The following is a 54,020-nucleotide window of genomic DNA, read 5'->3' as shown; positions in this document are numbered from 1 at the left end:
TCATAGCGTCCAAATAGCAGGAAACTGTCTCAAAATTCTTGACAGGTACCGCGAGGCCGACCGAGTCGGACACGATCGCCTGATGCTCGGGATCGACCCTTGTGTCGTCTCTGCGTTGAGCCAGGTGCAGCGCGGGCACGTCCAAAGGTTCTTCGCTTCGGGCGGTGCGTGAGCGCAGCATGGTCAGCGCTACGCGGGCGACGACAGTGGTGAGCCACCCGCGCAGGTTCTCCACCTCGCTGGTGTAGGACCGGTTGAGCCGGAGCCAGGTTTCCTGGACGGCGCCGTCGGCCTCGGCCGCGGAGCCGAGGATCTGGTGGGCCACCGCCCGCAGATGCCTCCGGTGCTCCTCGAACCGGTCGGTCAGAAAGTCGTGCTCGTTCATCGGTCACATTCCTCCGGCGCGGCAAGTCATTGTCTATGACTCGCGAAACGTCGCGGGTGTGACCAGCAGAGTGACGACCGCGCTGGGCGGTGAGCCCTTGGTGCCGTTCATCGGCTGGCGTAGCTGTCCCATCGGAGGAAGAATCATGTCCGCACGCACCTCGTCTTGGCTGCGCACCGCCTTTTACTGGGTTCTAGCCGCAGAGTTCTTCGTCGGCTTCGCCACCAAGTTCTGGCCTGGCCCGACATTCTTTGGTCCGGCGTACGCGGTGAAGTTCGTCGATTGGGGGTTTCCCCCCTGGTTCAGATTCGTCGTTGGCGTCATCGAGCTGATCTGCGCGATCTTGCTGGTCATCCCATCCGAACGGTCCAGATTCATCGGCGCCGCAGGGCTGGTCTTCCTCCTTACCGCCGCGGTCACTACGCACCTCATCGATGATGCGCCCCTGTACGAAGAGGTCTCGGCCCCCATTCACCTGGTGCTCACGGCCATGGCCGCCCTGGCGAACTGGCCGTCTGACTGGAAAGACCTCATACGGCCGCAACGGGATAGCAGTGCCGCGCCGTCACGCGTACGAGGCGTGGAGCACAGCAACCGATGATCGGCGCCATCGACTCCATCAACCCGCGCGTATCCCGTGTACTGGGCCGCCACCCTGATCATCGCGGCCGAGTCGTTCGTGGGCGGCTTCTGGGACCTGCTGCGGACCGCTTACGTCCGCTCGGAAACCCTGGCCGCATGCAGGCCCTCGGCTGCCCCGCATACTTCCTGCTCATCATCGGATCTTGGAAGGTCCTGTCCGTCCCGGCCATACTCCCGCCGGGATCCACCCGGTTGAAGGAATGGGCCTACGCCGGTGCATTCTTCAACTTCTCCGGCGCGGTCATCTCCCACCTTGCGTCCGGCTCGGAGTGGTACCCGTCGGCTACACCTTCCAGTTCACCCTCTGCACACTCATCTCCTGGGTGCTACGCCCCAGCAACCGGGTCCTGGGCAACCTGTATCCGCACCTGGGAATGCGCCAATCTCCCGACGCCATCCTGCACACACACTCCAAAGAGCGCGCTTCGGCCACCCACCGGGTCGGTTGTCTTTAGTCGAGGCTGAAGCGCGCCCCCAGTGCGCCGGGGTCCAACCCCTACCATCCGCCATTCGCCGCCGGTACAGCTCGGCGACCCGCGGCCGGTCGATCCGCTCGCGGGCCTGCGATGACGCGATCGCGGACTATCTGGTGAGGTTGGTCGGCTCCCTGAGCCACGTCAGCTTCTGCGGGTTCGCCACCGCGTGGATCCGGCTCACCTGCCCGTTCTCAACCATCAGGCTCACCGCGGCCACTTGGCCGTCGGTCTCGATCCGGCCGGCGGGCGCGCCGTTGAGCCAGACGGCCGACACCGTCCGGTTCGGGCGCGCGAGGGACTCCGCTACGAGTTCGGGCCCATGGATCGGAGCTCGGGCTGCGGACGCGAGCCCGCCGCCGTCGACGATCAGGACCACGTCTGGCGCCAGGACCTCCATCAGCTCCTTCACCTGCCCGGTGCGCACCGCGGCCAGGAACCGTTCCACCACGATTTGTTGCTCCGACCGGCTCACCCGTACCCGGGGCTGACGGGCAGCGACACGGTCGCGGGCCCGCCGGGCGATCTGCCGCACCGTGGCCGCGGACTTCTCGACGGCCTCGGCGATCTCGCCATAGGGCATCTCGAAGACTTCGCGGAGCACGAACACCGCACGTTCCGTCGGAGCGAGCGTTTCCAGTACAGTCAACATCGCGATCGAGACCTTATCCACAAGGTCGATGTCCTCGGCGACGTCAGGGCTGGTCAGCAGCGGTTCCGGAAGCCACTCGCCGACGTAGTCCTCGCGGATGCGTGACAGCGTGCGCAGGCGGTTGAGCGCTTGCCGGGTGACGAGCCGGACGAGGTAGGCCCGCGGGGCGCTCACCTGCGCGTGATCGATACCGGCCCACCGCAGCCAGGACTCCTGCAGCACATCCTCCGCGTCGGTCGCCGATCCGAGCATCTCGTAGGCGACGGTGAACAGCAGGCTGCGGTGGGTCAGGAACGGGTCCTCGGCCATCGCGTCCCCGGTCACGCCGTCGACGCCGCGCCGGACTTCCCCGGGATCTTGGCCAGCGGAATCTCACAGGATTCGGAGAAGCCCTGCGAGGCGACCCCGTTCGCCACATTGGCCCTGGTCGCCAGGTTGACGTAGGCGATGTACGCGGTGAGCTCGACCATCGCCGCAGGGCCGAGCCGCTCCAGCAGACTCGCGTACTGCTCGTCGGTGACGGTCGGCGGTGTGTTCGACATGGCCTCGGCGTACCCCATCACGTCCCGCTCCAGCGGGGTGAACACATCCGAGGTCCGCCAGCGCGGCACCTGGCTGGCCTTGGCCAGGTCCAGATCGTCGTTCTGCGCCTGGAAGTACCCGGCGTCGAGGCACCAACTGCAACCGATCTGTGCCGCGACGGCCATGTGCGCGAACGACTTGAGGCTCGTGTCGGCCGCATTCCAAGCGCCTACTTTGCCGCCGAACTCCACGTTGTCACGAGCTAGTGCGGGGCTGTTCCACAACACCTCGACGTTCTCGGGCACGCTGCCGAATTGCCTGATCATGTTTTCCCTGAGGTCGGCGGGAAGCTCGGCCTTAGGAACGCGTAGCGCCATGATGTTCTCCTCTTAGGTGTGCGTTCTGGCTGTTCGACATGAAGACACCGCCGGGGCCGCCGAATGTGACAGCTTGTGATCTGCCGCCGCCGCGGCACCTGTCCCCAGGGCCCTCCTCGCGCCATAACCGGTTCCGCTCAGCCGCTCGGTGGAGGGGCTGAGCGTGATTTTTCGTTCCACTACTGCATCAGGGCCTTCGATGCCGGGCTTGCGAAAGGCGACCGAGGTGCCGGCGGGGGCGCCACCAGGCCGATTCTGTTCTGCGGTGATGTCGAATGCTGTCGAGCCCGTTCGTAGCCAAGGTGACACCGTCTCACTGTTGGTCGAGCCGGCTCCTGTCAATCGAGCTCAGGCGATCGGCGGCATCGGGGTCTGCTTCGCCGATGCGGTTCAGCAGGCGGTGCAGCAGGGCGCGGAGAGCCTCGAAGTCCTCGGGGCTTGTCAGTTCGGCCCACCGTTCCTCGATTCGGTCCCCTGCGCCGGCCGCCAGCGGCTGGACCGCTCTTCCCCGTTCGGTGAGCACGATCAGCCGCGACCTGGCGTCGCGGGGATTCGGGAGGCGTTCCAGGTAGCCCGCCCGTTCCAGCTGGTCGACCGATTGCGCCATGGTCTGTTTCCGCACACCGGCGCGAAGGGCCAGGTCACGGACCTGGATTCCCTCCGGCGGGACGAACGGGAACACCTTGGCATCCCCGGAGCGGATGTCGCCGAATCCCGCCTCGGCAAGGGCCGCCTCAATGCCGGCGGCGTACTCGCGGTGGAGCAGGCGCAGCAGCAGCGAGAATCGCAGCCGCTTCGTGGAGGAATCTCCGTTCATATTGACAGGTACCTGTCTAAATCTCATAGTGGTCAGATACCTGTCTAATATGCAGTCTTTCAGGGGAGCCTGCCATGCCCACCGCACATGTCCTGGACTCGACGATCTTCTACCGGGAGGTCGGCGCCGGGCCGACCACGACGGTCTTCCTGCACGGCAACCCCACGTCGTCGTATCTGTGGCGGCACATCCTGCCCGTCGCCGGAGCGTTCAGCCGGTGCCTGGCACCCGATCTGATCGGCATGGGGGAGTCCGGCAAGCCCGACATCGCCTACAGCTTCGCTGACCACGCCGAGTACCTCGACGCCTGGTTCGACGCCCTCGACCTCGACCGGGTCGTGCTGGTCGGCCATGACTGGGGCGGCGCGCTCGCCTTCGACTGGGCCGCCCGCCACCCCGGACGGGTGCGCGGCATCGCGTTCACCGAGACGATCGTGAAACCGATGTCGTGGGAGGAGTTCCCAGCTGGTGCCCGCCCGCTGTTCGAATCGATGCGCATGCCCGGTGTCGGTGAGGAACTGGTGCTGGACCAGAACGCCTTCATCGAGCAGGCGTTGCCGCGCACCGTCCCCGGGCTGAGCGAGGAGGACCTGGCGGTCTACGGCCAGCCGTACCCGACCCGGCAGTCCCGGGTTCCGTTGCTGCAATGGCCGCGGGCGATGCCGCTGGACGGGGAGCCCACCGAGGTCGTCGCCAGAATCGATGCCTACGGCCAGTGGCTGGCGGCAAGCGCGGACGTACCCAAACTCCTGCTCGCCTTCGACCCCGGCCCGGGCCTGATGATGAGCGCGCAGATCATCGACTGGTGCGCCGCCAACATGTCCGCTCTGCAGATCGAGACGCACGGAACGGCCGGCCACCACACCCCCGAGGACCAGCCTGAGGCCATCGCCGCCTCGCTCGTCGCATGGCTGGACAAGCACGACCTGCTTGCCGACGGAGAGGGCTGAGGGCGATGCGAGCGATCCGGCAGTATGCGTTCGGCGGCCCCGAGGAACTCCGGTTGGAGGAGGTGCCCGACCTCCACCCGGCCGGTGACCAGGTGCGGATCCGGGTCGAGTCGGCAGGTGTCCACCTGCTGGACACCATCATCCGCCAAGGCGGAGGCGGGCCGCGGGTCGCGCCCCGCCTTCCCATGACACCGGGCCGGGAGGTCGCCGGAACGATCGACGAGGTCGGCGCCGGCGCCGACGCCGCTCTCCTCGGTCGACGCGTCGTGGCTGATCTCGGTCTGGCCAGCGGCGGATACGCCGAACTGGCGCTGGCCCCAGCGGCGGCCGTCCACGTCTTGCCGGACGACGTCGACGCCGACTGCGCCGTGGCCATGGTCGGCACCGGCCGGACGACCATGGCGATCCTCGAACTCGCAGCGCCGACCGCCGCCGACGTCGTCCTGGTCACCGCGGCCGCCGGCGGAATCGGAACCCTGCTGGTCCAGGCATGCCGTTCGGCTGGCGCAACGGTCGTCGGCGTCGCGGGCGGTCCCGACAAGGTTGCGCTCGCCCGCCGGACAGGCGCGGACCACGCCATCGACTACACCTGCCCCGACTGGCCCCACGAGGTACGCCAAGCGGTGGCGGGCAGCCCGGTGACGCTCGCCCTCGACGGGGTCGGCGGCCAGATCGGCCGAAGCGCCCTGGAACTGCTCGGCGTCACCGGGCGCCTGGTGATGTTCGGCTCGTCCTCGGGATCCCTGACCGAACTGTCGACCGGCGACCTGTTCAGCCGGGGCATCAGCGCCGCCTCCGCCATCGGCGCACGCATCCTCCAGCGCCCGGGCGGCACCCGGACACTCGAGCGCGACGCCCTTGAAGCGCTCACCCACAGACGACTCGTCCCGGTGATCGGCCAGCGGTTCGCCCTCACCGACGCGCCCGCCGCCCACATCGCCCTGCAATCCCGCGCCACCACCGGAAAAACGGTCCTGCGCCCATGACCCGCCACACCCCTCACCGAAACAGCAATGGCCGACGGCCGCGGCCGGAACCGGGCGTTCCGGGTCGTCGAAGAAGGGATCAGCATGGAACAACGTCGCCCGCTGGGCTATTGGCTGAAGCTCCTCGACCAGCTCATCGAGGAAAACCTCAACCGAGTGCTCGCGGCGATGGGGCTCCACCGTCGCCACTGGCAGACGATGAACCTGCTCGCCCCAGGGCCCGACTTCGACCGCGCGGGCCAGCGCGGGCCAGCTACGAGAGAGGCGATCGCACAGAGGCTTCGGCCATTCTGGTCCGGGAGTTCGGTCGACCTGGACCAGACGATCGAAGATCTGCAGCGGCGTAGCTGGATCACCGGCCGGGAGCCCTACAGCCTCACCCTCGAGGGGGAGGCCGCGCACGCCGCCCTGGCGCGGAAGGTCGAGCAGGCAGGTCGTCAGATCAGGGATGGAGTGACCGCGGAAAGGTATGCCGGCACCATCGAGGTGCTCCGTCACATGGTATTGAACGCTGAGAAGATGCGGCGAACCACGATCTGAACGCCCCCACCGCTAAGGCTCGGCCGTTGACGACCAGGTCGTCACGCCGGTTTCCTTGAGGATGCTCACCCCGATGCGGTTCGCGATGCCCGCGCCGACGATCTCGCGGTCGAAGTGAACGACGCTCTCTTTCGGGATCCCGTGCAGGTCTGCCGGATCCCGGCGTGTGATTTCGGTATGTGTGCCGGGTCGGCGAGCAACTGGGCCACCTTCTCCCGCGGCAGTGCGATCTCGATCGAGTTGGTGTACTTCATGGCGCGCATTCCTTCCAGGTGTGGGACAACATGCTGTAGTGCTGCTCGTCCCGCTCCTCGACGGAGGGGTCTGACACCCGTCTCGCGACTGACCATTCTCATCGGCGGTTCGAGCGCCAAGGATGCCGGTCAGCCCACCGCAGCGGGATGTCAGGTCGGGTCGGGTGCGTAGAACTTGGTGGTGGCCTCGACTGCGGCCGCGACGTGCTCTGGTTCGCCACCGGCGGCCAGGTGAGCCTCGCCCCAGGCCGCGGCGCTGCGCCGGATGAACTCGCGTCCTTCGGGCGACTGGCGCGCTGGACCGTCCGCATCCGGTGGGCCGCCATCACCACCGTCCGGCCAGCCATCAGGCGCTTGCCGTCCTCCGGGATCGGTGGATCGTCACGTCGATGCCCGCACGGGTGAGGTCACCGGCGAGCAGCAGGCCAGTCGGCCCGGCCCCGACCACGATCACCTCGGCGTCGAGCTCCGTCATTGACACCTCCTCCTGAGGCGGCCGGCCCGCCACGCCGCAACCTCCGCGAGGTAGGTCGGCCTCGAATTTCGGCATGCGGCCGCGCGACGCGAGCCCGGCGCCCGCGGCCACTGCCTCTTCAGGCGCGACGGTACGGCTGCGCGGCGGCCACCGAGTCCGTCAGCCGACGGGCGGCGACGCGACCATACGAGAAAGCCCGGGCGGGTGCCCGGGCTTGTCGGTGACGGCGGTCAGTGCCGCGGCTGGACGGCCCGGGGGTCGGCTGGCCTCCTGGTCGCGGGCAGGGCCCACAGCGCCAGGCAGCCGACCAGGATCCCGCCCACCCAGGCGGTCCAGGCAGCGGCGGCGAGCCCGGTGAAGGAAATGACCCACGGCGCGGCGATCGCCAGCACCGCCCAGATGACGTTGGTCCACTGACTGACCGCCGATGAAGGTTGCGCCAGTGCCCACAGCGCTGTGCAGACGATCAGCGCCCCCATCGTCACCAGAGCCGTCGCCGCACCGGGGTCGGTGTCCGTCCAGATGGGCGCCAGCGCCAGGTACAAGCCGACCGCGATGTTGGTCCAGTCCTGCCAGCGTGTCCATGGCTTCATGGGTTCCTCCTTTGGAATGAAGCCGATCTTTCGCCGGGTTCCTCGGTTAGAAGCACCTCGGTACTTCGAACGCTAGAAATCCCGGCAAGTTTCCGAATCCGTCAAGTGACGCGGCAGGTGACCAGTGCGTTCTCCCTTTCTCAACACGCGAGTGACCCAGGTCACGTTGAAATAAGGGATCGATTACTTATAAGTCAGAACATCAGCACCCGAAGGCCAGGCCGGCCACCCAAGTCCGCCGCGATGGACACCAAGAAGGTGCTGGTCGAGTCGGTACTGGAACTGTTCGCCAGACACAGCTTCGGCGGCACCTCCGTACGCGCGATCACCGAAGCGGCCGGGCTGAGCGAGAGCGTCCTCTACCGCCACTTCGACAACAAGCAGCAGATCTTCGACAAGGTGCTGCACCGGGCGGGGCCGGCCTGTTCGAGAGCGCACGCGACACAGTGGACCCCGAGCCGGCCCGATGGTCATCTAGGGTTGCCCGGACTCGTCACCAACCTCGCCGTCGCGATGGCCTACGGCCGCGACGGCGAGTTGTTCGTGTTCGCCACCGGCCTCGACCAGCGCATCTTCGTCAACCGCAAGCCCGCCGACGCCTGGCTGGGCTGGAAGCAGCCCTCCGCCTCCGACAAGACCACATGCACCGTGGCCGCCGGCCTGGGGCCGGGCGGCAACGTCCTGGTCTTCTACACCGGGCTGGACGGCAAGCTCACGCCGAGAGTCTCGAGTTCATGACGGCCGACAGCCGACGCCCACCGCAACGGCTGCCCGATAGCCGGAAGGCGGTAACTCCAGCACCGGCACCCAGGACTGCGGCCGGTGAGGCACCTCACGGCCGCGGCCACTGTCGCCGGACCGGAGCGCGGGACGGGTGAGAGAGATGGGGCCGATGAGACGGCGAGCAGCTTGGATTCCCCTTGTGTCAAACACGATGCAGTAATAATGCACCGGTCACATGACGGATTCGCGAGTGGATCCGCCCTTTTAGCCTGGCTACCGCCGTGTACGGAGAGCGAAGTCAGGAGTAGGAAATGAAAGCATTGGCCGCGGCCGCGCTTCTTGTCACTGCCGCTGTGGGGACCGCTGTTGTGGGGGCCGCCCCAGTGGTGCCCGCATATGCCGACGGCGCAGGGAGTTCAAGTGGCGGCGTCATCGAGAGCAACGCTCAGCAAGCCAATAAGGTCTACGTATGGCGCGCCAGAGGATGCACCGGGCCATGGGCGTCGATCTACATGCAGGACGCGGACCTGCGGAACAACTTCTTCACGGACGGGACCTCCGTCTACAATCGGATCAGCGGGTTCGCCAACGAGAACGACTATTACCTCGCCGTTTACGATGGGCTTAACTACCAAGGTGACAGTGACTATTTTCCGCGTAGATACACGGCCTGCGATATCTATACGTGGGATAATAGGATCTCGTCACTCAAGCTGCTGTGATGTGTGCACGGCTGCTTATCTGGACAGGCGTTTCCGCTCTCGTTGTAGCTGGTTGCGGCGTCCCCCTGGCACGACATTCCTCCGCCGGAGGAACGCGCGGCATGGAGGTCGGCATCGCGGTGGAGCCCTACTTCCGTACGCTACATCTGCCGTTTGACGCCTACCGGCCCAATTCCGCTGATCTGGTTCTCACCGACCGTGCGGCCGACGTCTTGACTAAGAGATGCATGGCGGCCAGGCGAGAAACGTGGCGCGAAATCACGGAAACCGATGTTGGCGATGTTCGCTATATCACCCACCGGAGGCGATACGGTCTCGCAGAAGATGAGGTGGCACGGCGCGTCGGCTATCACCTGCCGCAGGATCCGGGCGTGCTGTTTGTGCGAAGGTTGCGAGCGGAGCGTGACAGCGCCCTTCGCCCCACGGCCCGCGTCGCCGCCTATGGAAAAGACGGCAAGGGCGGATGTGTTAAGGAGGCGCTGGATTACGTGAACCGGTTCGCGCTCACCGAGGACCGGGCATTCGTGCACCGGCTCGGAACCCAAACATTTGATAGCGCCTGGACACGTCCTGCCGCAGAACGGGCGGTCGAACAGTGGAGCAGTTGCATGGCGATGGCGGGTTTCGCATACAAGGGCCCCGGAGAAGCGGGAATCATTTCCCGATGGGGCGGCCCGGCGAGCAAGCCCACCCCGCAGGAGATCGCCACAGCGACAGCTGATGTCACGTGCAAGAAGGCGACCAATCTGGTGCCGATTCTGGTCCGCGTGGAGTCGAAGCTTCAGGAGCAGGTTCTGCGTCAGGAGAAGGAGAAGTTCGCCGCCATCGCCGCGCGAATCGGCCAGATGAGGAGTCGGTTGACATCGATCGTCCAGGGCTCATCCTCCGGGGTCACGTTATGAGCTGTGTCTGGGTAAGTTTCGCGGTTCACATGGGGGAACAGACGTTCGGCCTGCTTGATGTCGTTATGGATTTGGTGTGCCCCGGTTGAGTGGCCTATGCCGTTTAGATGCTGATCTTGCTGGTTGAAGCGCCCCGGGTTCGGTGGAGAATCAAGGAAGCTCGGAAGATCCTTTACGGCGCTTCCGCTCCGAACCAGCCGGTGGCTCCGTCGAAGCCGAAAGCTGAACCGCTCACGGTGGTTCCGTTAGGCCTGTCGATCTCGGAGGTCGTCGAGCGCTAGAAGGAGCTTCAGGACCAGCACCCCGGATGCTGAGGTGCGGCGAGGACGAGCCAACCACTGGGAGCTCTGGCCTAGACCCTCAACGTCCTTCGGAGCGTGAAGCTGTCGGTGAGCTTCAGTTGTTCCGCTTTGCCAACCCCATCGCCGTGGTGGTCAGGCGGCACCGGTGTATGCGGCCATCTGACCAAGTCCGATGCGGAGTTGATGGAGACGTTGCGTCAGATGCCCCCTCCTTCGCGTCGACCCAGCTCAGCAGCCCCGGCTGAAGGAGATCCACGCCAACCTCATCGACCGCCTCGCCGAGGCCAAAGAACAGGGCTGGCTCGGCGAAATGGCTGCCATCGAAACCACCCTCGCTGCCGCCGGCCAGAAGCTCCAAGCCATGCAAGAAGCAACCATCCACACGACCGTCGTCAGCCTCGGCATGCCCGATATCCGCCGCTCCGTCGGACGCTCCACCGGGAGCGGAACATGACCAACCAGCATCCGACTGCACTGGTCCGAGAGCGCCCGCTACCTTGCTTATGTGACGATCAGGAAGATCAACGGCAGCTGGGTCGGAGACGACATCAATGACCTGGTCGCCTATTTCGGCGCCAATCCGAACGAATATGTCGCGCATCAGGTGGTTGTGGCACATTGCACTCACTGCACAGGTCAGGTCTTCGTCCTCGAGACCGACGAATCCTCGACATGCGTGCGCCGCACATGCGCCCAATGCGACCAGACCGCCTACATGCTCGACAGCGAGGAGCACTGGCCCACCACAGAGGAAGAGGCTGAGGCCAGCTACTTCGTCGAGTGCACCTGCGGCTCGGACCAGTTCGAGACGGCAGTCGGTTTCACCTTCTACGACGACACGCCGACCTCTGACATCCGCTGGGTCAGCATCGCGGTCCGATGCACGACCGACGGGCTCATCGGCTACTGCGCGAACTGGAAAATCGGCTATGGGCCCTCACATCAGCTGGTCGACTCGGTCTGAAACGCCGGCACCCGGGACACGCCCGACGCTCCAACTACACTCATCAGCCACCGTCACGTTCCGTCATCGACCCGGTCCTCATGGCTTTGAGCTCCAGCGAGATCAGTTCGGTTAAGCAGCTGTGCTTGTGAACGCATGGGGTGCCGAACGCGCGGCCGCAGGTCCCGGCCGCGACCTTTCTGAGCTCGAAATTTCTCTGCACTTTGCAAGTCGTGATGCCGTGGGATCATTCGCTCCGTGAGCGAGGGCGCTAGCGAAGTGCAGTCGTTGCCTGATCGGCTGGCGGCAGCGGTCCTGGCTGCGGCCGCTGAGATGATGAACGTGAGGCTGGTGGCCAGCGGAGTGAGCGCGGACGACGCCAAGCAGATCACCTGGATCGTGCAGCATCCGTTCGAGGTGCGTGGAGGTCGGCTGTATGGCCGATTGCCCGCGGATCATGCTACGCGAGTTCTTCGAGCGCCTGCTCGCAGCACATGGATACCTGAACGAGACCAAGCGGTGAAATATCCCGTAAGACCCACCTTGGCTAGTCAGCCGCCATCCTGGGAGCACACTGATCGGCATGTCGAATGCCGCCCGTGCCTCGCCCAAGCGAGCGCTAACACGGCTGAGCGCGTAGGGCCCGATGTGGAGCGCGTTGGTCACCGATCGCTGGTCAGTTGGTTTGCGCCTGCCGCCACGCTTTCTCGCGAAGCAGGCGTAGGCCGTTCAGGCCGACGATGACGGTCGAGCCCTCGTGTCCGGCCACTCCGAGGGGCAGCGGCAGCTCGCCCGTCAGGTCCCATATGACCAGGCCGGCGATGAACACCCCTGCGATGACCAGGTTCTGCACGATGAGGCGTCTGGCCTGGCGGGAGAGGGCCACCGCGGCCGGGATGGCGGCGAGTTCGTCCCGTACGACCACGGCGTCGGCGGTCTCCAGGGCGAGGTCGGAGCCGGCCCGGCCCATGGCGATGCCGCTGTGCGCGGTGGCCAGCGCGGGAGCGTCGTTGACGCCGTCGCCGACGACCAGCACCTTACGGCCGGCGTCCTGGAGCTGCCGTACGACGCCGACCTTGTCCTGTGGCAGCAGTCCGGCGCGTACGTCGGTGATGCCGACCTGGCCGGCCAAGTGGGCGGCCGCGCGTGCGTTGTCGCCGGTGACCAGCACCGGGGTGCTGCCGGTCAGGGTGGTGAGTGAGGCGACGGTGGCGGCGGCGTCGGGCCGCAGGCGGTCGGTGATGCCGAGCACCCCGACCGGTGAGCCGTCGCGGGTGACCAGGACGGTGGTGCGGCCCTGAGCCTTCAGGCCAGCGGCGTCCTGTTCGACCGGGTTGTGCGGCAGGCGGCCGGGGCTGCCGACCGTGACTTCGGCCCCGTCGACTGTGGCAGTCACGCCGAGGCCGGGGGTGGAGGTGAAGTTCTCCGCTTTCGCCACGTGGAGGCCGCGCTCGCATGCCGCGACGGTGATGGCGCGTCCGAGAGGGTGCTCGCTGGGGCGTTCGGCCGCGGCGGCCAGGGTGAGCACCTCGTCCACGTTCAGGTCGGCCGTCGGGCGGATGTCGACGACCTGCGGGACGCCTTCGGTGAGAGTGCCGGTCTTGTCCATGGCGACCGTGTCGATCTGGCCCAGGCGTTCCATGACGACAGCGGACTTGATCAGTACGCCGTGCCGTCCGGCGTTGGCGATCGCCGACAGCAGTGGCGGCATGGTCGCCAGCACCACCGCGCACGGCGATGCAACGATCATGAACGTCATCGCACGCAGCAGCGTGGATTCCAGGTCGGCGCCGAGCATCAGCGGCAGCGTGAACAACGTTACCGTGGCGATCACCATGCCGATGGAGTAGCGCTGCTCGACCTTCTCGATGAACAGCTGGGTGGGCGCCTTGGTTTTGGATGCCTCCTCGACCATGGCCACGATCCGGGCGATCGCTGAGTCCGAGGGCTCCCGTTCGATCCGTACGTGCAGGGCGCCGCTGCCGTTAAGGGTGCCGGCGAACACCTCGTCGCCTGCCTGTTTGGTCACGGGCAGCGGTTCTCCGGTGATGGTCGCCTGGTCGATCTCGCTGGCCCCGTCCAGTACGCGTCCGTCGGCGCCGACCCGTTCGCCGGGTCGGATCAGGATGACTTCGCCGATCGCGAGGTGGCTCGTGGGGATGGTTTCCTCGCCGCCTTCCTCGGTGATGCGGCAGGCCGTGGTGGGGGCCAGGTCGAGCAGGCTGCGTACGGAGTCCTCGGTGCGTTTGGTGGCCACCGCCTCAAGTGCGCCGGAGGTGGCGAAGATGACGATGAGCAGGGCACCGTCGAAGACCTGTCCGATCGCGGCGGCGCCGATGGCCGCCGCGACCATGAGGAGGTCCACGTCCAGTCGTGGTTCGCGCAACGCCCGCAGGCCCGCGAGTCCGGGCTCCCAGCCGCCGGCGGCGTAGCACGACAGGTAGAGGCTCCACCACAACCACGACGGCGTCCCAGCCAACTGGCAGAGGCCGCCTGCGGCGAACAGGGCGACGGCGATCGCGGCCCAGCGCACCTCCGGCAGCGACCACGTGCCGACGCTCCACGGTGCGGCGCGCCGGCGCTCGGGGGCGGCCTGGGCAGTGCTCAGATCGGTGATCACCACGCCATCGTATATGCGTATATATGCAGATATGCAAGCGGGTTAGGCTGGGGGCATGCACACGTCGCTGTCCGGCTTCGACATGCCGTCCGAAGAGCAGGTGCACCTGGCGGCCGAGTCGTTCCGGCTGCTGTCAGACCCCACCCGCATCAAGATCCTGTGGGCGCTCCTGCAGGGCGAGTCGTCGGTCGCCTGCCTGGCCGAACTCGCCGACGCGGCTCCCACCGCCGTCAGTCAGCACCTGGCCAAGCTCCGCCTGGCCGGCCTGGTCAAGGGGCGCCGGGAGGGCACGTTCGTCTACTACACCGCCGCCGACGAGCACGTACGCCGCCTGCTCACCCAGGGGCTGTATCACGCCGACCGCATCGACCGTGGCGACGATCATGAGCTGGCGCGGGAGGAATAGGGAAGCAGGGCCCCTGGCGGGCCAGTAGCTCTTCGTGCCGTCCCTGTTCGGCGACGCGGCCTTCGTCGAGGACGACGATGCGGTCCGCGGCGCGGACGGTGCTCAGCCGGTGCGCGATGACCAGGACGGTACGGTCGCGCGCGACCTCGCTGAGCGCGTCCTGGATGCGGGCCTCGTTCTCCGGGTCGGCGCTCGCGGTCGCCTCGTCGAGCACCAGCACCGGCCGGTCGGCCAGGATGGCGCGGGCGATGCACACCCGCTGCCGCTCGCCGCCGGACAGCTCCGCGTCCTCGCCGGCCACGGAGTCCAGGCCGCGCGGCAACTCGTCGAGGCGGTCGAGGATCTGCGCCTTGGCCGCCGCCGCGCGCACGGCCTCCTCGCTGGCGTCCGGGCGGGCCAGGCGGATGTTGTCGCGGATGCTCATCCGCAGCAGCGCCGAATCCTGGAAGACGAAGGCCACATGCCGGTACAGCTCGGCCGGATCGAGGTCGCGAAGGTCGACCCCGTACAGCTTCACCGAGCCTTCTTGCGGGTCGTCGAAGCGGGGCAGCAGCTTGGCCAGGATGGACTTGCCGGAGCCGGACGGGCCGACCAGCGCGGTGACCGTGCCCCGTTCCAGGTCGAGATCGACGCCGTCGAGCGCGACCGTGTCACCGTAGGCGAACCGGACGCCGCGCATGCGCACCACCGGGCCGAGAGCGTCAGGGTCGGGGACAACCGGGTTGGCCGGGACCGGCAGCTCCGGCGTTGCGAGCACCTCTCGGATGCCCCGCGCCACGCTGAGTGCCGTGACCAGCGGGTGGATCGACATCATGACTGACATCAGGCCCGCCGTGGTGACGGTGCCGAAGACCAGGAACGCGATGAAGCTGACCAGCGGCAACTGGCCGGCGGCGGTGAGGACCGATCTGCAGTTCCATCCTGGCGAGGTTCTGGCCGAGGCACTGGTGCGGGCCGTATCCGAAGGCGAGGTGGTGGCGGGCTCCGCGCTCGATGTCCAGTTCGGCCGGGTTCGTGAATGCCGCCGGGTCCCGGTTGGCTGACAGGGCCGAGACGATGACGCCTTCGCCGGCCTTGATGCTCACCCCGCCGGTCTCCACGTCTTCGGTGGCCACCCGGGCGGTGACCGTGTCGGTGATGGTGAAATAGCGCAGCAGTTCCTCCACGGCTCCGGGTGTCCTGCCCGGGTCGGCCCTGATCAGGGCCAGCTGCTCCGGGTGGGTGAGCAGGCCGAGCACACCGAGGGAGATCATGTTCGCGGTGGTCTCGTGTCCGGCGGTCAGCAGCAGGAAGGCCTGGCTCACCAGGGCCGTGTGGTCGAGGGCGCCTTCCTGGCGTTGCCGGGCGATCTGCCGGCCGAGCAGGTCGTCGCCGGGTTCGGACTCCTTGCGGGTGACCAGGTCGTCGAAGTAGGCGCGCAGTTCGGCGAAGGCTCGCAGGCGGTCTTCCTGCGAGGCCAGACTCACCATCATGGTGGTGCGGCTCTGGAAGAAGTCGTGGTCGGTGTAGGGGACGCCGAGCAGCTCGCAGATCACCAGGGAGGGCACAGGCAGGGACAGCGCCTGCACCAGGTCGACCGGCCGCTGGTCGGTGGCGAGCATGCCGTCGACGAAGTGGTCGACGATGTCCTGGATGCGCGGGCGCAGCGCGGCCAGCCGCTTCACGGTGAACTCGCCGATCACCGGGCGGCGGGCGCGGCGTGTTCCGCGCCGTCACCTGCACCCCATCGACCTAGCGCAGGTCGGCGTGGATGCGAGGCGCCCCGTAGATCGCCTCAGATGCCTGGTGGTGCCGGCGGATCCGCTCGGTCAGCACCTGGTCCTGCCGAGCCCGCTCCAAAGGGCCGCGACACTGCCGGGCCGCCCAGGCGGCTGATCGGTGTGGTCTCACATCGGGCTCGCCCAATCTGTGACATGACACACATCATGCGACCACGTTGTCACAAACGATCGGGTCGCCATCGTCCCGTTTTCATCCGTGTTCAACACCACGAGTGAGGACGATTCATGGAATCCCTATTCCACCTGTTGGACAGCACGACTGCCGCGAAGTTTGTCAAGCGGTTCTACAACGCTTGGTTAGCCCTGGACCGGTCGACGCTGCCGAAGCCTCTGCGGGAACAAGTCGAACTGCGCGTCAGCCAGATCAACGGCTGCGGTTTCTGCACCGACCTCCACACCAGGGAGGCCGCGGCGGCTGGCGAGTCATCGGTCCGGCTCAACCAGGTCGCTGCCTGGCGCGAGTCGACCGTGTTCGCGGAGGCCGAGCTATGTCATTGTGCGCAACCCAGGGGGTTCCTACCAGCCCGGCATGTTCGCCGCGCTGATTCAGGACTGATCGGAGATCATGAGCCCCGGCCCGGCCATGGTCGTTCGATCCGGGCCGGGCCCAGGGCGCTACGCACAAGCGCGATGGCCCGCGCCCGCGCCCGCATCGCCACCTGAGCGGTCTCGATTCCGCCCATGCACTTCGACGTACATCCACTGGAACTCATATGGAGGCAAAGCAATGGATCTGCACCTGACTAACAAGATCGCCGTCGTCACCGGCGCCAGCCGGGGGATCGGCCTCGCGATCGCCCGCGCGTTGGCCGCGGAAGGCGTCACGGTGATCGGGGCCGCCCGAACGATCACGGACGAATTGACCCGCAACAGCGCCGACGCCATCGCCGTCGACCTGTCGACCCCGACCGGACCCGGGGAGCTCGTCCAGTCCGTCCTCGACCGGCACGGCGACATCGACATCCTGGTCAACAACGTCGGCGGCGGCGATCCGGCCGACCTGCGCGGCTTCAACGACTACGACGACGCCATCTGGCAGCGGACGTTCGACCTCAACTTCTTTGCTGCCGTCCGCGCGTGCCGTGCCGCCTTGCCGAGCCTGCTGCGACGCCGAGGAGTGATCATCAACATCTCCTCGGCCGGCGCACGCCTGCCACACCTCGGCCCAGTCCCCTACAACGCCGCCAAGGCGGCACTCAACGCGTTCGGCAAGGCCCTCGCCCAGGAGTACGCCGACCGCGGCGTCCGGGCCGTCACCGTCTCCCCGGCCGGCACCCGAACCGAGCTCTGGACCGAACCCGGCGGCTTCGGCGCAACCCTCGCCGCTGCCCAGGGCATAAGTCACGAAGAACTGCTCAAGAACGCCGCGACGGCGGCAGGCATCAGCTCCGGGGAACTCATCGAGCCCGACCATGTGGCATCCATGGTGACGTACCTGGCATCGCCATTGGCCATCAGTGCTACCGGAAACAACTACCTCGTCGACGGGGGCGCGGTGAAAGCAGTCTGACCGGCAATCGCCTCTTCCACGCGCCCCAGCAGACAGGAGATCGACCGTGTACGACAGGAGCGCTGCTCTCAAGGTGATGCGGGTAAGGCCGAGATCGTGAATGTGCGTCTGGACGCGCCCGACAGTAGCGGCGTTCGAGCGACGAACTGGCTCGTGGTGGCGCTGTGCTTCCTCCCGATCGTCATGGACGGGTTCGACGCGACGGCGCTGTCGCTGGCGGTCCCCGCCCTCGCCGAGAGCTGGGGGCTGGCGCCGGCGGCCTTCACGGTTCCACTGGTGGCGACGAGCGTCGGCGTGTTCGCCGGCTACTTGGGGTCCGGATGGCTGGCGCAGCGGTTCGGCCGTCGCCGGTTGCTGATCGGCAGCGTCGGCCTGTTCTCACTCGGCACGATGATCATCGCGGTCGTCCTCCCCGCGCACTCGATCGAGGCGCTGGGGGTCGTTCGCCTGGTGACCGGGCTGGGGTTCGGCGGGGCGCTCCCGTCCGCGGTGGCGGTCGCGACGGACTTCAGCTCGAACCGGCGACGTGACGTCGTGTCCCTGCTGATGGCGCTCGGGGTCGCGTCGGGTGCCACCGCGGCGGGCTTCGTCTACCTGCCGCTGATCGCCTCGGTCGGCGTGACCGGGCTGTTCTGGCTGGCCGGAGCGGTCTCTGCGGTGCTGGTGCTCCCCATGGCGATGTTCCTGCCGCCGGAACCGGCCGCCCGACAGGTCGCCGGCGGCGCCCCGCGCGGCGAGCGCGTCGGGCAGCTGTTCGCCCGCGGCGTGCGGATCAACACGCTCCTGCTCTGGCTGTACGCATTCCTCGTGTTCACGGTGTCCACCGCGCTGTCGGTGTGGGCGCCCGTCCTGCTCACGGATCTTGGGGTCTCGGCGGCCGAGGCGCCGCTGGGGCTGGCGTTCATCTACCTCGGGGCGATCGTCGGCGGGGTGGCCATGATCCCGCTCGCGGCCTGGGCCGGTATCGGCCGGATGCTGATCGCGATGCCGGTGCTCACCGCGATGCTGATACCGGCGTCGGTCAGCCTGGGGCTCGGCGGCCTGGGGTTGCTGATCGCGCTGTGCGGGGTCGGTGCCGCGGTCAGCGCCAGCCAGAACGGCCAGCTGGCGATGGCCGTCGCGCTGTACCCGCGCGAGCAGCGGACGACCGGGATCGGGTGGTCCTCGGCCATGGGCCGGGCCGGTTCGGTCGCGGGACCGGGCCTGACCGGCACCCTGCTGGCGCTGGGGACCTCGGCCAGCACGATCTTCTACCTCGCCGCGGGCGCCATGGTCGTCGCGGTCGGCTGCGCCGCGCTGCTGCGAGCGAGCATGCGCAGCGGGGCACGAGCGTCCTGACCCGCCGCGCGGCCTCCTCAGCCCGGCAGCGGGCGGCCGGTGGACTCGCTAGCGCAGCACGGCAAGCGTGGACAGCAGCGCCGGCATCATCATGTAGAGCCCCGGCACCACTGCCGGCCTTCACGGTTCCGCTGGTGGTGACGAGCGTCGGCGCGATCCGGGCCGGGCCACGGCGTCCCGATCGAGCGGAGTCGCCTACCGCGCAGCACCATTTTGCGGTATTCAGGCTCCCACGCTGTCATAGCTCTGGGTCGCGTGGCGTCTCATGGCTAACTGGTCGGGTTCGTAAGTTCTTCGAGGGTTACGCGGCGCTCTCCAGCACGGCAAGCTGATCGGTGCAGTCAGCGGGCTGCATGACTACTTGGTGGCGTCTGGCCCGCGCGATTCGCGGACGGCGTCGATGAACACGGTTTCGGGGGTACCGGTGCGGCGGGCCGGCGCCTGGCGCTGTCCCAGGTCCCGACGTCGGCGCCCATGACGACGGAGAAGGGGTTGCCAAGCCCGTTATGCGGATCGCGGATGTCGACGAAGGCCGAGCCGAACACGACGGAGGTCCGGTGCGGCAGCGTCACCGGCTGGCCCATAGGCATCGCGGCCGGGGGACGACGTCGCATCGGGCAGGAGGCTCGATGTGTACGTGCGGCTCATAGGTTTGGCCAGAGGATGAAGAGGGGGTAGGCACGCCGGCTGGGCCGGTCGCCGATCTCTTTGATCGCCGTACGGATCTCGTGCAGGTGCCTGGTGGTCATCTGCAGTGGGGGCTCGTCGGGCTGGTAGGTGGTGCGGATCGGGTAGTCCACGCCTGGCTGTCTGGTCATCTCGATGTGGCAGCCCAGCACATGGGTGACCGGTCGGCGGTCGGAGAAGTCGATCAGGCGGTCGATGGTCCGGGCGAAGGCTGACCAGTCCTGGATGTAGAGGCGGCCCGGGTAGACCGTGTCGCCGGTGAGCAGGAACCCGGTCCACCGGTCGTAGAACGTAACCGCCGCCTCGTGGTGGCCCGGGGTGGCCAGGCACTCCAACACGCGGCCTCCCAGGTCGACCTGTGTCACGGCGTCGGAATCCTTGCTGAACCCGAAGTACTCCCAGGCGGTGGCCAGATCCGCGCCGACCACCGTGGTATCGGGGCGGTCGGTGAACTGATCGTCGCCCGCGATGTGGTCACCATGCGGGTGGGTGTGCAGCACCAGCAGGTGGTACCCCTCCCGGGGATGGTGGGCGAGCCAGCCGGCGACGAGCTCATCGACCACCCGGCGCAAGGGGAAGAACTCGGCGGATACCGTGGCGCCGGTGTCGATCAACACCGCCCGTGCGTTTCCGAACAGCAGGAACAAGAACGGCGCCTCGTAGTTGATCGCCATGTTCTGCCGCAAGATGAAGGTGTGCTCGTCGTACGCGTGGACCTGGATGTCCGGATCGGTGTTGTGCTTGGCCGACGGTGAACCGTGAATCCACCGGACATCCAGCGCACAAGGCTGTGGAGTCACTCCAGTGAAATCGATCAGGGGTATGCCCGCATCCATGACGTCTCCTTCGAGTGTGTCGTCTTAGCAGGCCGGGTACGGCGCACATCTCGTCCGGGGCGAGCACTTGCGGGCTTCCACGGCGACAGTACCACGACAGCGATCACCTAATCTTCGCCGCCGTGGATCGTCTGGGTGCCTGTCGCCGCGGCAAAGCAGCGTCGGAGGATGACTTGGGATCATGGTTCATCGGGTCGCCCGTCGGGTCGACCAGGTCCAGGCGATCGGGAGGATGAGGGCGGCCACGGCAGCTCCGCACTGAGCGAGAGAGCCGTAGCCACCCATCGCCATGACGGGCCCGGGATGACTCCACCTCCAGCGGCGGCCGTGCCTATGCCGACCTCCCCATAGCCCTCGAGTCGTGGGCGCTGCCGGCTGGGGACGCCGCCGCCGGTGAGCAAGGCGCTTCCCGCGATCAGGGCGAGGTTCCATCTCATCTCATCGCTACGGCCAGGACGGCTGGGGAGCGTGCAGCGGCTGCGGCTGGTTAGGTCATGAAGGGGCTCGTGTTCGAGGTCCACTCTCTCCGTCGTATCGACGTCGCTCGACTCCAGCCGTCGCGTCGCCTGCGTTGCACGGTCAGCGTAACTGCGCGCGACGCTCGCCGGGGTGCCCGGACTGCGGCGCAGCCTGCTGATGCGCCCGGCCAAGCCCGGCGACCCGTACGTGTCGACCATGGAGTTCGACTCGGCCGAGAAATTCCGCGCCTGGATGAAGTCCGACTCCTTCAAGGCCGCTCACTCCGACGTCGACGCGCCCGGCATGCAGGCCCTCTCAGCGATCGAACTGTTCGATGTCCTGGAGGACTTCTCAGCTTGAACCATGCCCTGGCGACTGCGACGGTTCTAACTGGATCTGGCCCAGATCTCGTGGTTGTTTCGACCCCTGGAACATCAGCTTCTGTGATCATGACCCAGGGCCGAAGCGTCACCGACCAATGAGGTCGTTTGCCGGGATGACGCGACTGACCCGACGCCCGCATCGCCCGCCTTGCCACGTTCGGCTGGGTCACCTGCTACAAGGCGATTCGACGACCTCAGCGCCGGGCTCAACATGTGCTAGGACTGGCCACGTGAGCGACATGCCGTGCCAGTGGTTGCCGGGCCTACGCGCTCAGGGTGGCGGGCATGCGGCTGCGGCCTCCAGCGCCACCCTGGCCCTCGCCCGTCAGACGCTGGGAGACGGGCCGACGGGATGGGCGGTGGAGACGGCGGTGTGGATGACGCAGCAGGTCATCGAGCAGGTACCGGCCTACGGCGGCGGCCGGACGCCGTTCGAGACGTTGCGGCGCTCGGTGGAGTCGAGTGTGCTGGCAGCGCTGTCCGGGCTCTTCCTGGACGCCCGTCCCTCGCCGGAGCTGGTGCCTGTGGAGGCGGTGGAAGGCAACGCGGACCTGGTACATCGGGGGGTGCCACTGGACCTGGTGTTGCGCGGGGTGCGGATCGGGCACGCGTGCCTGCACCAGCGGCTGATGGACGCCATCGACGCCGAGCCGGAGCCGGTGCGGGTGACGGAGAGCCATCGGGTCAGCGAGTTGTTGTTCTCCTACGCCGATGTGCATGCCAGCCGGATGGCCGAGGAGTACATCGCCGAGCGGAACCGCTGGCAGGCCAGCACCGAGGCGGCGCGGTACCGGATCGTGGACGACATCGTGGCGGGACGGCGTATCGACCAGAAGACAGCCCAGCGCACGCTGGGCTACGAACTGGCCCGCCACCACTTGGCGTTCGTGGTCGTCGCTGACGAGCTCGATACTCCGTCCGAGATGCTGCGGCGCTTCGCGGGGGAGGTGGCGCGGGCGATGGACGGGCAGGGCGTACTGACGGTGCAGGCAGGGCCGTCGGATGTGTGGGCGTGGACGGGACGGCTCTCGGGTTCTGCTCACGAAGCAGGCGTTGAGGTGCCGGTGGGGCTGCGGCTGGCCGTCGGCCCTGTCGCGTACGGGGTGGCCGGGTTCCGGCGCAGCCATGTGGGCGCCAGAGAGGCTCAGGGGTTTCTGGGAGAGACCAGGTTGTGCCGCTATGCCGATATCCGGGTGCGGTCGTTGCTGGCTTCGAGCGAGGAGCGGGCGCGCTGGTTCGCCGAGGAGATGTTGGGGAGGCTGGCCGGCGGTGATGCGCGGCGGGCGGAGCTGCGCGAGACGTTGCGCGTCTACCTGGCCGCCGGCCGTAGCCCGCAACGCGCCGGTGAGATGCTGCACGTCTCACGCAACACTGTGGGCTATCGGATCAAGCGGGCCGAAGAGCTCCTCGGCCACCCGCTGCCGGACGACCTGCTGGAGCTGCGGCTGGCGCTGGAGATCGTCCGCACTTCGCGCCGGGCCGACTGAGCCCGCCCAGAGCCCACATGTCAGCGAAAATTTGGGCTTCCGGCACAAGCGGCAGGCGGCAGAGGCTTCGTTAAATCGGCGTAACAACCCGCTGACGAAGGAAAGCCCATGCGTGTTGCCAACCTCGCCGGCCGAGCTGTGCTCCTGACCGGCGACGGCGCGATCGATATCGAGAAGGCCGGCGGTGGCCGCTTCCCCTCCGACCTGCAGGCCCTGTTCGAGCGCTGGGACGAGCTGCGTTCCTGGAAGACCGATGCCACGCCCGTCCCGTTCGACGAGGCGGACCTGGAGGCGCCTGCCCCCGCCCCGCGCCAGGTGTTCGCAATCGGCGTGAACTACCGCGACCACGCCGAGGAGTCGGACATCGAGCCAGGGGCGAGGCCGCCGGTCTTCACCAAGTTCGTCTCCTGCCTGACGGGCCAGGACGCCATGGTCGCGCTGCCGCAGGGCGGGCTGACCGACTGGGAGGTCGAGCTGGTCGTGGTGATCGGCCGGCGTGCTCACAGGGTGGCCGCAGCCGACGCCTGGGGCCACGTGGCCGGGCTGACAGTGGGGCAGGACCTGTCCGAGCGGATCACGCAACTGTCGCTGCCACAGGCGCAGCAGTTCTCCCTGGGCAAATCGTTTCCGGGCTTCGGCCCGATGGGACCGTGGCTGGTCACTCCGGACGAGTTCGCGAACCCCGACGACCTGGAGATCTCCTGCTACCTGGACGGTGAGCGCATGCAGCACGCCCGCACCAGCCAGATGATCTTCGGTGCGCCCGAGCTGATCGAGAAGCTCTCGGCCGTGACCCCGCTACTGCCCGGCGATGTGATCTTCACCGGCACCCCGGGCGGCATCGGCGGCACCCGCACTCCGGCCCGCTTCCTGGCGCCGGGTGAGCACCTGCACTCCACGATCGAGGGCATCGGCACACTCCGCACCACCTTCACGGGAGCCTGACATGGCGCTGCACCGCCTGACCCGCATCACCATCGGCGTCCCGAACATCGCCGAGACCGCCGCCTACTACGCCGACTTCGGTCTCGCACAGATCGGCGAGCACACCTTCGCCACCGCCGACGGCGGCGAGCAGCTGCAGCTAGTCCACGCGCCCACCCGCCGCCTGGTCGAGCTGGGCGTCGGCGTGGACGACCCCGACGACCTCGCCCGGATGAAGGCGAGCCTGGCCCGGCTGGACCTGGCGCTGGACGCCGACGGCCGGGTGAGCGACCCGGGCACGAACGTCCGCGTCCGAGTGTCGATCGCCGACCGGATCACCCGTCCGGCCGAGCCCGCCCCGGTCTACAACGGGCCCGGCCGCGCAGACCGGATCGACGCCCGCGCCCCGGGCGTGCTGCGCGAGCAGCCGGTACGCCCCCGCAAGCTCGGCCACGTGGTGCTCGGCTCCACCGACCAGGAGGCCAGCCAGCGCTTCTTCACCGAGGGCATCGGGTTCAAGGTCAGCGACGAGGTGCCCGGCATCGCCGCATTCCTGCGCTGCTCGACCGACCACCACAACGTGCTCGTCCAGCCGGCGCCCGTGCCGTACCTGCACCACACCTCCTGGGAGGTCGAGGACGTCGACGAGATCGGCCGCGGCGCCCACCACATGCTGGAAGGCCATCCCGAACGGCACGTGTGGGGGCTCGGGCGGCACCACATCGGCTCGAACTTCTTCTGGTACCTCAAGGACCCGGCGGGCAACTTCTCGGAGTACTACAGCGACCTGGACTGCGTGGTGGACGAGGCGATCTGGAAGCCCGAAGTGTTCTCCGACATGCGCATCCTCTACAGCTGGGGGCCGCCGGTGCCGCCGTCGTTCATCGAGCCCGAGGACCTGGCCGCACTGATGGCGGGAGCGCACAGCGCATGAGCCACCACACCGACGGCGACCGGCCGCTGGTGCTGGTCCCCGAAGACCTGCCGCTGGTGGAGGCGGTGCCGCTGACTGAGCGGAAACTGCCCGCCTCCACCTACCACCTCCTGGCCCGTACCGCCGCCGCCAACCCTGACGCCCCTGCCCTGCACCTGCTGGGCGAGGGCGCGGAGATGACGTGGAACTACGGTGAGTTGCTGCGACGCGTGCACCAGGCCGCGAATCTCTACGCGTCCCTGGGACTGACGCCCGGCGGGACGGTGGGTCTGCTGCTGCCCAACAGCGGCCACACCTACGCCGCGCTGCTGGGCGCCCAGGCCATCGGAGTGGCCAACCCGGTCAACCCGATGCTCGCCGATCACCGCATCATCGACATCTTCACCCTTACCCGTGCCGAGATCCTGGTGGTCGCCGGCTCGGCGATGCTGCCAGGACTGTGGGAGAAGACGCTACGCGTGGCCGAAGGGCTGCCGGGACTGCGGGCGCTGCTGATCGTGGGCGGTAACGCCTCCATCGACGCCGCCCACGCTCCGGCGAAGGTGCGGGGCGGCGACTTCGAGCGACTGGCCGCCGACCAGCCCGGCGACCGCCTGATCACCTCGCACCGGCCTCAGCCCCAGGATCTCGCCGCGTACTTCCACACCGGCGGCACCACCGGCACGCCCAAGGTCGCCCCGCACACGCACGCCATGGAGGTCTACATGGCCTGGGCGCTCGGCTGCTCGGGAGCCTACGCGGGCGGCGACGGGGTGGCGCTGGCGGGGCTGCCGCTGTTCCACGTCAACGCGGTGCACGTCACCGGGCTGGCGCCGTTCATGCACGGCGCCGCCGTGGTCAGCCTCGGCCCGCTCGGCTACCGCGACAAACAGCTCATGGCGGACTTCTGGCGGATCATCGAGCGCTACCGGGTCACCGCGTTCTCGGCCGTCCCGACTGTGTACGCGACCCTGCCACCGCTGCCCGACGGGGTGGACATCTCCAGCCTGCGCGCCGGCGCGGTCGGCGCCGCGCCGCTGCCCGCCCGGGTCCGCGCCGGATTCGAACAGGAGGTCAAGGTGCCCATGCTGGAGGGGTATGGGCTGACCGAGGCTACCTGCGCCAGCGCCGCCACCCCGGCCTTCGCGCCCCGGGCCGGGTCGGTCGGGCTGCGGCTGCCGTACCAGCGGATCAAGGCCGTCACCGTGGACGCCGCCGACCATCCCACCGGTGACTGCCCACCCGGCCAGGGCGGGGTGCTGGCCATCAGCGGCCCGGCCGTTTTCCCCGGCTACCTCGGCCCCGGCGGTCCCGACCCCACTGACAAGATCTTCGACGGCTGGCTGCTCACCGGCGACCTCGGCCACGTGGACGAAGAAGGCTACGTCTACCTGACCGGACGCGCCAAGGACCTCATCATCCGTGGCGGCCACAACCTCGACCCGCGGCCCATCGAGGAATCCCTGCTGGCGCACCCGCATGTCTCGGGCGCGGCCGTGGTCGGCCGCCCCGACGCGCATTCCGGTGAGGTGCCGGTCGCCTACGTCACAGTCACCGGCGTCGTCACCGAGGCCGATTTGCTGACCTGGGCGCGAGAGCACGCTTCTGAGCCCGCCGCCGCGCCCAAGGCCGTCCACGTCGTCGAATCGCTGCCGACGACCTCGGTCGGCAAGCTGTTCAAGCCCGAGCTGGTCGCCGACTCCATCCGCCGCCTCCTGGCCGGGATCGCTCCCGGCGCCCAGGCCGAGGTGGTGCTGGAGGATGGCCGGCCGACCGTGCTGATCGGCGCGGACCCGGAGTTGGCCGCCACCCTCGATCGCCACAACATCGCCCATCGGATGGTGTCCTCATGATCGACCAGCCCGTCCGCGATCTTCTCGACCGGCAACTCACCGGCGTCCTGGCCACCACCCGGCCCGACGGCACCGCTCGCCAATCAGTGGTCTACTTCGCCCTGGACGGTGACCGCCTGCTCATCTCCACTGAACCGGGTCGGGCCAAGGCCAGGGATGTGGCCCGCACCGGCCGCGCCTCGCTGTGCGTGATGGGCGGCGCGGCCCCCTATCCGTCGGCGACCTTGGAGGGCGGCGCACGCGTCCGCACCGAGGACATTGGTGGCGACACCGCTCTCGTCTGGTCCCGGATCGGCGACCGGCCGGTGGAGCCGGTGAGCGACTCGGACCTGGCCACCATGAACCGGGTGATCCTGGAGATCATCGTCGAGCGTGTGTACGGCACCAGTTACTTGGATCAGGGAGAAACAACGTGAGCGGTCGTATCGACGTCCATCAGCACATGGTTCATGAGCGGTACGCGCGCTGGCTGCGCTCGCACGGCGTCGACGCGCCGGGCGGTCGGCCATTGCCGTCGTGGAGTCCGCACGAGGCGCTCGAGTTCATGGACCGCCAGGGCATCGCCACCGGCATCCTGTCGCTGACGACGCCGGGGGCCTACCTCGATGACGGCGCCGACGCCGCCTACGTGGCCCGGGAATCCAACGAGTTCGTCGCCGGGGTGGTGAAGGAGCATCCCGGCAGGTTCGGGTTCTTAGCCACGCTCACCCTGCCGGGCGTGAGGGCCGCCATCATCGAGGCCGCCCACGCCTTGGATGAGCTGGCCGCCGACGGGGTAATGCTCCTGGCCAACAGCGATGGCGCCTACCTGGGCGATCCGGCCTTCGACCCGCTCATGGCCGCCCTCGACGAGCGCGCCGCCATCGTCTTCGTCCACCCTGCCCAACTGCCCGGCCCGCCGGTAGAAGGCATCCCGCCGTTCGCCGCCGACTTCCTGCTCGACACCACCCGCGCGGCGTTCAGCTTGGTCAAGCACGACGTGCCGCGGCGCTTCCCGCGCATCCGGTTCATCCTCTCCCACGCCGGCGGGTTCGTCCCCTACGCCGCCCACCGCCTGGCGCTTACCGTCTTCAACGACACCGGCCGCGACCCCAATCAGGTCCTTGAGGACCTGTCCGGCTTCTACTTCGACACCGCCCTGTCGGCCAGCCCTGCCGCGCTGCCCTCCCTGCTGGCCTTCGCCAAGCCCGGCCACGTCCTGTACGGCAGCGACTGGCCCTTCGCCCCCGAACTCGCCGTCGCCTACTTCAACACCTGGGCCACCGACGAGGCGATCAACCACGGCAACGCCCGCAGGCTGTTCCCCCGCCTGAAGGAGGCACCCCGTGCATGACGTGCTCATCGTGGGCGGCGGCGGTGCCGGCCTGACCGCCTCCATGCTGCTGTCCCAGCTCGGCGTCGACCACCTGCTCATCAGCGCGCTGCCGACCACCTCCGTGCTGCCCAAGGCGCACGTGCTCAACCAACGCACCATGGAGATCCTCGCCGACCTCGGCCTCGCCGAGACCATCTACCAGCGCGGCACCCCGCCCGAGCAGATGCGCTACTCCGGCTGGTACGCCGGCCTCGCAGGCCCTACGGAGGACTACGGCCGCCGCTTCGGCCTGGTCGAGTCGTGGGGCTGCGGCGGCCTGTCGGACGACTGGGCCGCCGCCAGCCCGCAGCGCCAGACCAACCTGCCCCAGATCCGGCTGGAGCCCATCCTCAAGGCCCGAGCCGAGGAACTCGCGCCCGGTCGCATCCGCTTCGGCCACGAACTGGTCACCTTCACCACCGACGCCGATGGCGTCACCGCCACCATCCTCGACCGAGACAGCGGCCAGACGTATGAGGTGCGCGCCCGCTACCTGCTGGCCTGCGACGGCGGCCGGACCATCGGCCGCCATCTGGGCATCGTCATGGAGGGCGCCCGCGACCTGGCCCGCATCGCCACCGTCCACCTGAGCGCCGACCTGTCCGCCTACGCCCGCGACCCCGAGGTACTCATCCGCTGGCTGACCCTCCCGCACACCGGCGGCGGCGCCACCATGGTGCCCATGGGCCCCGACCATTGGGGCCCCGACAGCGAAGAATGGGTCGTCCACCTCAATTACGCCACCGACGACCCGCGCGGCCTCGACGACAACCAGGTGATCACCGACCTGCGCACCGCCCTCGGCCTGCCCGACCACCCGCTCACCGTGCACCTGATCACCCGCTGGTCGATCGAGGGCGTGGTCGCTGACCGCTTCCGCGACGGGCGAGTCTTCCTGCTCGGCGACGCCGCCCACCGCCACCCGCCCACCGGTGGCCTCGGCCTGAACTCCGCCATCCAGGACGCGCACAACCTCGCCTGGAAGCTCGCCGCCGTCCTGCACGGCCACGCCCACGAGCGACTGCTGGACACCTACGAGCCCGAACGCAAGCCCGTCACCGCCCGCAACGTGCAACGCTCGGTCGAGAACGCCCTCAACCACATCGTCGCCACCCAGGCCGCAGGCATCACCCCCGGCGCCGACCCGGAGACGAACTGGCGGCAACTGCGCCGCCTGTGGAGCGGCCTGCCCGAGGACGCCGAGCACGCCCGCGCCGTCCACCGCGCCATCGCCAGCCAGTCCATGGAGTTCAACGAGCACAACATCGAGTACGGCTACACCTACCCCTCGGCCACCTCGGCCGCCGTCGTCGACGACGGCACCCCCGAACCCGCCAACCCCGATCCCATCCGCCTCTACCAGTCCTGCGCCCGGCCCGGCCACCCGCTGCCGCACGCCTGGCTGGAGGACGACCACGGACGGCGGCTGTCCACGCACGACCTGGTCCGGCCCGGCAGATTCCTGCTCATCGCGGGCGAGGACGGCCAGGACTGGTGTGACGCCGCCACCAAGCTCGCCGGCGCCTGGCCGCTCGACGTCGTCCACGTCGGCCACCTGGACGGCGACCTGCTCGACCCCCGCTCCACTTGGACCCGCCACCGCGGCCACGGACCGGCCGGCGCGGTTCTCATCCGCCCCGACCGATGCATCGCCTGGCGCGCTCAGCAACCCGCCGACGCGCCGGCCCAGCTGTCCCAAGCCCTGCAGTCGATCCTCGGAGGGGTCCGATGACCCGCCTCGGCTTCCCCTCGTAACGTGGAAACCGAACCGGGAGAGGTTTGGTCGTGGCTGGAACCACGAGGCGGCGCTTTGATCCGGAGTTCCGGGCCGGGGCGGTGAGGATTGTCAGGGAGACCGGCAAGGGATCTGGGTATCAACGAGTACACGCTGTACAACTGGGTGCAGATGGACCGGCTCGTCTTCTCCACATCCATCGGCACCCGCTGGAACCGGGGAACCTCAGTACTCGGTGGCGCAGGGCAAGGACAGAGGCCGGCCTCGACTGGTTGCGGCTGCACGATCTGCGGCACGCCTGCGCGTCCTACTTGCTGGCCTGCGGCGCCTCGCCTCGAACCGTCATGAAGACACTCGGCCACAGCCAGATCGCGCTGACCATGAACACGTACGCCCACGTGCTTTTCGACATCGAACGGGCGGCGGTCGACGCGGTCGCCAAGCAGTTCTTCGGATGACCTTCAGAACGACCAAGGGCCGGACTCCCATCAGCGGGATTCCGGCCCTCTCGGCTGTAAAAGCTGGCTGTACGACCCCAGTCAACAAGATCGACACAAGGTGTTTTGCCTGGTAGGGCGCCCGGGGCTCGAACCCGGAACCTACGGATTAAAAGTCCGCAGCTCTGCCAATTGAGCTAACGCCCCTAGCTACAGCAAGGGTACCGAGATTACCGTCCTGTCCGCGACGCCTCCATCATCGGTAGGCGGCCAGCCCGGTCAGCGCTTCCCCCAGCACCAGTGTGTGGATCTCCTGCGTCCCTTCGTACGTCAGCACACTCTCCAGGTTGTTCATGTGCCTGATCACAGGGTACTCCAGGGTGATCCCGTTCCCGCCCAGGATGGATCGGGCCTGGCGAGCGATGTCGAGGGCGGCGCGTACGTTGGCCAGCTTGCCGAAGCTGATCTGCCGGGGTTCGAGGCGGCCCGCGTCCTTCAGCTCGCCCAGGTGCAGGGCGGTGAGCTGGGCCTGGGCGGCGCCGACGTACATCCAGGCGAGTTTCTCCTGCGTCAGCTGGAACGCGCCGATCGGCTTGTCGAACTGGACGCGGGTCTTCGCGTAGTCGACGGCCGACTCGAGGCAGGCGCGGGCGGCGCCGACGACGCCCCAGACGATGCCGTAGCGGGCTTCCGAGAGGCACGACAGCGGGCCCTTGAGGCCGGTGACTCCGGGCAGGGCGGCGGAGGCGGGCAGGCGGAGGTCGTCGAAGTAGAGGGAGGAGGTGACGGAGGCTCTCAGGGAGAGCTTCTTGTGGATCTCGGGGGCGGTGAAGCCGGGGGTGGAGGTGGGGACGACGAAGCCGCGTACGCCTTCGTCGGTCTGGGCCCAGACCACGGCGACCTCGGCGATCGAGCCGTTGGTGATCCACATCTTGGAGCCGTTGAGGATCCAGTCGGATCCGTCCTTCTTGGCGTACGTGCGCATGTTGGCGGGGTCGGAGCCGTGGTCCGGTTCGGTGAGGCCGAAGCAGCCGATCGCCTCGCCGGCGGCCATCCGGGGCAGCCACTCCTCTTTCTGCTCTTCCGAGCCGTATCGCCAGATCGGGAACATCGCCAGCGAACCCTGGACGGACACGAACGATCGGAGCCCGGAGTCACCCGCTTCCAGCTCGCGGCAGGCCACGCCGTACGACACCGCGTCCGTGCCGGCGCAGCCGTAACCCTCCAGGTGCATGCCGAGCACGCCCAGCGATCCGAGCGCGGGCGCGAGCTCGCGCGCGGGGAAGGCGGCCTCCTCGAACCAGTCGCCCACGTGCGGGAGGACGCGGTCGGACACGAAGGACTTGACGGTGTCGCGGATCAGCCGCTGATCTGCGTTGAGCCGGTCGTCCAGGCGCAGCAGGTCGTCCATCGCAGAGGTCCTCTCGTCGCGTAAGGGACTACCAGGGTTCTACCAGGGAGAATCCGGATGTGCTATCACCGGCCCCCAGGGCAGTCTTGAGGCATGAGCGATTACGACAACGTCAAGAAGCTGCGCAGGACTCACAAGGGCCGGATCGTCGCGGGTGTCTGCGCGGGCGTCGGCGAGTACGTCGGGATCGACGCCAACATGGTACGGATCGCGCTGGCGATCGCGACGCTGTTCGGCGGGCTGGGCGTCGGCGTGTACGTGATCGGCTGGCTCCTCATCCCCGACGAGCAGGCCGAGACCTCGATCGTCCAGGACCTGGTCAACAAGCAGCAGAACCGGAGCACGCACACCGACTGGAACAGCGGCGAGCACAAGCCCCAGCCGTGATCATGACGGCGCGCGGGCCTTACCAAGAGACTCGGTCCAGACCATGGCGAGCACGGCGGCGCTGACCATCCCGGTCACCCCGGCCAGCGCGACCACCGGCTCGGGGCCGAGTCTCTCCGCCGCGAACCCGCCGACCAGAATTCCGATCCCCTGTACGGCCATCAACCCCGACTGGACGAGGCCGAACGCCTGGGCACGCCGTTCGGCCGGTACGTTCTGGACGAAAGCGGCGTTGGCCGCGAGCTGGTAGGCCCCGCCGATGCCCGACAACGCCCATGCCGCGAGGACCACGGCCAGCGGGGGTCGCAGCGCGGTCACGATCAGGGGTGCGCAGCTGAGCATGGCCATCCACCCCATGAGCCGCAGCCGCCGCGGCGGCGACACGAACCTGCTGAACAGGAACGCCCCCACGACGGTCCCGGCGGGCATGGCGGCCATCAGCAGCCCGGTGATCACCGGAATCGGCAGGGTTCCGGTGTGGAGCGTGGCCGCGTACGGTGCGGCGAGGCCCTCCGGCAGGATGTAGAAGCCGCACAACCAGGCGAACAGGACGATCGTCCGCAGTTTCTTCGACCCGAACACGAGCCGGGCTCCGGCCACGGTCATGGTCCACATGGACGGCTTGCCGCTCTCATCGTGGGCGGCGGGGCGGCGGTGCACGCCGGAGGCCAGGATCAACGCGGATCCGAGGAACGTCGCGGCGTCGAGGGCGAGCGCGCGGTAGGGGCCCATGGCCGCGATCATGGCTCCGCCGGCCGCGAAACCGAGCATCTGGACGGCCTGGTTCGTCATGTTCTGTAGGGCCGAGCCGATGACGTACATGTCGCCTTCGAGCACCTCGGGCAGCAGCGCCGCCCGCGCCGCCGAGAACGGCGCGCTGAGCAGCACCACGAGGAACACCAGCGCGCACAGCGCCCAGAACGGCATGCCGGGCACGGCCATCGCGGCCACCAGTGCGGCCCTGATCAGGTCGCAGGCCAGCATGACGCCTCTGCGTGCGAACCGGTCGGCCAGGCCGGCCAGCAGCGGCCCGCCTACGATCGAGGGCAGGTAGGTCAGCGCGTAGACGGCGGCGGTGGCCAGCGCCGATTGGGTGCGGTCGTAGACGAGCACCGCGAGCGCGACCTGGGCGAGCTGGTCTCCGAGGAGCGAAAGGCCCTGGCCGTACCAGAGTGCCCGGAATTCTTTGATCGCGATGACTTCGCGATAGGTGACTTGTCGTCCTTCGGCACGCCGATGTCGTCCTGGCAGTTGTCGCGCCCGCATGGCCCCCATTGGACTCCGCTGTGCCTGACTCACTGTGTTCGGTATGTCACCTAAGGTTGCCGAACGCAAGGGCAAGCCGCAACCCAAAGAAGTCAACCGGAAGCAAAGGGTTACCAGCCGAGCTCGTGCAGCCGCGCGTCGTCGATGCCGAAGTGGTGCCCGATCTCATGGACGACCGTGATGCGTACTTCGTCGATCACGTCCTCTTCCGTATCGCAGATCTGGCATATCGCATTGCGGTAGATCTCGATCCGGTCGGGAAGAACGGCCGAGTACCAGTCGCCACGTTCCGTCAGGGGGATCCCGGTGTACAGGCCGAGCAGGTTGGGCTCTGGTGGATCGTCGACGACCGTGACGACGACGTTGCTCATGGTGCGTGCGAGGTCTGAGGGGATCGTGTCCAATGCCTCGGCCACGAGTTCCTCGAACTTCTCCCGGGTTACCTCGATCACACTTGCCATTGTGCCCCGTCTGTCGGGTATGCAAGAAACGGTATGAAGTTCGTCCACTGGTCAAAGGCAGCCATCCGGTCGAGGGCCTCGAAAGCCGTCGCGGTGCTCTTTGTCGCCGCTGTGGGCGCCTGGCTGGGCATCTTCTTCAGTGGCACCGTACGCGCCGAGATCGGTCCCGTGGAAACGGGCATGTCGCTGCGGCCGGCGTGGAGCGGCGAGACGGTCGTGGACGCCAGCCCGCTCGGCACCCTCACGTTCCGTACGCACGCGGCCCCGCTCAGGCTGCGCATCACCCTCGAGAACATCGACCAGGACCGCGCCCGGGCCCTCCTCGAGGACCCCCGGCTGGCCGACCGCCTGCCGGCGCTGATCGAGTCCGACCTGCTGGACGGCGTGCGCGCGCTGGTCATCCGCTCCCTGCTGTGCGCGGGCGCGGGGGCGCTGGTGGCGGTCCTGATGGTGTTCAGGAGGCCCCGCGTGGCGCTCGTGGGGTTGCTGGCCGCCTCCGTGGCGCTCGCCGGCACGGGAGCGCTCGCCGCGCTCACCTTCCGCCCGAACTCGCTCGTCGAGCCGCGCTACTCGGGCCTGGTCGCCGCGGCGCCGTCCCTCGTGGGCAGCGCCGAGTCGATCGTGACGCGTTTCGAGTCGTACCGGTCGCAGCTCACAAAACTGGTGACGAACGTCTCCAAGCTCTACGACACGGTCTCAACCCTGCCGCTGTACGACGCTGACCCTAAAACCATTCGAGTCCTCCACGTCTCGGACATCCATATCAACCCCATCGCCTGGAACGTCATCAGGTCGCTCAAGGACCAGTTCGCCGTGGACATGATCATCGATACGGGCGACATCTCGGACCACGGCACCAAGGCCGAGAACAAATTCGTCAACGAGATCGGCCGGCTCGGGCTCCCGTACGTTTTCGTCCGCGGCAACCACGACTCGATGACCACCCAGAAGGCGGTCGCGAAGCAGAAGAACGCCATCGTCCTGGACGACAAGTCCAAAACCGTCGAAGGACTGACCATCTACGGCCTGGGCGATCCCCGCTTCACTCCGGACAAATCCGTGCCCGTCTCCGCGAAGCCCGGCACCCTCGACGAATATGCCCGCTCCCACCTGCCCAACGTCGGCGAGCCGGACCTGATCGCCGTACACGACCCCGATGTGGCCGAGGGCTTCTCCGGAGCCGCCCCCATGATCCTGGCCGGCCACACCCATGACCGCAGGACCAAGATGTTCCGCTCCGGCACCCGCATGCTCGTCCAGGGCTCCACGGGAGGCGCCGGCCTGCGCGCTCTCGAACACGCCCAGCCGACCCCGGTCCAGGCGTCGGTGCTGTACTTCGACAAGGAGACGAAACGCCTGCAAGCCTGGGACGACATCACGCTCGGCGGGCTGGGGGAGCAGTCGGTCTACATCCAACGTCACGTGGAGGCCGACCCAGACCGTATGATTTCTCCAGAGCCGACGAACGCCCCGTCGCCAACGGGATCCGTCACTGGCTCGCAGACGCCGACCGCCGGTTCGCCGCTTTGGCATCAGGGGCAATCGTCCCCTATGCTTCAGAGGTCTCCGACGGAAGGCGACAGGGAATCCTGAGCCCCCATCGTCTAGCGGCCTAGGACACCGCCCTTTCAAGGCGGCGGCACGGGTTCGAATCCCGTTGGGGGCACAGCGAGCGCCTGGCAACACCGGAAAAACGGCTGGTCGAGGATCACCGGAAAGCTGGTAAGCTAAGCGAGCGCAAACAGCAAGAAACGCAAGGTCCTGTAGAGCAGTTTGGAGTGCTCGCCACCCTGTCAAGGTGGAGGTCGCGGGTTCAAGTCCCGTCAGGACCGCTCTGGGTCAGGTAGCTCAGTTGGTACGAGCGTCCGCCTGAAAAGCGGAAGGTCGGCGGTTCGACCCCGCCCCTGACCACCTCACACGACCAGCAAGAATGCCCCGTAGCGATCATCGCTCCGGGGCGTTTTCATGTCCCCTGACGGCAACGTCGTCGTACGGTTCCCGTACCCGCGACTTCCAGGTTTCGCCGAGGCGTGGACACACTCTTACCGGTGCCCGACGGATCGGTCATTCGGCCGCCGGCCGACGTCGCCCCGGCGCATCGGAGTCATTGCCGTGTGCAAGCGAGGGCCATCGGTCCGCGGCCCACTCCGGCCAGCCCAGGCACCCCGGCGGCGGGTCGGGGATGTCACCGCCGCCGAGTTCGGCGGCATCTGGTGCCTGGAACTGCTTCCGCCATGCGTCGATGTCCGCCTCGCTCATCGGAAACGTCGTGTGCGGTGCGGTTGCCTGGCGGTGTGCGATCCGAGCGCGCTGGACGTCCTTGTCGGTGGGCAGGTAGACGACTTGGCAGGCTGCCCCGGACGATGTTGCCAGCCAGCGCAGTGCCGACCGTTCGTCGCGGCTCCAGAGCCCGAAGTCGAGCACGACGTTGGTGCCCACGTGCAGCGCTTGCAGGGCTAGTGCGATGAGCCGTCCTTCTAGGATGTCGCGCTTGCCGTTGGGCTGCGACCCGTCGAACAGGGAGATCATCCACTCGTCCGGGGTGAGCCGCAGTGCGCGGTGCGTCGCGGCGAGTTCTTCGGCGCGGGTGGTCTTTCCAGCGCCGGGGAGCCCGACCATCAGGAAAAGCTTGGCGGGTTCGGGCCGCACGTCGTGGTTCGGCTTCGCTTTCGCGGTGGCTGCGGCCAGCTTGTCGGTGACGGCGACGAGTGCCTCGGACGCGCGAGAGAAAGGATCTTGGCGCATGGGATGGAACTGCTGCGGCATGGATGTGCTCCTCGGATCACGCAGGACGATCCGGCAGCGCAGCGAGACACGCGATCGGCTGCCGGCGGGACTCTGATCCGGCGGTACGCCCTGGCACTGACCCCAGCGGGGGCAGGCAATGAGGCCGCGGTTCACGGCAACCGCGATACCGCCGCTAGGCGGCGGCGCGGATGTTCATAGCGGCGAAGCAACCCATGCCGCCACTATAGGCGACAGCGCCGGCATGGCCGTGGACCGCGGCTGACTTTGCCCCATAGCACGGGCTGAGGAGTGAGCTCAGCGCTTGGCGAGGTTGTACTGGATGGTGTACTGCCGCGCTCCGCAGCAGCCAGGGTGACTCGGGTTGGGAGTCCGGATCCAGAGCTGCCCGAAGGTGCTGCGGCTGCGTACTTTGACCGTCCTCATGACCGAATATGCCTTGGAACCGCCGTCGCAGATCTTGCCGTATCGGCCCCGCTGGGCCTTCCAGTCGTTCGCGTTCGCGAAGTATAGGTCAGGAAAGATGCATCCGCCCTTGGGGAAGCCGTTCTCGCGGATCACGATGGACCGCAGCTGCGCGGACTTGGAGGACTTGTAGGCCCAGGTGGTGGTCACCTTGATCGGGTACTTCCGGCCGCGGTGGTCCTTGATCGCGACATAGGTGATCACGGACTGGACCGGCCTGACCCGCTTGACGTAGCTGATTTTCTGGTCGGGTGCGGCGTGCGCGGCGGGCGCCATGAGCAGCCCCGCCCCGAGGGCGGTGGTGAGAGCCACTCCGATCGTGGGAACCCGGAGTCGCGTGAGGGGTCGCACTGATTCTCCTTCACCGTGCAAGGAATTTCTGCACGGACAATTATTGACCGATCGGAAGACACTATTGAGGAGTGCGGTCAGGCCGCCGGTCATGACGAATCATTTCTTTCGGGCGTTCATTGAGTTTTGCGCCGAAGAAACTCTATACGAGCTCGGTATATCCAGGGCACATGGCCGGCATACGGGCGCTGGATCCTGCGGGGGCCAGGCTTACGACAGTAGCCGTAGCGGTGAGGAAACGGAGCCTACGAGGCACCGCCGCGGCGAGAAGTGGCTCTATTAGGGAGCGCAAAAAATGCGCTTCAGCGCTTCGCCGCGCGACGCGACGTGATGGTCAGTTCCGCGTTAAAGCAGACCTATATCGAGCTCGTCTACCATCACGATCCATGCAGATGCCTCCGCCCCCAGGCCGCCCGCCGTACCCTCCGGGCCGGCAGGGCCAGCCAGTGCCGCCCCCGATGGGATGGTCACCACCACCTGCACCGACCCCTAACCGGACACTCGCCGGTTGTGCCCTGGTCTCGTCAGTCGTGGTCGCGGTCGGCGGCTTCCTTCCGTGGAGCCAGACCTATACGGGGTCTGAGGGGTTCGAGGATGTGACCGGATTCGACGCTGCCCATGCGGGGCCGTTCCTTGTCGCGTGGGTGGGTGCCATGTTCGCGGTCACGGCGCTGGTCGCGGGCAGGACGACGAACGAGGCCGAGATCGTACCTGGCGTGATCGGCGTGATGCTCTGCGGGATCAGCTGGATGGACACCGTCAGGAGTTCTGACGAGCTCATCGTCAGGTGGGTCAGCGACGGGCTCTTCATCTCCATGGCCGGCTCGATCGCGCTGATCGTCATCGGCGTCATGGCGCTCGTCGAGAGCCGCCGAGGTAGGGCAGCCACCACAGGGCCAGCCCGCCGATAAGGATGAGCATCTCGAGACCGGCGGCAGGATACGCGGAGACGGAGGTGTGCATGACGGCCAGTGGGCCAGCAGCGGTGCCCGGTCCACCGTGGTGAGCATCTCCCGCCATGGGACGGTCAGGTCGGCGTCGCCGTGCAGCTCATGCGTGACCTGTTCGGCGAGCGACTGGAGCCTACGGGGCCGGCGAAGCGGTCAGGGACGTGGCGCGCTGGTCGAAGAACAGGCGGGCGACCAGGTCACCCCGGGAACCGGTGCCGGACTTGGCGAAGATCGACTTCAGATGGTCCTGAACGGTGTAGGTCGTCATGTGAAGCCGGTTGGCGATCTGCCGTGTCGGCAGGCCTTGCGCGACGAGTTCGGTGACCCGTTTCTCCCGCTCCGTCAGGCCGTACATGTCGGCCAGTAGAGGCGCCATCTCTGCTGGTCGGGCCGCTTCGAGCAGCACGGCGACCGGCGCCAGCGGTCCCTCTCCCAGCAGGGACGCCCGGACGATCAGCCAACGGCCCGTACGGGTGCGGACGCGCGCCCGGGCCAGCCCGATGCCGGAGACCCGCATGCTGCCGTCGGCGATGGCACGAGCCTGGCCGGCGACGGAGCGGATCACGAGCGGCAGTCTGGTGCCGGCTCGTTCGCCGATGCCGAGTTCGTCGACCCAGTGTTCGGCCTCCCGATTGGCGAGGTCGACACCGTCGTCGGGATCCAGCACGAGCATCCCGGTGTCAGGGCGGTCGGCACAGGCATCATCCAGGAGGAGCGCCCGGCGCAGTCCGTCGGAGATCAACCCGGTCAGCGACGAGAGGAGCCGGACCTCAGGCAGCGAGAAGTGCGGGCTGCCCGTCTCGCGGAACACGGTGAGAGCGCCCCACGTACCGGTGCTGTTGGAGAGGACGATCCGGAGCTCGTCGGAATAGCCTCCGGGACGCCGGACCTCTCGCTGGCGGCGACTGAGGTCGAGATCGCCTGCGGTGGCCTCGCTCAGGCTCGCCGCCGCTGTGCGGGTGCGCGCCATGTCGACCCACTTGGTGTAATCCGGTTCGCGCAACTCGATGTCGACGAGCCGGCTGATCGAGTCCGCGGTCAGCCCGTTCTCGACGAACTCCGCCGTCGGCAGCATGGTGGCCGGGTCCATGGTCATCAGGCAGGTGCCCGCCGACGGCACCGCGACATCCAGGGCATCGCTCACCGCGCGCCAGTAGTGCTTCACGGACATGCCGCGATGAACCAGTTGTACGAGGTCGTCGCGGATCCGTCCGCGCATCGCCTGGTCGTGGACCATGGTCCAGCGTAGCCGGACCCCCAGAAATATGGGATACCCCCGAACACCGCGGTCGAGGAATGCTGGTCGCGTAAGCGGGAGGAGTCACGATGGAGACTTTGCACGTCGGGCTGCGAGTCGCAGACCTCAGGCGATCGCCGGCGTTCCACGAGGCGGCCGGGAGCGTGCCCCGGACGCCGATCACCATGTTCGACCTGCCGGACGAGAAAGGTGCCTGCGATGGCTGACGCGCCGCTCCGTCTGTACATGGCCATGTCCGTCGACGGTTTCATCGCCGGGCCGGACGACCGGGAGGGCCAGGAACTCGGGCGCGGTGGTGGGCGGCTGTTCAACTGGCTCGACGAGCGGAGGTCCGCCGGGGTCAACGGGCAGGTGTACCGCGAGGCTCTGGCCACCGGCGCCGTGATCTCGGGACGCCGTACGTTCGAGCTGGCGGGCAGGTGGCAAGGCGATCATCACGACGGCGTGCCGATCCACGTGCTGACCCACCACGTCGACGAGGGTGACGTGCCACCTGGCAGCGCGAAGTTCTACACCGACGTCAACGTGTGCGCCGCCGAGGCCAGGGAAGCCTCGCGAGGCCGTGCGGTCCTGGTGCACGGGGCGGGTGCCGCGCAGGCGTTGCTGGCGGCCGGTCAACTCGACGAGCTGGAGCTGCACCTTGTCCCCGTGCTGCTGGGAGGTGGCCGCCGGCTGTTCGAGGAGACGGGCCTCGGTCACATCGAGCTGGAGCCGGTCCGCCGGCTCGAAGGTCGCAACGCCACGCACTTGAGATACCGCATAGTTCGTTGAGAAGGAGATTCAGTGACGACCGTTGCTCTCGACAAGGTTCCCGCAGGGACCTGGACCATCGATCCGATGCACAGCACGGTCGGGTTCTCGATCCGTCATCTGATGGGCAAGGTGCGCGGAACCTTCGAGGAGTTCACCGGTTCCGTGACCACCGCCGCACGGCCGAGCGACTGCTCCGCGACCGCCACGGTCGCCATGAGCTCGGTGAACACCGGGGTCCGGATGCGTGACGACGACTTACGGTCCGCCAACTTCTTCGACATCGACCGGTTCCCCCATATGGTCTTCGAAGGTACCGGCCTGACCGAGAATGACGGGCTTTTCGAAATCTGCGGGAAGCTGACGATCCGCGGCGTCACGCGCGACATCGCCATGGGGGTCGAGTTTCTCGGTTTCGACGAGACCGGCCTGCAGGGCGAGCAGCGGATCGGCTTCTCGGCGGCGACGACGATCCGCCGCTCCGATTTCGGTGTGGGCGCCGTGGGGGAGGGCGAGAAGGTCGTCGTCGGCGACAAGGTCACCGTCCTGCTCGACATCCAGGCCGTACGCTGAATCACGGTCTGCCGTCGCCAGGCATGCCTTCCAGCGCGGTGGCTCTAGCCGAGCGAGAGTATCGAGATGAGGATCAGCAGGAACAGGAGCGCCAGCCCGCCCGCGACCACCAGCAGGGCGATCGTGCAGCCCTGGCCGTTCCACGGTTGGGGGGCGGGGCCGAGGGCGCCCCGGGCGTAGGCGAACACGGGGGCGCGGTATTCGATCTCGAACGCCATCCCGGGCTGGAGCCAGAGAGTGAAGTCCGCGGGGCCGATCTGTGCGGGAAGCAGGTAGGGCAGGTGGACGTGAAGGTGGTACTGGCCGGGCGGGAGCGGGATCACGTTGCGGCCCCACCGGCCCAGCATCGGCTGGCCGTTCAGGATGATCTTGGGGGTGATCATGGCGAGCATGAAGCCCATCCAGTGCCGCTTCACGTCGAGGACGAGCTGCGCTTGACCGCCATGAGGGCCTGCCGGAGGGCCCCCGTGAGGCACTCCATGAGGGGCGAGTGGAGGAGGCTGGTTCCACGGGTGGTGCGGGCCGGGCGGATGCATGGCGGCCATGCTAGTGCTCTCCGGACCTTTCATGATCTCCCTGCACAAGGTTGCGAAGCGTGGTGAGGAGTGCGGGCATGCAGGTCCTGGTGCTGTCCGGGCCTCCGGCGGCGGGCAAGAGCACGGTGGGGCGGCGGGTCGCGGGCACACGCGCCCGATGCGCCTTCATCGACGTGGACGACGTGCGCTCGCCGCCGGGATGGACGTCGTCATCGCCGACGTGCTGAACGAGGAGACGCTTGCGGTCTACCGGGCATCACTGCGGGACCTGCTGGTGGTGCGCCTGGAGGTGGCGTACGGGTGCGCGCGGGAGCGGGCCATGGGACGGCCGGTCCACCTCACCTGGGACGAGTTCGCGATGCTGCACCGGGAGCAGGAGTCGGTCGCCGGAGCGGATCTGTGGCTGGACAGCTGCTGGAGATGTGGGAGCCGGCGGGATAGCCGGTTCGCGGTGCGGCGGGAAGACGATCCTGGTTTGCGGCGAAGGATGGGTGACCTTTGTCCGCGACCCGGAGGCATGCTCATGACGGAGACGGCGACGTGACCGCCGACCTGGGCGAGCAAGTGACCGACGCCGAACTCGTCGCCCAGTACCGCAGGAACTCCGATCGGTTCACCGAGGTGCACGATCGGTACTTCCGTGACATCTACCTGTACGTGGCGGGCCGGCTGGACACGCAGGCCGCCGAGGACATAGCGGCCGAGACCTTTCTGCTGGCCTTCGACCAGCGGGACCGGTTCGACCCTGCACGCGGCGGGCTGCGGCCCTGGTTGTTCGGCATCGCCACCAACCTGGTCGCCAGGCACCGGCGCAAGGAGGCGCGTCACTACAGGGCGCTGTCCCGGATGGCGCCGGAGCCGGCGGCGGAGGGCCCCGAGAACAGCGTGGTCACCTCGGTCTCCGCGCAGCGTATGCAGCCCCGCCTGGCGCAGGCGCTGGCCACGCTGTCCAAGGGCGAGCGTGACGTTCTGCTGCTCGTGGCGCTGGGCCAGCTCGGCTACGACGAGGTGGCCCAGGCGCTCGGCATCTCCCCGGGCACGGTGGGTTCACGGCTCAGCCGGGCGCGTGCGAAGTTCCACGCCATCATCGACAAGGAGTCCGTCCATGGATGACGAATTGAGGCCGCTCGCCACCGTGCTGGCCAAGCCCGAGCCGCCCCGCGAGGTGGAGCTGCGCAGCAGGAACCGGCTGCTGGCGAGGATGGGCGAGAGCCCGCGCCGGCGCTACGGATGGCTCCTGCCGGGTTTCGGCATGGCCGCCGCCGCGGCGGTGATCGCGCTGGTGGTCGGGGTGGCGGTGGTCGGCACGACCTCCGCGCCGGGCTCGGGCAGGGAGGTTCTGCTCGTGGCGGCCACGAGTGCGGAAAGCGCGCCCGAGGGCTCAGGAAAGTACTGGTACACCAGAGCGGAGGCGGAAGGCAGCGACCTGGTCGTGGAGAACTGGGTCAGCCGCGACGGCGGGCGCTGGTCCAAGGGCACGCCTGCCAATCCCCACGAGGTGGGGCCCGACCGGCCGCAACTGTTCGTCCTGGGGGACGCGGAGCTGACGTGGGAGGAGCTCCAGGCGTTGCCGGCCGATCCCGGGAGGTTGACGACCTGGATCCGCGAGACCCATGAACGTGAGGAGCTCACCCCGGCGGCGGCCGAGGAGCTCGAGGATCTCGGCATGACGGCGGCCGATCAGGAGCGCTTCGCCGTCGTCCACAGGCTCGCTGCGCTGATCACGTCGATGCCGGCGCCTTCGGATGTGCGCGCGGCGGCATTCCGGGCGCTCGCCGACCTGCCGGGTGTCGAGAACCGGGGCGCGGTCGAGGGCGGCGAGGCCCTCTCGATCCCCACGAAGGTGGGGGAGATCAATCTGGTCGTGGATCCCGAGACCTCGCGGGTGAGCCGCGCCAACGTCGTCCAGGGCAACGACGGAAGCAGCCTGGGGAGCCGGAGCTCCTACCGGCTGACCGCCGAGTGGACGGATCACCTGCCCCGGTAGCGGAGGTACGCAAGCCCGACGCGGCCGGGTTCGTCTCCCTGCGGGCGGCGGTGACGAGTGCGGACGGCGCCGGGCTGACCCAGACGATCACCCGTGTCTACGCCGTCGGCTGACCGGCGTCACAGCGGCCCGGACGTGCAGACCGCTCCGTTGAGCTTGAAGACGGAGGGCAGCACGTTCGGGCCGCTGTAGTTGCCGACGAAGCCGATCGAGGTCGACGCGCCGGTGGCGAGCGTGCCGGCGCCGGGTTCGTTGACGACCTTGACCTCGCGCCCGTCCTCCGTCCAGACGCCGCCCCAGCCGCTGCCCAGGCTCTGCCACGACCTGGGCCAGGAGAAGGTCAGGGTCCAGCCGTTCACGGGGGCGCCGTTGTTGGTGATGTCGATGGCGCCTACGTAGCCGCTGGCCCAGTCGGACTGGACGCTCAGCCGCGCCGTGCAGGAGCCGGTGGCGGGCGTCGTGGTCGTGAACGTCAGCGGCGGGGATGACCAGGACAGGCCGCCGCCGCTGTCGCGGGCGATCACGTTGACCGTGTAGCGGGTGCCCGGTTCGAGGTTGTCCACGGTGAACGACGTGCCGCCGGTCTCGCCGAGCTGCTCGGTGACGGCGCCGTGCCGGCGGTGCAGCTCGTACTTGGCGATCGGGCGCGAGCCGGCTGTGGCGCGCGGCCAGGTGATGGTGGCGGTGGTGGCGGTCACGGCGGAGGCGGTGGGTTGCCCGGGCGCGCCGGGGCGGCCGGACTCGGGTGTCTCCGGGTGCAGGACGAGCGTGGTCAGCGAGAGGGGCGGGAGGGTCTGGGCGGTGGCGCTGCCCGTGGTCGTGGTGGTGATGGACGTGGCGCCGTTGGTGTGGGTCAGCACGGTGGGCGGCCCGGCGGCGGGCGTGTAGCCCTCGTAGTCGATGGTCACGGGGTGGGACGTGCCGGACGAGGTGTTGATCAGCAGGACGGCGAGGTCGCCGCCGGGCCGGCGGACGGCGTGCGCGGTGACGGCGGGCTCGTCGGTCGCCGCGCTGACGAACTGGTCGCCGGGCCGGGCGAACGCGCTCGTCATCCGCAGCGCGTGGTAGGGCGCGAAGGGCGTGTTCAGCGGCGGCTCGCAGACGCTCCCGTCGGACGTGCAGGCCGCGCTCGACAGCAGGCCGAAGTCGCCGTAGTCGGTGTGCCCCTCGACCTCGGTGACGGCGCCGATGCCGTTGTGGACGTTCCACCAGTCGACCGTGAACACCCCGTTCGCCAGCAGCGTCGCGTAGGAGTCGGCGGCGGCCAGCGCGCCGGGCTGGGTGTTGGTGCCGTTGCTGCTCGAACCGGTGTTGAACTCGGTCATCGCGATGCCGATCCGGCCCGCGTCCGGCCCCGCGTTCCGGGCGATCTGCTCGCGGGTGAGCTGGATCATGTCGGGTACGTGGCCCACCCGGTCGAGGGCGCCGGGATACCAGTGCAGGACCACGAAGTCGATCTTGGAGCCGGCGGCCGACAGGACGACCTCGTTCCAGCTGCCGGCGTCGCCCTCGGCCACGATCGCGTCGGGCCAGTTCGCGGGCGTGGTCAGCACCGCACCGATCTTGATGTCCGGGTCGACGGCCTTCATCGCGTCGGAGTAGGCGACGACGTGGCGGGCGTACTCGGCGGGGCTCTTGTCGGGGTGGTCGTCGGCCTCCCACGCGGCCCCGTAGTGGCCGTTGCCGTAGATCTCGTTGCCGATCTCCCAGTACGTGATGCCGTAGTCCTTGGTGACGTTGGCGTGCCGCACCCAGGCCGCGGCTTCTTCCGCCGTTCCCGTCCCGTAGTTGGCGGTCACCATCGCCTGGGCGCCGGTGCGCCGTACGCCGCGCATGAAGGTGTCGAAGTCGGTGTCAGGCGCGACGTAGCCGCCCGGGGCGGTGTGGTCGGCCCAGTGGTAGATGTCGGAGTAGGAGCCGCCGGGGTAGCGCAGCAGTTTCACGCCCGCGTCCTTCAACAGGTCGGCGGTCTCGTCGGAGCCCAGGTGGGTGTCCCAGATGGCATGGTTGGTGCCGATGCCCGTCTCGGGGACGCCGGCGAGGGCGGCGCGCGCGTTGACGGTCACCTCGACGGGTGCGGCGCCGGCGTACGCGGTGGGGGTGTTGAGCGCGGTCAGCGTCAGCAGGAGCGCGGACGCGGCCCGCAGCAGGGTGGTCGGCATCGGTGCACCTCGCCCGTGGACAGTGGTCATCACTCGACGCCTCCTCCTGACCAGGAGGCATCATGATCATGAGCGGCGGGCGGCGGGCTCGTCAACCGGCGATGAAACTTTCACTGGGCGAATGCACCATATGTGAGCATATGTGCCCTTTGGTGTGCATGTCATCATGGGGGACATGCTGGAGGTTGCCGGGCTGGGCGAGGTGGAGGAGCGGGCGTACCGGTTACTCGTACGGGCCGGCGAGGCGGATCTGACCGGGCTGGCCGAGGAACTGGACCTCACGCGGGAGGCCGCGGCCGCCGCGCTGGCGTCCATGGAGGGCATGGGGCTCGTCCGCGAGGTCGCGGGCGGCGCGGGCGGCGCGGGGCGCAGGTTCGCGCCGGTCGCGCCCGAGATCGCGCTCGGGCCGCGCCTGGTGCGGCAGCAGGAGACGATCGACTGGGCCCGGCAGGCGGTCGACCAGCTCGCCGAGGAATATCGCGCGAGCCTGCGCCGCAGCGACGCCGACCGGCTGATCGAGGTGCTGCCGAGCCGGGCCGCGCTGCGCGAGCAGGTACGCCACCTCCAGGACAGCGCCCGCGAGGAGGTCATGTACTTCTGCCGGGCCGGGCACGTCGTGATGCCGTCCACGGACAACACCGAGGAGCTCGAGGCGCTCGGCCGCGGCGTGGCCTACCGGGTCATCTACGAGCGGGCCCTGCTGGAGGAGCCCGGGATGGTGGCCAACGTGGCGTTCGGCATCAAGCTGGGCGAGCAGGCACGGGCCGTGCGCTTCCTGCCCGTGCGGATGATGATCGCCGACCGGTCCACCGCGCTGCTCCCCCTGGTGCAGTACGCCGGCCGGACCACCGAGCCGACCGCCGCCCTCGTGCGCGGGAGCAGCCTGCTGGAGGCGCTGATCGCGTTGTTCGAGGCCCAGTGGGAGCGGGCCACGCCGATCAGGTTCCTGGAGGACGGGCAGGTCACCGACAGCGCGCCCGGCTGCCCCCTGGACGCCGACGAGCTCTACCTGCTCTCGCTGCTGGTCGCCGGGGTACCGGAGAAGTCGATCGCCAGCCAGCTCGGGCTCAGCCTGCGTACGGTGCAGCGCCGCGTCTACCACCTGATGCGGCTCGCGGGCGCGCAGACCAGGATGCAACTTGCCTGGCATGCGGCCCGCGAGCGCTGGTTGTGACTACTTCACCCCGTACGCCCGGGTGACGGTCTGCTCGAACCGCTCGCCCGAGGCGCCGGTCGCGACGACCCTCAGCGACACCCCGGTTCCGGTCTTGCGATGCGAGACGAGCGCCTTGTACCGGCCCTGGCCGAGGGGGAGGAGCGGCAGCTTGCGCCAGGTCCTGCCGTCGTCATACGACATCTCCGCGGTCAGCTTCCTCGCGTCCCGCGCGGTGAAGCCCAGCGCGACCGGCAGCGCACGGTGCACCTTCCCTTCCAGGTCGGCGGGCACGTCGTAGTCCACGCCGAGCAGCGGCAGCCGCTGCTCGTCCGCCGGCCGGGCGGACCTGAACGTCCAGGAGCTCTCGGTGGCCGTGGCGTAGCGCCACTCCTCCGAGGTCCGGGTCGTGGACAGCTCCAGGCGGTACTCGGCGTCACCCTCCACGGCGGCGATGTCGCCCCGCAGGTTCTTGCGCTCCTCCACCAGCTCGCCGTCGCGGTAGACGCGGGCCGCGGTGGTGTCCTTGTCGTTGCTCCCGCCCGCGTTGCCGTAGTGGCCGTCGGCGTCGACGAACTCGGGCACCTGCACCGACAGCACGTCCCCCGTGCGGGTGGCGGCCGTCACGGCCGGGCGTACGACAGGGGCGAACCACCGTTCGCTGGCGATCTCGCCCGCCCGGTACGTCCTCGGCTGGTCGGTCAGGCCGCCGCGCAGCCGGCTGCTCGACTCCCAGGTGAGCGTGTGCTGGACCACGTGCTGCCACCGGGTGTCGCCCGAGCTGACGTACTCGGCCCTGCGCAGCGGGGTGCGCACCACACGCTGCGTCTCCATCTGCAGGCCCAGGTCGTACGTCTGCCACGGCCGCCAGCCGAACCGCTGGTCCTTGCCGTACGAGCCGCCGCCGGACTCCTGATAGCCGGCGTCGACCCTGGCGGTGTTGCGCCAGCTGACCTCGTGCACGATCCGCTCGGGCACCCGGCCGGAGGAGACCTGCATGACCTCGTACAGGTAGGGGGTCGCGAACTGGCCGGTCACGTCGAGCACGGCACGGCCGGCGCGCGTCCTGTCCAGCAGCGCCTGGCCGCGGTCGTGCGTGATCAGCAGCGTGGGCAGCGGGTCGCGGTCGCCTGCCGGCGTCCACGGCTGCCACATGGCCCGGCCGTCGGGCCCGACGACGACCACCGCCGCCGCGCCGGCCGCGGCGATGTCCTTCAGCTTGCTCGTCCAGTCGCCGAACGACGAGCTGGTGACGACGACCGCCTTGCCCTTGACGTCGATCCCGCTCACGTCGCCCGAGCCGCCGTCGACCAGCGGCCAGCGCTTCCTGCCGTCGATCTCCGGCGAGCGGATCGCAGGGCGGACCACCAGCGCGTCGCGGCCCAGCCGGGCGCTCACCCGGGGCGCGGCCAGCTGCCAGCGCGAGGAGAACTCGAAGGTGCCGTTGCGCACCGGCGCGGTGGGGGTGACCGCGAGCCCGTCGACCGAGGGGAAGTTCATCGAGGCCAGCGTGATCGTGCGGGAGCCGTACGTGCGGTGGGTGAAGTAGGTGGAGATGCCCTCCTGCATCACCTCCTGAGAGGTCCTGATCTCGATGGGCACGGCGGTCCTGGCGTCGAGCACGATCTCCATGTCCGACGTGACCGGCAGTTCGGGGTTGAGGACGAGGGAGTCGACGGGCAGCTCGTCGTTCGTCTCACCCATGATCGCCTGCATGTGGTACGTGCCCTCCGGCACCTCCGCCGTCCAGCCCTCCTGCTCGCGCAGGATGTAGCCCAAGGCGTCGTCCCTGGCGGCGGCGCCGTACATGGTGATCAGCGGCACGCGGGCGGGGCTGCCGTCCCGCTCGACGCCGGTGAAGTGCACCTTGTGAATCTTGCCGCGCCGGGTCAGCGCGAGCGTGGTGTGCGCGGCCACCGAGCCGTCCGCCGTGGTGGCGGTGACGTAGCCGACATGCCTGCCGTGCACCAGCTTGGTGAGGTCCACGGTGGTCTCGACGGTCGCGCTCGCCCCGGCGCCCACCGTGAGGGTCGTCGCCGACAGGTTCACGGCTCCCTCGCCTGGGGCGTCGCCGTCCAGGTTGCTCAGCGTGGCGGCGACCGTCAGCGAGACGGGCTCCTCACCGGTGTTGGTGTAGGTGATGGTGCCGCCGGGGGTGCCGGCGCCGCCGTCCTCGTGCACGCCCATGCTGAGCGACGCGGTGGCCGAGACCGCCTGCCGCACGGCGCGGGCCACGTCGAGGCGGCCACCGCCCTGCTCGTACGGCGTCTGTCCCTCGACGGTCTTCGCCGTGGACACCAGGGCGTCCTTGAGCTGCCCGGCCTTCCACTCCGGGTGGCGCTGGGCCAGCACCGCCGCCGCGCCCGCCACGTGCGGCGTGGCCATCGACGTGCCCGACAACTTCGTGTACCGGTCGTCGACCGGCGTGCCCAGCCCGGTGCCCGCCGCCCGCGCGGCGACGATGTCCACGCCCGGGGCGGTGATGTCCGGCTTGAGCGCCTCGTCCAGGCGCGGGCCGCGGCTGGAGAACGGCGCCAGCGCGTCGTTCCTGTCGACCGCGCCGACGGTCAGCGCCGAGGTGGCGGCTCCCGGCGAGCCCACCGAGTAGTCGTCGCCGTCGTTGCCCGCGGCGATGACGAACAGGCTGCCGGTCTCCTCGGTCAGCACGTCCACCGCCTTGCTGAGCGGGTCGGTGCCGTCGGTGGGGCCGCCGCCGAGGCTCATGTTGACGATGTCGGCGCCGTTCTCCCGCGCGGCCCACTCCATGCCCGCGAGGACCTGCGACTCCAAGCCGCGGCCGTCGGCGTCCAGCACCTTTCCGATGACCAGCTCCGCGCCGGGCGCGACGCCCTTGCGCAGCCCGCCGGACGCCTCGCCGGTGGCCGCGACCGTGGCGGCGACGTGGGTGCCGTGGCCGTGCTCGTCCTTGGCCGAGGGGTCGTCGGTGAAGTTGCGGGTCTCGGTGACCTTGGCCGCGACGTCGGGGTGGGCCTCGTCGATCCCGGTGTCCAGGACGGCGACCTTCACCCCCTTGCCGTCGTACCCGTCCTGCCAGGCCTGCGGCGCTCCCACCTGCGGGACGCTGTGCTCCAGCGACGCGGTGACCTTCCCGTCGAGCCAGATCTTGGCCAGCCCGTCGCGCAGCCGCGGCTCGCCTCCGCGAGCTCCGGCGCGCTCGGCTCCCCAGAGCACGGGCAGCGCGTCCTTGTCCGCCCGCAGGGTGCGCGCGTTGACGCTCTTCAGCGTGACGGCCTGCTTGCTCTCCTTGTACGCCAGAATCAGCGGCAGGACGTCGCTGCTCTCGTCGTCGTACCCCTGCTCGATCAGGTCGCCGACCGAGAACAGCCGTTGGTCCATGAGCCCCTGCGAGAGGTAGGGGACCATGTCGGCGGGGGTGACCACGAGGTCGCCGTTCTCCTCCTTGGTGAAGAACCTGACGTCCTCGCGGCCCTTGCCGGGCTGCACGGTCGCCGCGCGCTTGCCGCCCGCGAACTCCTGGACCGTCACCACGTCACCGGTGATCAACGTCACCCGGTGCGGGTCTGAGCCGGCCGCCGGCTCGGGTGCCGCGGCGTGCGCGGGCACCGGTACGGCAATCATCGCCAGGCCCGCGCCGACGGCGGCGAGGCGGGTGATCCATCGCATGAACGAACCGATCTGTCTGTGGGGGTGACCCGGGTTTCACTCGTTCATGAGAATGGAGCATCGCGCCTGTTCGCAGGGCATGTGCCGCGTGAGTAAACAACGACATGTCGTCAAAACGACATCCGAAGGGGTCAGGCGCACTCGGTGTTGCGCGGCGGGAGCTTGCGCGTGGTGACGTACGCGCTGACGTGGTCGATGACGCAGGCGTTCGCCATCGCGGCGAAGAGGTTGTGCCCCGGGCCGTCAAATTTGATCATCCGGCTGCCCCTGACCTGCTCGACCACCCGTGACGTCGGCGCGTAGTCCAGCCACGTCCCTGCCCCCAGCATCGGCGGCAGCTTCCGGGGCAGCGGCGACGGCGGGTTGGCGACCTGCGCGGGCCAGCCCGCGCAGGTGAGCGGCGCGTGCCAGGCCAGCGGGAACGCGGCCCCCATGCTCGGCGCGACCTTCCGCAGGCGCCTGATCGTGCGCGCCAGCTTCCGCTGGCTTTCCGGCCTGGGGAAGTCGAGGCACTCCTTCACCCCGCCGCCCATGAGGGCCGGGTACGGATCCCGCCCACCCGGCGCGAACCCCGAGGCGTCGCCGCCCTCCGCCGCCTTGATGGCCGCCAGCAGGCCCTCCCACTCGGCGGGACCGCGTTTCCCCTTCTGGGTGGCGAGCAGGCGCAACTGCGTGCCGTCGTAGCGGGCCTTCACCTTCGGGGCGGGGATCGGCTCCTTGGCGGCCCTGGCCACCAGCTCGCGCCAGCGCCGCTCCGTGCCCTTGGGCGCCCAGGCGAAGAACCGGTCCATCAGCCGCTCGTTGTCGCGGGCGATGGCGGTCAGCTCGCGCTCCCAGTCGCGGGTGCTGTGGTTGCCGGTGCCGTCGACGTACATGGTCCGCACCCGTTCGGGGAACTGCCGGGCGTACGCCTGGGCGATGGTGCCCCCGTACGAGGTGCCGATGAAGTTCATCGTGTCCTCGCCGAGGGCGCGCCGGATGGCCTCGGCGTCGCGGGCGTCGCTCGCGGAGTCCATGTGGTCGAAGAGCTCGGGATCCGTGTTCCGGCACCGGTCGCCTCTGGCCCTGTTCGCGGCGGCGAGTTCGTCCAGCCCGGCCTGGTCGTCGGGGAAGGCGGGGGTGCGCAGCGGGCCCCAGTCGCACTGGAGCACCGGCTTGCCGAGCCCGGGGTAGCCGCGCGGGTCCCACGTCACGACGTCCATCGACTTCCGGATCTCGGCGAAGATCTTCCCCCAGGACCGCATGATGGCGATCTGGTCACCCTGCGGGCCGCCGAAGTTGATCATTACGGTGCCCTTCTTCTCGCCGGTGGCGGGCAGCCGGGCCACCTTCAGGGTGAGCTTCCTGTCGCTGCCGGGGGCGATCGCGACGGGCAGGTCCGCGCATTGGAGCTCGGACTCGGTGTCCCCCGGGCAGGCGGCCCACTGGAGGTCCTGCGCGGCCGGGGCGGGTGTGGTGAGCACGGTGAGTGCCAGCAGAGTTCGGATCACGCCGGCACGCTACGGACCGTTCGGTCCGCCCGTCTGCCGCCGGAAGTCGCCGGACGTCGTTCTCCAAAGTTGACGAAAGCCGTCGGGTGCCGATGAGTAAGGTGAGGCGTATGGCCTGGGTTGTGGCGGTCGCGGCCGCCGATACGGCGCTGTTGTGGCTGGCCGGGACGGAGGGCTGGGTGCTGGCCGCGTTCGCTGCGGTGACGGGCCTGGCCATGGCGGTGTCCCCGCGCAGGCCACTCGCCGCGTTCCTGGCGGCCCTGAGCCTGGCGGTGCTCACCGGCGGTTCGTACGCCCTGCTCGTCTGCACCGGCTACCAGGCCGGGCGCCGCATGTCCGCGCGGCGGGAAACGATCGTGGCGTTCGCCGCGACCGTCGCCCACCTGGGCGCGATCCTGATGATCGCGCAGCGCACCGCGCTGGCGCCGGAGCCGTTCGTGGTGCTGGCCCGCGCCGGGGTACTGACGGCGCTACCGGTGCTGGCCGGTCGCTACCTCGCCCAGCAACGCGAGCACCAGCGCAGGGAACGGGAGCTCATCGCGGAGCGCGAACGGCTGCGCATCGCCCGCGACATGCACGACTCGCTCGGCCACCTCCTCGGCCTGGTCTCCGTGCAGGCAGCCGCGCTGGAGATCGCCGCTCTGCCCGCCGAGCAGCGCGGCGCCGTACGCAGCCTGGCGGGCACGGCCCGTACGGCCATGGCGGAGCTGCACGAGGTGGTCGGCGCGCTGCGCCACGCGGACCGGCCGGGCGTCGAGGGCATCGACGAACTCGTGGCCAGGGCCGCGGCCGCGGGGCTCGCGGTGACGGTCGAGCGGTCCGGTTCGGCCGCGCCGCTCGCGAAGCCGGACGCCGGGCACGCCGCCCACCGGGTCGTCCAGGAAGGGCTGACCAACGCGGCCAGGCACGCGCCCGGCGCGCCGATCCGCGTGTCGCTCGACTGGCAGCCCGACGCCCTCCTGGTCAGCGTGGCCAACCCGGCCGTCACCCGCACCGGGCAGGCGACGCCGGGCGGCGCCGGGCTGGCCGGGCTGTCCGAGCGGGTGCGCGCGGCGGGTGGGCTGCTGCGGGTGCACGCGGAGCCGCATGAGTTCCGGCTGGTCGCGATGTTGCCGCTGGCCCAGGACACGGTGGGGGCGCCGGCGTGATCAGGGTGCTGATCGCCGACGACGAGCCGCTCATCACGGCCGGCATCCGCGCCGTTCTGGAGTCGGCGGGCGACATCGAGGTGGTGGCGTGCGCGGGCGACGGGCGGGCGGCGGTGCTCGCCGCCCGCCGCCTGAACGTGGACGTGGCGCTGCTCGACATCGCGATGCCGGTGCTCGACGGGCTGGCCGCGGCGGCGGAATTGGGGGAGACGCGGGTGGTGATGCTGACCGCGTTCGGCGACGAGGAGAACGTACGGCTGGCGCTCCAGCGGAACGTTTCCGGATTCATCCTCAAAAATTGTGAGCCGGCGGAATTGATTAGGGCAGTCCGTGCCGCGCACGCGGGACAGGCGTACCTCTCACCCGAGGTGACGCGCCACGTTCTGGGCATGGTCGCGTTCGACGCGGGCGAGCGCGACCACGACGCCGAGCGGCGGCTGGCCGCGCTCACCCCGCGCGAGCTCGACGTGCTCAGGCAGGTGGCGGAAGGGCTGTCCAACGCCGAGGTCGGCAGGCGCGTCCACATGAGCGAGGCGACGGTCAAGACCTACGTGAGCCGCATCCTGACCAAGCTCGGCTGCGCGAACCGCGTCCAGGCGGCGCTGCTGCTCCGCGACGCCGCCTCCTGAAGTTTCATCCGTCGAACGGGCCCTTTCGGCAATTTCGGAAGGTCTTTCCGGCAAGCTTTCTTTTCGCCGGGGAAAGCGCGGAAAAAGCAGGCCACGAGGCCATCGCGCCTCGGGCCGAACCTGCTCCTCGCGTTGTGGCGAATCTGGCAGAGTTCACCCATGGCCTTCGATCACAATGATCACTATCACGGGATGCTCCTCCGCCTGGTCCCCCGTGAGAGCCGCACCGCGCTCGACGTCGGATGCGGCACAGGACGCTTCGCGCGGCGGCTCACGGAGATGGGCATGGAGGTCGACGCCGTCGACCCGTCGGCACGTGTGATCGAAACCGCCGTCGCGGGCTCGCGGGATCGTGGCGGGCCGCGTTTCCGCTGCGCCGACATCACGGAGACGCCGCTGCCCAAGGACCACTACGACTACATCTCGTGCCTGGCGAGCATCCACCACGTGCCGTTCGGCACCGTCGCCACGCTGCGCGACGCGCTCGCCCCCGGCGGCGTGCTGGCCATTCTGGGCTGCTACCGCGAGGCGACCCTCGCGGACCTGACCTGCAGCCTGGCCGCCGTCCCGGTCAACGCGGCGGCCAGGCTCGCCATGGCCGGCCGGGGCGAGCCGTCCCCCGCGCCGGTCACGCAGCCCCGGATGACGCTGGCGGAGATCCGGCAGGAGGCG

60 protein-coding genes, 4 tRNA genes and 1 riboswitch (3 of these 65 cut by a window edge) are annotated in these 54,020 nt (G+C 68.8%); of the genes, 42 read left to right on the top strand and 22 right to left on the bottom strand.

The features are described 5' to 3' along the window. On the top strand, positions 1-17 hold the 3' portion of the coding sequence (locus ACTWPV_RS43315) for an IS3 family transposase (RefSeq protein ID WP_443156239.1). It extends 964 nt beyond the left edge of the window; only the last 17 of its 981 coding nucleotides appear in the window; the start codon falls outside the window, past its left edge; the stop codon is at positions 15-17. Here the strand turns inward: ACTWPV_RS43315 and ACTWPV_RS43310 are convergent. Next, positions 1-385, bottom strand: the 5' portion of a protein-coding gene (locus ACTWPV_RS43310; RefSeq protein WP_443156238.1) for a sigma factor. It extends 92 nt beyond the left edge of the window; 385 of the gene's 477 nt are visible here — the first part of the coding sequence; the start codon lies at positions 383-385; its stop codon lies off the left edge, out of view. The genes ACTWPV_RS43315 and ACTWPV_RS43310 overlap by 109 nt on opposite strands. Positions 386-530: 145 nt before the next feature. Between ACTWPV_RS43310 and ACTWPV_RS43305 the strand changes: the two genes are divergently transcribed. Beyond that, on the top strand, positions 531-986 hold the full coding sequence (locus ACTWPV_RS43305) for a DoxX family protein (RefSeq protein WP_443156237.1): 456 nt from the start codon (positions 531-533) through the stop codon (positions 984-986). Next, on the top strand, positions 983-1,492 hold the full coding sequence (locus ACTWPV_RS43300) for a DoxX family protein (RefSeq protein WP_443156236.1): 510 nt from the start codon (positions 983-985) through the stop codon (positions 1,490-1,492). The genes ACTWPV_RS43305 and ACTWPV_RS43300 overlap by 4 nt, the downstream gene beginning before the upstream one ends. 117 nt (positions 1,493-1,609) lie before the next feature. Here ACTWPV_RS43300 and sigJ read toward each other — a convergent pair whose 3' ends face one another. The 3 genes from sigJ to ACTWPV_RS43285 all read right to left on the bottom strand — a co-directional run bounded on the left by sigJ (position 1,610) and on the right by ACTWPV_RS43285 (position 3,868). Further along, entirely contained in the window at positions 1,610-2,476 is an 867-nt protein-coding gene (gene sigJ / locus ACTWPV_RS43295) for an RNA polymerase sigma factor SigJ (RefSeq protein ID WP_443156235.1), read from the bottom strand. Next, a complete protein-coding gene (locus ACTWPV_RS43290) occupies positions 2,473-3,051 on the bottom strand; it encodes a carboxymuconolactone decarboxylase family protein (protein ID WP_443156234.1) in 579 nt (192 codons plus the stop codon). The genes sigJ and ACTWPV_RS43290 overlap by 4 nt, the downstream gene beginning before the upstream one ends. A 313-nt stretch (positions 3,052-3,364) precedes the next feature. Then, entirely contained in the window at positions 3,365-3,868 is a 504-nt protein-coding gene (locus tag ACTWPV_RS43285; protein ID WP_443156233.1) for a MarR family transcriptional regulator, read from the bottom strand. Between the two features lie 74 nt (positions 3,869-3,942). Between ACTWPV_RS43285 and ACTWPV_RS43280 the strand changes: the two genes are divergently transcribed. Genes ACTWPV_RS43280 through ACTWPV_RS43270 form a run of 3 tightly spaced genes read left to right on the top strand, consistent with a single transcriptional unit; the run spans position 3,943 to position 6,344 of the window. Beyond that, complete coding sequence (locus ACTWPV_RS43280; RefSeq protein ID WP_443156232.1) at positions 3,943-4,818, top strand: haloalkane dehalogenase; 876 nt, start codon at positions 3,943-3,945, stop codon at positions 4,816-4,818. A 5-nt stretch (positions 4,819-4,823) separates the two neighbouring features. Then, on the top strand, positions 4,824-5,804 hold the full coding sequence (locus ACTWPV_RS43275; RefSeq protein ID WP_443156231.1) for a zinc-binding dehydrogenase: 981 nt from the start codon (positions 4,824-4,826) through the stop codon (positions 5,802-5,804). A gap of 27 nt (positions 5,805-5,831) precedes the next feature. Continuing rightward, on the top strand, positions 5,832-6,344 hold the full coding sequence (locus ACTWPV_RS43270; protein ID WP_443156230.1) for a MarR family winged helix-turn-helix transcriptional regulator: 513 nt from the start codon (positions 5,832-5,834) through the stop codon (positions 6,342-6,344). A gap of 600 nt (positions 6,345-6,944) precedes the next feature. Here ACTWPV_RS43270 and ACTWPV_RS43265 read toward each other — a convergent pair. Both ACTWPV_RS43265 and ACTWPV_RS43260 read right to left on the bottom strand, forming a co-directional pair. Beyond that, positions 6,945-7,073, bottom strand: a complete 129-nt coding sequence (locus ACTWPV_RS43265; protein ID WP_443156229.1) for an FAD-dependent monooxygenase — start codon at positions 7,071-7,073, stop codon at positions 6,945-6,947. Positions 7,074-7,303: 230 nt separating this feature from the next. Next, positions 7,304-7,666, bottom strand: a complete 363-nt coding sequence (locus ACTWPV_RS43260; RefSeq protein WP_443156228.1) for an SPW repeat protein — start codon at positions 7,664-7,666, stop codon at positions 7,304-7,306. 243 nt (positions 7,667-7,909) lie between these two features. On the opposite strand from ACTWPV_RS43260, the gene ACTWPV_RS43255 reads away from it, so the two are divergent. From ACTWPV_RS43255 to ACTWPV_RS43240, 4 genes are all read left to right on the top strand, one after another. Next, complete coding sequence (locus tag ACTWPV_RS43255) at positions 7,910-8,404, top strand: TetR family transcriptional regulator (RefSeq protein ID WP_443156227.1); 495 nt, start codon at positions 7,910-7,912, stop codon at positions 8,402-8,404. A gap of 296 nt (positions 8,405-8,700) precedes the next feature. Continuing rightward, positions 8,701-9,111 carry a hypothetical protein gene (locus ACTWPV_RS43250; RefSeq protein ID WP_443156226.1) on the top strand — a complete coding sequence of 137 codons (411 nt, stop codon included), beginning with the start codon at positions 8,701-8,703 and terminating at the stop codon, positions 9,109-9,111. A 101-nt stretch (positions 9,112-9,212) separates the two neighbouring features. After that, positions 9,213-10,013 (top strand): hypothetical protein, encoded by an 801-nt coding sequence (locus tag ACTWPV_RS43245; RefSeq protein ID WP_443156225.1) that lies wholly within the window; start codon positions 9,213-9,215, stop codon positions 10,011-10,013. Positions 10,014-10,120: 107 nt separating this feature from the next. After that, a complete protein-coding gene (locus ACTWPV_RS43240) occupies positions 10,121-10,294 on the top strand; it encodes a hypothetical protein (protein WP_443156224.1) in 174 nt (57 codons plus the stop codon). 115 nt (positions 10,295-10,409) lie between these two features. On the opposite strand, the gene ACTWPV_RS43235 is transcribed toward ACTWPV_RS43240, so the two are convergent. Next, complete coding sequence (locus tag ACTWPV_RS43235) at positions 10,410-10,673, bottom strand: hypothetical protein (RefSeq protein ID WP_443156223.1); 264 nt, start codon at positions 10,671-10,673, stop codon at positions 10,410-10,412. A 147-nt stretch (positions 10,674-10,820) separates the two neighbouring features. On the opposite strand from ACTWPV_RS43235, the gene ACTWPV_RS43230 reads away from it, so the two are divergent. Next, entirely contained in the window at positions 10,821-11,279 is a 459-nt protein-coding gene (locus ACTWPV_RS43230; protein ID WP_443156222.1) for a hypothetical protein, read from the top strand. Between the two features lie 655 nt (positions 11,280-11,934). Here ACTWPV_RS43230 and ACTWPV_RS43225 read toward each other — a convergent pair. Then, complete coding sequence (locus tag ACTWPV_RS43225) at positions 11,935-13,878, bottom strand: heavy metal translocating P-type ATPase (RefSeq protein ID WP_443156221.1); 1,944 nt, start codon at positions 13,876-13,878, stop codon at positions 11,935-11,937. A 55-nt stretch (positions 13,879-13,933) separates the two neighbouring features. Here ACTWPV_RS43225 and ACTWPV_RS43220 point away from each other — a divergent pair, with 55 nt between their 5' ends. Continuing rightward, positions 13,934-14,284, top strand: a complete 351-nt coding sequence (locus tag ACTWPV_RS43220; RefSeq protein WP_443156220.1) for an ArsR/SmtB family transcription factor — start codon at positions 13,934-13,936, stop codon at positions 14,282-14,284. Here ACTWPV_RS43220 and ACTWPV_RS43215 read toward each other — a convergent pair. Together ACTWPV_RS43215 and ACTWPV_RS43210 are read right to left on the bottom strand one after the other, a co-directional pair. Then, a complete protein-coding gene (locus ACTWPV_RS43215) occupies positions 14,214-15,041 on the bottom strand; it encodes an ABC transporter ATP-binding protein (RefSeq protein ID WP_443156219.1) in 828 nt (275 codons plus the stop codon). The two genes, ACTWPV_RS43220 and ACTWPV_RS43215, sit on opposite strands and share 71 nt — an antisense overlap. Further along, on the bottom strand, positions 14,986-15,966 hold the full coding sequence (locus tag ACTWPV_RS43210; protein WP_443156218.1) for a cytochrome P450: 981 nt from the start codon (positions 15,964-15,966) through the stop codon (positions 14,986-14,988). The genes ACTWPV_RS43215 and ACTWPV_RS43210 overlap by 56 nt, the downstream gene beginning before the upstream one ends. Positions 15,967-16,290: 324 nt before the next feature. On the opposite strand from ACTWPV_RS43210, the gene ACTWPV_RS43205 reads away from it, so the two are divergent. From ACTWPV_RS43205 to ACTWPV_RS43195, 3 genes are all read left to right on the top strand, one after another. After that, positions 16,291-16,728 carry a carboxymuconolactone decarboxylase family protein gene (locus ACTWPV_RS43205; protein WP_443156217.1) on the top strand — a complete coding sequence of 146 codons (438 nt, stop codon included), beginning with the start codon at positions 16,291-16,293 and terminating at the stop codon, positions 16,726-16,728. A 64-nt stretch (positions 16,729-16,792) separates the two neighbouring features. Further along, complete coding sequence (locus tag ACTWPV_RS43200; protein WP_347650145.1) at positions 16,793-17,575, top strand: SDR family NAD(P)-dependent oxidoreductase; 783 nt, start codon at positions 16,793-16,795, stop codon at positions 17,573-17,575. 96 nt (positions 17,576-17,671) lie between these two features. Continuing rightward, positions 17,672-18,913: an MFS transporter gene (locus ACTWPV_RS43195; protein ID WP_443156216.1), complete on the top strand. Its 1,242-nt coding sequence runs from the start codon at positions 17,672-17,674 to the stop codon at positions 18,911-18,913. A 644-nt stretch (positions 18,914-19,557) separates the two neighbouring features. On the opposite strand, the gene ACTWPV_RS43190 is transcribed toward ACTWPV_RS43195, so the two are convergent. Then, complete coding sequence (locus ACTWPV_RS43190) at positions 19,558-20,436, bottom strand: MBL fold metallo-hydrolase (RefSeq protein ID WP_443156215.1); 879 nt, start codon at positions 20,434-20,436, stop codon at positions 19,558-19,560. 13 nt (positions 20,437-20,449) lie between these two features. Next, a riboswitch (guanidine-III (ykkC-III) riboswitch) is annotated at positions 20,450-20,517 on the bottom strand. A 507-nt stretch (positions 20,518-21,024) separates the two neighbouring features. On the opposite strand from ACTWPV_RS43190, the gene ACTWPV_RS43185 reads away from it, so the two are divergent. From ACTWPV_RS43185 to ACTWPV_RS43145, 9 genes are all read left to right on the top strand, one after another. Then, complete coding sequence (locus ACTWPV_RS43185; RefSeq protein ID WP_443156266.1) at positions 21,025-21,255, top strand: antibiotic biosynthesis monooxygenase family protein; 231 nt, start codon at positions 21,025-21,027, stop codon at positions 21,253-21,255. Positions 21,256-21,517: 262 nt separating this feature from the next. Then, entirely contained in the window at positions 21,518-22,765 is a 1,248-nt protein-coding gene (locus ACTWPV_RS43180) for a PucR family transcriptional regulator (protein ID WP_443156265.1), read from the top strand. A gap of 108 nt (positions 22,766-22,873) precedes the next feature. Continuing rightward, a complete protein-coding gene (locus ACTWPV_RS43175; RefSeq protein WP_443156214.1) occupies positions 22,874-23,710 on the top strand; it encodes a fumarylacetoacetate hydrolase family protein in 837 nt (278 codons plus the stop codon). Between the two features lies 1 nt (position 23,711). Beyond that, positions 23,712-24,623, top strand: a complete 912-nt coding sequence (locus tag ACTWPV_RS43170; protein ID WP_443156213.1) for a VOC family protein — start codon at positions 23,712-23,714, stop codon at positions 24,621-24,623. Beyond that, positions 24,620-26,455, top strand: a complete 1,836-nt coding sequence (locus ACTWPV_RS43165; protein WP_443156212.1) for an acyl-CoA synthetase — start codon at positions 24,620-24,622, stop codon at positions 26,453-26,455. Before ACTWPV_RS43170 ends, ACTWPV_RS43165 begins: the two co-directional genes overlap by 4 nt. Then, complete coding sequence (locus ACTWPV_RS43160) at positions 26,452-26,871, top strand: TIGR03618 family F420-dependent PPOX class oxidoreductase (protein ID WP_443156211.1); 420 nt, start codon at positions 26,452-26,454, stop codon at positions 26,869-26,871. The genes ACTWPV_RS43165 and ACTWPV_RS43160 overlap by 4 nt, the downstream gene beginning before the upstream one ends. Continuing rightward, complete coding sequence (locus ACTWPV_RS43155) at positions 26,868-27,788, top strand: amidohydrolase family protein (RefSeq protein ID WP_443156210.1); 921 nt, start codon at positions 26,868-26,870, stop codon at positions 27,786-27,788. Before ACTWPV_RS43160 ends, ACTWPV_RS43155 begins: the two co-directional genes overlap by 4 nt. Next, positions 27,781-29,541 (top strand): FAD-dependent monooxygenase, encoded by a 1,761-nt coding sequence (locus tag ACTWPV_RS43150; protein ID WP_443156209.1) that lies wholly within the window; start codon positions 27,781-27,783, stop codon positions 29,539-29,541. The genes ACTWPV_RS43155 and ACTWPV_RS43150 overlap by 8 nt, the downstream gene beginning before the upstream one ends. A 53-nt stretch (positions 29,542-29,594) precedes the next feature. Further along, positions 29,595-30,002 carry a tyrosine-type recombinase/integrase gene (locus ACTWPV_RS43145; RefSeq protein ID WP_443156208.1) on the top strand — a complete coding sequence of 136 codons (408 nt, stop codon included), beginning with the start codon at positions 29,595-29,597 and terminating at the stop codon, positions 30,000-30,002. 110 nt (positions 30,003-30,112) lie between these two features. Here the strand turns inward: ACTWPV_RS43145 and ACTWPV_RS43140 are convergent. After that, positions 30,113-30,188 (bottom strand) — tRNA-Lys (locus tag ACTWPV_RS43140). A 49-nt stretch (positions 30,189-30,237) separates the two neighbouring features. Further along, complete coding sequence (locus ACTWPV_RS43135; RefSeq protein WP_443156207.1) at positions 30,238-31,392, bottom strand: acyl-CoA dehydrogenase family protein; 1,155 nt, start codon at positions 31,390-31,392, stop codon at positions 30,238-30,240. A gap of 93 nt (positions 31,393-31,485) precedes the next feature. Here ACTWPV_RS43135 and ACTWPV_RS43130 point away from each other — a divergent pair, with 93 nt between their 5' ends. Then, positions 31,486-31,779 carry a PspC domain-containing protein gene (locus ACTWPV_RS43130; RefSeq protein ID WP_347650166.1) on the top strand — a complete coding sequence of 98 codons (294 nt, stop codon included), beginning with the start codon at positions 31,486-31,488 and terminating at the stop codon, positions 31,777-31,779. Here the strand turns inward: ACTWPV_RS43130 and ACTWPV_RS43125 are convergent, their stop codons facing one another. Beyond that, positions 31,780-33,045, bottom strand: coding sequence for an MFS transporter (locus ACTWPV_RS43125; protein ID WP_443156206.1), 1,266 nt, complete (start codon positions 33,043-33,045; stop codon positions 31,780-31,782). Between the two features lie 110 nt (positions 33,046-33,155). Continuing rightward, positions 33,156-33,506 carry a metallopeptidase family protein gene (locus ACTWPV_RS43120; protein ID WP_425465278.1) on the bottom strand — a complete coding sequence of 117 codons (351 nt, stop codon included), beginning with the start codon at positions 33,504-33,506 and terminating at the stop codon, positions 33,156-33,158. Between the two features lie 93 nt (positions 33,507-33,599). On the opposite strand from ACTWPV_RS43120, the gene ACTWPV_RS43115 reads away from it, so the two are divergent. The 4 genes from ACTWPV_RS43115 to ACTWPV_RS43100 all read left to right on the top strand — a co-directional run bounded on the left by ACTWPV_RS43115 (position 33,600) and on the right by ACTWPV_RS43100 (position 35,417). Continuing rightward, a complete protein-coding gene (locus tag ACTWPV_RS43115; RefSeq protein ID WP_443156205.1) occupies positions 33,600-35,099 on the top strand; it encodes a metallophosphoesterase family protein in 1,500 nt (499 codons plus the stop codon). Then, positions 35,100-35,172: transfer RNA gene (locus ACTWPV_RS43110), tRNA-Glu, on the top strand. 91 nt (positions 35,173-35,263) lie between these two features. Continuing rightward, positions 35,264-35,338: transfer RNA gene (locus ACTWPV_RS43105), tRNA-Asp, on the top strand. A gap of 5 nt (positions 35,339-35,343) precedes the next feature. After that, positions 35,344-35,417, top strand: a tRNA-Phe gene (locus ACTWPV_RS43100). Between the two features lie 153 nt (positions 35,418-35,570). On the opposite strand, the gene ACTWPV_RS43095 is transcribed toward ACTWPV_RS43100, so the two are convergent. Both ACTWPV_RS43095 and ACTWPV_RS43090 read right to left on the bottom strand, forming a co-directional pair. Then, a complete protein-coding gene (locus ACTWPV_RS43095; protein WP_443156204.1) occupies positions 35,571-36,272 on the bottom strand; it encodes an AAA family ATPase in 702 nt (233 codons plus the stop codon). A 276-nt stretch (positions 36,273-36,548) separates the two neighbouring features. After that, positions 36,549-37,067 carry a hypothetical protein gene (locus ACTWPV_RS43090; protein WP_443156203.1) on the bottom strand — a complete coding sequence of 173 codons (519 nt, stop codon included), beginning with the start codon at positions 37,065-37,067 and terminating at the stop codon, positions 36,549-36,551. Between the two features lie 653 nt (positions 37,068-37,720). Here ACTWPV_RS43090 and ACTWPV_RS43085 point away from each other — a divergent pair. Beyond that, the gene (locus ACTWPV_RS43085) at positions 37,721-37,978 is read left to right on the top strand and encodes a hypothetical protein (RefSeq protein ID WP_443156202.1); all 258 of its coding nucleotides are present in this window, start codon (positions 37,721-37,723) and stop codon (positions 37,976-37,978) included. Between the two features lie 172 nt (positions 37,979-38,150). Here the strand turns inward: ACTWPV_RS43085 and ACTWPV_RS43080 are convergent, their stop codons facing one another. After that, complete coding sequence (locus ACTWPV_RS43080; protein WP_443156201.1) at positions 38,151-39,254, bottom strand: helix-turn-helix transcriptional regulator; 1,104 nt, start codon at positions 39,252-39,254, stop codon at positions 38,151-38,153. Between the two features lie 89 nt (positions 39,255-39,343). Here ACTWPV_RS43080 and ACTWPV_RS43075 point away from each other — a divergent pair, with 89 nt between their 5' ends. Genes ACTWPV_RS43075 through ACTWPV_RS43065 form a run of 3 tightly spaced genes read left to right on the top strand, consistent with a single transcriptional unit; the run spans position 39,344 to position 40,598 of the window. Then, positions 39,344-39,481, top strand: a complete 138-nt coding sequence (locus ACTWPV_RS43075) for a hypothetical protein (RefSeq protein ID WP_443156200.1) — start codon at positions 39,344-39,346, stop codon at positions 39,479-39,481. Next, complete coding sequence (locus ACTWPV_RS43070) at positions 39,474-40,046, top strand: dihydrofolate reductase family protein (protein WP_347650173.1); 573 nt, start codon at positions 39,474-39,476, stop codon at positions 40,044-40,046. The genes ACTWPV_RS43075 and ACTWPV_RS43070 overlap by 8 nt, the downstream gene beginning before the upstream one ends. A 12-nt stretch (positions 40,047-40,058) precedes the next feature. Next, a complete protein-coding gene (locus ACTWPV_RS43065) occupies positions 40,059-40,598 on the top strand; it encodes a YceI family protein (RefSeq protein ID WP_443156199.1) in 540 nt (179 codons plus the stop codon). 44 nt (positions 40,599-40,642) lie between these two features. Here ACTWPV_RS43065 and ACTWPV_RS43060 read toward each other — a convergent pair whose 3' ends face one another. Further along, complete coding sequence (locus ACTWPV_RS43060) at positions 40,643-41,014, bottom strand: hypothetical protein (RefSeq protein WP_443156198.1); 372 nt, start codon at positions 41,012-41,014, stop codon at positions 40,643-40,645. A gap of 197 nt (positions 41,015-41,211) precedes the next feature. On the opposite strand from ACTWPV_RS43060, the gene ACTWPV_RS43055 reads away from it, so the two are divergent. Genes ACTWPV_RS43055 through ACTWPV_RS43035 form a run of 5 tightly spaced genes read left to right on the top strand, consistent with a single transcriptional unit; the run spans position 41,212 to position 43,234 of the window. Beyond that, entirely contained in the window at positions 41,212-41,361 is a 150-nt protein-coding gene (locus ACTWPV_RS43055; protein WP_443156197.1) for a hypothetical protein, read from the top strand. Then, positions 41,334-41,678: a hypothetical protein gene (locus ACTWPV_RS43050; protein WP_443156196.1), complete on the top strand. Its 345-nt coding sequence runs from the start codon at positions 41,334-41,336 to the stop codon at positions 41,676-41,678. The genes ACTWPV_RS43055 and ACTWPV_RS43050 overlap by 28 nt, the downstream gene beginning before the upstream one ends. After that, complete coding sequence (locus tag ACTWPV_RS43045) at positions 41,675-42,247, top strand: RNA polymerase sigma factor (RefSeq protein ID WP_443156195.1); 573 nt, start codon at positions 41,675-41,677, stop codon at positions 42,245-42,247. The genes ACTWPV_RS43050 and ACTWPV_RS43045 overlap by 4 nt, the downstream gene beginning before the upstream one ends. After that, the gene (locus ACTWPV_RS43040; RefSeq protein ID WP_443156194.1) at positions 42,240-43,121 is read left to right on the top strand and encodes a CU044_5270 family protein; all 882 of its coding nucleotides are present in this window, start codon (positions 42,240-42,242) and stop codon (positions 43,119-43,121) included. The genes ACTWPV_RS43045 and ACTWPV_RS43040 overlap by 8 nt, the downstream gene beginning before the upstream one ends. Next, positions 43,097-43,234, top strand: a complete 138-nt coding sequence (locus ACTWPV_RS43035; protein WP_443156193.1) for a hypothetical protein — start codon at positions 43,097-43,099, stop codon at positions 43,232-43,234. The genes ACTWPV_RS43040 and ACTWPV_RS43035 overlap by 25 nt, the downstream gene beginning before the upstream one ends. A gap of 6 nt (positions 43,235-43,240) precedes the next feature. Here ACTWPV_RS43035 and ACTWPV_RS43030 read toward each other — a convergent pair whose 3' ends face one another. Further along, the gene (locus ACTWPV_RS43030) at positions 43,241-45,283 is read right to left on the bottom strand and encodes a cellulose binding domain-containing protein (protein WP_443156192.1); all 2,043 of its coding nucleotides are present in this window, start codon (positions 45,281-45,283) and stop codon (positions 43,241-43,243) included. 175 nt (positions 45,284-45,458) lie between these two features. Here ACTWPV_RS43030 and ACTWPV_RS43025 point away from each other — a divergent pair, with 175 nt between their 5' ends. Beyond that, positions 45,459-46,457, top strand: a complete 999-nt coding sequence (locus tag ACTWPV_RS43025; protein ID WP_443156191.1) for a helix-turn-helix domain-containing protein — start codon at positions 45,459-45,461, stop codon at positions 46,455-46,457. On the opposite strand, the gene ACTWPV_RS43020 is transcribed toward ACTWPV_RS43025, so the two are convergent. Together ACTWPV_RS43020 and ACTWPV_RS43015 are read right to left on the bottom strand one after the other, a co-directional pair. Beyond that, positions 46,458-50,081: a S8 family serine peptidase gene (locus tag ACTWPV_RS43020; protein WP_443156190.1), complete on the bottom strand. Its 3,624-nt coding sequence runs from the start codon at positions 50,079-50,081 to the stop codon at positions 46,458-46,460. A gap of 131 nt (positions 50,082-50,212) precedes the next feature. Then, positions 50,213-51,571: an alpha/beta hydrolase gene (locus tag ACTWPV_RS43015; RefSeq protein ID WP_443156189.1), complete on the bottom strand. Its 1,359-nt coding sequence runs from the start codon at positions 51,569-51,571 to the stop codon at positions 50,213-50,215. A gap of 110 nt (positions 51,572-51,681) precedes the next feature. Here ACTWPV_RS43015 and ACTWPV_RS43010 point away from each other — a divergent pair, with 110 nt between their 5' ends. The 3 genes from ACTWPV_RS43010 to ACTWPV_RS43000 all read left to right on the top strand — a co-directional run. Then, the gene (locus ACTWPV_RS43010; RefSeq protein ID WP_443156188.1) at positions 51,682-52,719 is read left to right on the top strand and encodes a sensor histidine kinase; all 1,038 of its coding nucleotides are present in this window, start codon (positions 51,682-51,684) and stop codon (positions 52,717-52,719) included. Further along, positions 52,716-53,348: a response regulator transcription factor gene (locus ACTWPV_RS43005; RefSeq protein WP_347650184.1), complete on the top strand. Its 633-nt coding sequence runs from the start codon at positions 52,716-52,718 to the stop codon at positions 53,346-53,348. The genes ACTWPV_RS43010 and ACTWPV_RS43005 overlap by 4 nt, the downstream gene beginning before the upstream one ends. Positions 53,349-53,507: 159 nt before the next feature. Further along, positions 53,508-54,020, top strand: partial view of a class I SAM-dependent methyltransferase gene (locus tag ACTWPV_RS43000; RefSeq protein WP_443156187.1) — the 5' portion only. Its footprint extends 75 nt past the window's final position; only the first 513 of its 588 coding nucleotides appear in the window; its start codon is at positions 53,508-53,510; the stop codon falls past the right edge of the window.

This window comes from Nonomuraea sp. KM88, from assembly GCF_052245635.1.
In the GTDB taxonomy this organism is placed as follows: domain Bacteria; phylum Actinomycetota; class Actinomycetes; order Streptosporangiales; family Streptosporangiaceae; genus Nonomuraea.
Note: the sequence above shows the minus strand (reverse complement) of the source record. Positions and strands in the feature narration are given on the sequence as shown.

Bases quoted from the DNA above. Each gene is read 5' to 3' on its own strand.
- ACTWPV_RS43305 (WP_443156237.1), top strand. From the start codon at position 531: ATGTCCGCACGCACCTCGTCTTGGCTGCGCACCGCCTTTTACTGGGTT.
- ACTWPV_RS43300 (WP_443156236.1), top strand. From the start codon at position 983: ATGATCGGCGCCATCGACTCCATCAACCCGCGCGTATCCCGTGTACTG.
- ACTWPV_RS43290 (WP_443156234.1), bottom strand. From the start codon at position 3,051: ATGGCGCTACGCGTTCCTAAGGCCGAGCTTCCCGCCGACCTCAGGGAA.
- ACTWPV_RS43285 (WP_443156233.1), bottom strand. From the start codon at position 3,868: ATGAACGGAGATTCCTCCACGAAGCGGCTGCGATTCTCGCTGCTGCTG.
- ACTWPV_RS43280 (WP_443156232.1), top strand. From the start codon at position 3,943: ATGCCCACCGCACATGTCCTGGACTCGACGATCTTCTACCGGGAGGTC.
- ACTWPV_RS43275 (WP_443156231.1), top strand. From the start codon at position 4,824: ATGCGAGCGATCCGGCAGTATGCGTTCGGCGGCCCCGAGGAACTCCGG.
- ACTWPV_RS43270 (WP_443156230.1), top strand. From the start codon at position 5,832: ATGGCCGACGGCCGCGGCCGGAACCGGGCGTTCCGGGTCGTCGAAGAA.
- ACTWPV_RS43265 (WP_443156229.1), bottom strand. From the start codon at position 7,073: ATGACGGAGCTCGACGCCGAGGTGATCGTGGTCGGGGCCGGGCCGACT.
- ACTWPV_RS43260 (WP_443156228.1), bottom strand. From the start codon at position 7,666: ATGAAGCCATGGACACGCTGGCAGGACTGGACCAACATCGCGGTCGGC.
- ACTWPV_RS43255 (WP_443156227.1), top strand. From the start codon at position 7,910: ATGGACACCAAGAAGGTGCTGGTCGAGTCGGTACTGGAACTGTTCGCC.
- ACTWPV_RS43250 (WP_443156226.1), top strand. From the start codon at position 8,701: ATGAAAGCATTGGCCGCGGCCGCGCTTCTTGTCACTGCCGCTGTGGGG.
- ACTWPV_RS43245 (WP_443156225.1), top strand. From the start codon at position 9,213: ATGGAGGTCGGCATCGCGGTGGAGCCCTACTTCCGTACGCTACATCTG.
- ACTWPV_RS43240 (WP_443156224.1), top strand. From the start codon at position 10,121: ATGCTGATCTTGCTGGTTGAAGCGCCCCGGGTTCGGTGGAGAATCAAG.
- ACTWPV_RS43220 (WP_443156220.1), top strand. From the start codon at position 13,934: ATGCACACGTCGCTGTCCGGCTTCGACATGCCGTCCGAAGAGCAGGTG.
- ACTWPV_RS43205 (WP_443156217.1), top strand. From the start codon at position 16,291: ATGGAATCCCTATTCCACCTGTTGGACAGCACGACTGCCGCGAAGTTT.
- ACTWPV_RS43200 (WP_347650145.1), top strand. From the start codon at position 16,793: ATGGATCTGCACCTGACTAACAAGATCGCCGTCGTCACCGGCGCCAGC.
- ACTWPV_RS43190 (WP_443156215.1), bottom strand. From the start codon at position 20,436: ATGGATGCGGGCATACCCCTGATCGATTTCACTGGAGTGACTCCACAG.
- ACTWPV_RS43180 (WP_443156265.1), top strand. From the start codon at position 21,518: ATGCCGTGCCAGTGGTTGCCGGGCCTACGCGCTCAGGGTGGCGGGCAT.
- ACTWPV_RS43175 (WP_443156214.1), top strand. From the start codon at position 22,874: ATGCGTGTTGCCAACCTCGCCGGCCGAGCTGTGCTCCTGACCGGCGAC.
- ACTWPV_RS43170 (WP_443156213.1), top strand. From the start codon at position 23,712: ATGGCGCTGCACCGCCTGACCCGCATCACCATCGGCGTCCCGAACATC.
- ACTWPV_RS43165 (WP_443156212.1), top strand. From the start codon at position 24,620: ATGAGCCACCACACCGACGGCGACCGGCCGCTGGTGCTGGTCCCCGAA.
- ACTWPV_RS43160 (WP_443156211.1), top strand. From the start codon at position 26,452: ATGATCGACCAGCCCGTCCGCGATCTTCTCGACCGGCAACTCACCGGC.
- ACTWPV_RS43135 (WP_443156207.1), bottom strand. From the start codon at position 31,392: ATGGACGACCTGCTGCGCCTGGACGACCGGCTCAACGCAGATCAGCGG.
- ACTWPV_RS43130 (WP_347650166.1), top strand. From the start codon at position 31,486: ATGAGCGATTACGACAACGTCAAGAAGCTGCGCAGGACTCACAAGGGC.
- ACTWPV_RS43125 (WP_443156206.1), bottom strand. From the start codon at position 33,045: ATGCGGGCGCGACAACTGCCAGGACGACATCGGCGTGCCGAAGGACGA.
- ACTWPV_RS43120 (WP_425465278.1), bottom strand. From the start codon at position 33,506: ATGGCAAGTGTGATCGAGGTAACCCGGGAGAAGTTCGAGGAACTCGTG.
- ACTWPV_RS43095 (WP_443156204.1), bottom strand. From the start codon at position 36,272: ATGCCGCAGCAGTTCCATCCCATGCGCCAAGATCCTTTCTCTCGCGCG.
- ACTWPV_RS43085 (WP_443156202.1), top strand. From the start codon at position 37,721: ATGTTCGCGGTCACGGCGCTGGTCGCGGGCAGGACGACGAACGAGGCC.
- ACTWPV_RS43080 (WP_443156201.1), bottom strand. From the start codon at position 39,254: ATGGTCCACGACCAGGCGATGCGCGGACGGATCCGCGACGACCTCGTA.
- ACTWPV_RS43075 (WP_443156200.1), top strand. From the start codon at position 39,344: ATGGAGACTTTGCACGTCGGGCTGCGAGTCGCAGACCTCAGGCGATCG.
- ACTWPV_RS43070 (WP_347650173.1), top strand. From the start codon at position 39,474: ATGGCTGACGCGCCGCTCCGTCTGTACATGGCCATGTCCGTCGACGGT.
- ACTWPV_RS43055 (WP_443156197.1), top strand. From the start codon at position 41,212: ATGCAGGTCCTGGTGCTGTCCGGGCCTCCGGCGGCGGGCAAGAGCACG.
- ACTWPV_RS43050 (WP_443156196.1), top strand. From the start codon at position 41,334: ATGGACGTCGTCATCGCCGACGTGCTGAACGAGGAGACGCTTGCGGTC.
- ACTWPV_RS43040 (WP_443156194.1), top strand. From the start codon at position 42,240: ATGGATGACGAATTGAGGCCGCTCGCCACCGTGCTGGCCAAGCCCGAG.
- ACTWPV_RS43030 (WP_443156192.1), bottom strand. From the start codon at position 45,283: ATGCCGACCACCCTGCTGCGGGCCGCGTCCGCGCTCCTGCTGACGCTG.
- ACTWPV_RS43025 (WP_443156191.1), top strand. From the start codon at position 45,459: ATGCTGGAGGTTGCCGGGCTGGGCGAGGTGGAGGAGCGGGCGTACCGG.
- ACTWPV_RS43020 (WP_443156190.1), bottom strand. From the start codon at position 50,081: ATGCGATGGATCACCCGCCTCGCCGCCGTCGGCGCGGGCCTGGCGATG.
- ACTWPV_RS43010 (WP_443156188.1), top strand. From the start codon at position 51,682: ATGGCCTGGGTTGTGGCGGTCGCGGCCGCCGATACGGCGCTGTTGTGG.